Below are 57,671 nucleotides of genomic sequence, written 5' to 3'. Positions count from 1 at the left end.
GGTCCTCCTTCCCGGCCCGGCGGACCCGCCGGGCCGGACCGTGCTTCGCCCCGGGGTGCTCCCGCCCGCTAGACCTCGCCGCGCATCATGGCGATCAGCCGGTCGAGCACCTTGCCCCCGCTCACCCGCAGGCCGTCGTGCTCCCACTCGTTGGTGATCCACGTCCGCAGGCCGCGCACCGCACGGGCGGTCTGCAGGGAATCGGCCGTGTCCACGTACATGTCGTCGTGGTACACGGCCGCCACCACCGGCACCTCGTTGGCGGCCAGCCGCACCGGGTCGTAGAGGTCGGCCCAGTCGGTGCGGGCGGCGAGCAGGTCCGCGGCCTCCTTGAGCGGGCGCAGCGACGGGTCGGTGTCGAACATCCAGGGGTAGATCATCTCCCCGGTGAACAGGACCGGTGCGCCGGACTCCAGCGCCGTGCGGGCGTCGAACTCCGGGAACTCCTTGCGGACGCGCTCGGCCGACCAGGCCGTCCCGGCCGGGTCCACCGAGCGCTGGCCGTAGATCGACTCGTGCAGCACGGCGTAGAGCGGCCCCTCGGCGAAGGAGAGCTTGGCCTGCGCACCGGCCAGGAAGGTGTCGGACAGCTCCGGCCCGGCCACGCCCTCCACCCAGGCCTCCTCCAGGAGGTAGTGCAGGGTGCCGGATCCGCTCCCGGCGCCGAGCATCAGCCCCAGCGCCTGGAACGCCTCGACGGTGAGCAGTCCGCCGTCCGGCAGGGTGGCGGGGGCGGCGGCCAGGTGCGCGGCGATCCGCCGGACCGCGTCGACGTCCTGCGGGTAGCGGGCGTAGTGCTCCTCGTTCTTGCGGACGACCCGGGGGTAGGCCGCCCGGTAGACGTCGTCGGCCGAGCTGCGCAGGCCGGCCAGGCCGCCGGTGATGAAGGCCTCGTACAGGCCCTCGGGCGCGATCGAGAGGTAGGTGAGGGTGCAGAAGCCGCCGAAGCTCTGGCCGAGCACGCTCCAGCGGCGGTCGCCGACCAGCCGACGGCGGATCAGCTCGGCGTCCCGGACGATCGAGTCCGCGCGGAAGTGCGCGAGGTAGTCCGCCTGCTCCGGGGCGCCGCCGCGCCGGGCGAGGCTCTGCCGGTTGGCGGGCGTGGACCGCCCGGTGCCGCGCTGGTCGAGCAGGAGCACCCGGTAGTCGTCGAGGGCGCGCTCCAGCCACCCGTCCCGGCCGAGCGGGCGCCCGGCCTTGCCGCCCGGTCCGCCCTGGAGGAAGAGCAGCCAGGGCAGGTCGTCCTTCTCGCGGCCCGACGCCACCACCTCGCGGGCGTACACGTCGATCTGCTCCCCCTGCGGGGAGGCGTGGTCGAGGGGCAGCTGGAAGACGTGGTCGGTCGTGACGATCCCGGGCAGCCGGCTGGCGGTAGACATACAACTCCTCGGTATGTGCAGGTCACAGCGGTCGCGTCGCCGTCAGCGGTGTCGCCGGTGCGGGCGCCGCGACCCCCGCACCGTATCCTGACGGCGGTCGGACGCCGGTTCGGCGGTGGCCCCTCGACGGTCACCCGTCGACGGCACCCGGGGGCGGCGGGGATGCCGGCTCCACCAGAGCGGCTCCCCTCCGGCCGGGTCCGTCCCGCAACGGCACCGTCCGGGCGTGCACCGCCCGACGGCAGCGGCGCCACGGGCGAGCGCGCCCGGGTCCGGTCGACCGGATCGGCGCCCCGGGCGTTACCTGGGCCCGGTCGGCGGCGTTCAACCCGGGGGCACTGCGCCCGGACGGTCTCCGGCCCTCCGGCAGCGGTGGGCGCGGCGCGCCGCGCCGGTGGGCACGAGCGGTCCGGGCGTCCACGGTGGCCGGACGGCGGCGAGCCGGCCGGGGCGTCGACAGCGCGCCGGACTCCGGAGCGCCGGACGGCGGGGGACGGGGACGCACCACCGACCCGTCCACGGCAGCGGTGGTCGGCCGGTGCGGCGGTTCCGGCCGTGGTACGGCGTCAGGTTGGGGCCGGACGGCGGACATGACGACGTGCCGGGCACAACGGGGTGCCCGGGGCGGGACGCGGAGCGGGTACCGCAGGGGTACCGCGCACCGCATGGCACGACCCCCCGGCGGGTACGGCCAGCACGGCAGACAAGCCGGCGGGCACCCCCCGCCGGCCCGGCACCACCAGTACGCGATCGAGCATGCTCGCGGCCCACCGGCCTGACCGGCCACCGGACCGCCGAGGGAGGAGAGTCCGGTGACCGCCATGAGGCCACCACAGGCCGTGCCGGCCGAGAGCGTGGTCGGCGCGCCCCCCAGACCGGTCGGCCGGCCCGACCAGGCCCCGGGGGCCGGACCTGCCGGCCAGGCCCGGCCTGCCGCACCGCCGCGTCCGCAGCCGGCCCCCGCCCACCACGCGGTGCTCTGCGTGAACGCGCCCGCGATGGCCGCCTCCGGCCCGGACGGACAGCTGCGCGGCCACGGTCTCCACGGCTTCTACCGTTCCGGCCTGCGGGTGGTCGCCCGGATGGAGCTGCGGATCGGCGGCATGGAGCCGCTGCCGCTCCAGGGCACCCTGATCACCTCGGCGCAGGCCCGTTTCCTCGGCGCCGTCCGCATCCCCGGCGACCTCGACCCCGACCCGGCGCTCACCGTCGAGCGGCTGCGCCACGCCGACGGCGTGGAGACCGTGACCGTGCGCAACACCGGCAGCCGACCTGCCCGGCTGCCGCTGGAGATCGCACTCGGCACCGACCTCGGCCCGGTCGGCGAGATCGCCGCCGGCCACCGCCCGCCGGACCTGCCCGGCCAGGTGCAGTCCGCCGGCCTGCGCTGGGTCGGCCCCGCCCACAGCGCGGTGGTCAGCGCCAAGCCCTCGCCGCACGCCGTTCTCGCGGGCGCGGGCGTGCTCCGCTGGGACCTCGAGGTGCAGCCCGGTGGCCGCTGGTCGGTGGAGCTCCGCGCCGAGCTGGAGACCACCGCCCCCGGGCCGCGTCCGCCGGGTGGCCGGGGCACCGGCGTCCCGCTGCCCTGGGCGGAGCCCGAGGTCCGCAGCGACGACTCCCGGGTCGGCACGGTGGTCTCCCGCTCGCTGGAGGCGCTCGGCGGCCTGCTGTTCGCCGACCCGGACCGCCCGACCGACCTCTATCCGGCCTCCGGCGCGCCCTGGCGGTTCGGCCTCACCCCGGCCGACGCGCTCTGGGCCGCCCGGCTGACCCTCCCGCTGGGCACCCGGCTGGCCGCCGGCACCCTGCGGGCGCTGGCCCGCCGCCAGCAGCTCCACCCCGGCGCCGGCCCGGGCACGCCGGGAGGCCCCGGCCGGTCCGGCCCGCGGCCCGAGGGACTGCTGCCGGGCGCGCTCCGGCACGGCGGCCCCGAGCTGCCCCCCACGTGCACCGCCACCGAGGCCACCCTGCTGTTCGTCACGGTGCTGGCCGAGGCCTGGCGGTGGGGCCTGCCCCGGCAGGAGGTGGCCGAGCTGCTCCCGGCCGCCGAGCGCGCCCTCGGCGCCCTGCGCGGGGGCCTGGTCGACGGCTTCGTCACCGACCTGAGCCGACCGGTGGAGGAACGCTCCGCCCACCCGGTGGCGGCCCGCGCCGAGGTCCAGGCGCAGGCGCACCGGGCCGCCCTGCACGGGGCCGAGCTGCTGGAGGCCTTCGGCCGCCCGGGCGCCGAGGAGTGGCGCGGGTGGGCCGCCGAGCTGCGCGGGCGCTTCCGCGACCGGTTCTGGATCGACGACTTCTCCGGCGGGCGCCCGGCGGCCGGTCTCGCACCGGGCGGCCAGCCGCTGCCCGCGGTCGCCTCCACCGCCGTCCACCTGCTCGACCCGGGGCTCTGTGCCGACGGCGGTCGCCACGAGAGCCTGCTGGACCGCGAGCAGACCAGGCTGCTCGCCCAGCGGCTGGCCGCGCCGGAGCTGGACAGCGGTTGGGGCCTGCGCACGCTCAGCGCCAAGTCGCCCCGGTTCAACCCGCTCGGCCACCGGAGCGGCGCGGTGCGGGTCCACGAGACCGCCCTGGCGGTCGCCGGGCTGGCGGAGGCCGGACACGAGAACGAGGCCGGCGCCCTGCTGGAGGGCCTGCTGGGCGCGGCCGCCCACTTCGAGGGCCGACTGCCCGAGATGTACGCGGGGGAGCAGCGCACGCCCGGCTGCCCGCCGGTGCCGCACCCGGGAGCCTGCCGACCGGCGGCGGTGTCGGCGGCCGGGGCGGTGCACGCGGTGTTCGCGCTCGCCGGGGTCCGGCCCGACGTCCCGGGCGGGCGGGTGCTGGTCCGGCCGGCCAGCACGGCACCGCTCGGCGAGCTGCAGCTGACCGGGTTGCGGGTGGCCGGCGAGCCGTTCTCGGTCCGGGTGAGCCGGATCGGCGTGGCCATGGTGGAGGAGGCGTCCGCCGACCTGCAGCTGGTCGCCCGCTGACGCCCTCCGGTGCGCGGGAGGGCGTGCCGGGCCGGCCGGGGCCGGACGGCCGGCCCCGCCTCCGTCGCCCCCGCCGCCCGGCCGGGTTGCCGGGTGCCGGCTCAGCCCGCGGTCCGTCCGTCGTCGGCCCGGCCCGTCGTCGGCCGTCGTGGGCCCGGCCCGTCGTCGGCCGTCGTCGGCCCGGCCCGTGGGCGGCCCCTGCACCGCCCGTCCCGCAGGGCGGGCGGAAGCGGTCAGGTACCGCCGGGGCACGGTCCGTGCACGGGCCTGTGCTTATCGTCAGAAAGACGACTATGATCGTCGCCATGTCGCGTTATGACCCGTCGGCCTTCCCCCCGTTCGCTGTCACGGTCGACCTGGTGGTGCTGACGGTTCGGGACCATGAGCTCTGCGCCCTGCTGGTCCGCCGGGGCGAGCCGCCCTTCCAGGGTTACTGGGCCCTGCCCGGCGGCTTCGTCCGCCCGGACGAGGGCCTGGCCGAGGCGGCCTCCCGGGAGCTCGCCGAGGAGACCGGCCTGCGTGCGTACTCCGCCCCCGGCCACGAGACGGCAGGCCCCGGCACGGCCGGGGCCCACCTGGAACAGCTCGCCACCTACGGCCACCCGCAGCGCGACCCGCGGATGAGGGTGGTCAGCGTCGCCTACCTGGTCCTGGCGCCCGACCTGCCCACCCCGCGGGCCGGCGGCGACGCCAGCAGCGCCCGCTGGGCACCCGTCACCGAACTGCTCGGGAAGAGCCCGGCGGACGGCGTCCCGCTCGCCTTCGACCACGGCCTCATCCTGGCCGACGGGGTCGAGCGCGCCCGCTCCAAGATCGAGTACTCCTCGCTCGCCACGGCCTTCTGCCCGACCGAGTTCACCGTCGGCGAGCTGCGCCGGGTCTACGAGGCCGTGTGGGGCGTGGTGCTCGACCCGCGGAACTTCCACCGCAAGGTCACCGGCACGCCGGGCTTCCTGCTGCCCTCCGGCGGCACGACGACCCGTCAGGGCGGGCGCCCGGCACAGCTGTTCACCGCCGGCGGCGCCACCGTGCTCAACCCGCCGATGCTGCGCCCGGAGTCCTGAGGCACGACCGACCGGAGGTCCGCCGCTCGGTCGCAGGATCGGATTGTCCCCTGATCGGGTGAGGTGTGCGGACGGCGGGCCCGTGCCGCTCCCGTAATGCCCGGAATCGTCCCCGCAGCCCCCTAGTGTGCTGGCGCGGGGGCGGCGCGGGGCGTCCCGCGCCGTACAGGCGCCGGTCGGCCGAGGGCATGGGAGCAGCCAGCGATGATCCAGATCACCGGACTGACCAAGGTCTACCGCAGAGGTACTCCGCCGGCGGTGCTCGATCTGACCTTCGACGCCCGGGCGGGAGCCGTCACGGCACTGCTCGGCCCCGAGGAGGCGGGCAAGACCACCGCGCTGCGGTTGATGCTCGGACTCGAACGCGGCCAGGGCGTCGCGCTCTTCGACGGTCGCCCGTACCGGCGGCTGCGGCGGCCCGAGCGTGAGGTCGGCGTCCTGCTGGCGGGGCCCGGAGGCACCGGCGCCGCGACCTCCGCCGGGCACCCGGGCCGGCGGGCGCAGAGCCACCTGAGGATGCTGGCGGCGGCCGTGGGCGTACCCTCCCGCCGGGCCGACGAACTGCTGGAGCAGACCCGGCTGGCCGCCGTCGGCGACCAGCGGTTGCGGACCTTCTCGCCCGGCATGCACCGCCGGCTGGCGCTCGCCGCAGCTCTGCTCGGCGACCCCGGCACCCTCGTCCTCGACGCGCCCACCGACGGCCTCTCGCCCCGCAACGCGGAGTGGTTCCACTCCTTCCTGCGCTCCTTCGGAGCCGCGGGCGGGACGGTCCTGGTGACCACCCGGGAGCCGAAGGAGGCGGCGGAGCTCGCGGACCGGGTGATCACGCTCGACCGGGGGCGGCTGGTGGCCGACCAGCCGGTGACCGAGTTCCGCCGGACGCGGCTCAGCCCCGAGGTGGCGGTGCGCGGACCGCAGATGGCCCGGCTCGCCGATCTGCTGATCAGCCAGGGCGCGCAGGTGCGGCGCGACGGCGGGGCGGGCATCGCGGTCGCCGGGATCGGTAGGACCGAGATCGGTGAACTCGCCTACCGCAACGGCATCCTGCTGCACGAACTCGCGGACCGGGTGGTCGAGCAGCCCGCTCCGCGCGTCACGCTGCCGGTGGCCTCCGGCCGTTCGGGGCGCGTCCGCGTCCAGCCGCCGTCCGCCGGCTCGTCGCCCGGATCGTCGCCCGGCCCGGCGTCCGGCTCATCGCCTGTCGGCTCGTCCTCCGGCCCGGTGCCGGCCGAGGGGCGGCCGGCCGGGGCGGTGCTCTCCGGGCAGCGGTCGCCGGCGCCGGAGCAGCGGTCGCCGCACCAGCCGGATGCCGAGCCCCGGTTGCTGCGCAAGCGTCAGCGCGGGGCCGCGTCGGTCGCCGAGTCCGGGCCTGCCCCTGCCGTTCCGGGGCGCCAGACGGACTCGCAGGAGGCCGTGCCGGCCAGGATGCCCCGGCCGGCCGCCGAAGCGCCGTCCGCGCCTCCGTCGACCGGAGGGGCGCTGCCCGCCCTCGCCCTCCCCGTGAGCGCTGCCGCAACCGTCGCCGCGGCCGCCACGAATGCCACCGTCTCCTCAACCATCCCAGCCGGCGCAGCCGCCACGACGGCCGCCACGGCCACGTCGCCCGTCGCCGGAGCGCCGCGGCCCGTACAGCCGGAGTCGGACCCCTTCGACGAGACCAAGCCGACCGTCGCCGTGGACCGCCTCTTCCGGGACGGCCTCAGCAGCCTGGCCTGGCCCGATGACGGCGCCGGCAGCGACGAGGGGAACGAGGGCCACGGCGGTCCGGCCACCCCGGGCGCCGACTGGCGCGAGGTCGCCGCGGCCGGTGACCTGCTGACCGCCGACACCGTCCGGCTCGGCCGGCTGACGGTTCCCGCCGGGGCGAGCGCCCCCCCCCCCCCCCCCCCCCCCCCCCCCCCTCCCGCCACACCTGTCGCCCCCACCGCACCTGTCGCCCCCACCACCCCCGACCCCCGGAGCGAGTGAACCGTGCGTGCCCTGGCCTACGAGCTGCGCCGGCTGCGCGGCCTCCGTTCCACCTGGCTGCTCCTCGCCGCCGTGCTGCTCTGCGACGCCGCGGTGGCCGCGGTCCTGGCGGCCCAGACACCCTCCGGATCGCTCTCCGGCCCGGCCGGCGTCCGACTGCTGACGGCGGCCGTGCCGCTGATCCCGCTGCCCTTCGCGGCCCTCGGCGCCGGGATCCTGGGCGCGCTCTCCTACGGGCACGAGGTGCGGTACCCGGGGCTGCCGGCCTCCCGGGTCTCGTACCTGCGCCGGGTCCGGCTGCTGCTGGCCAAGCTGACCGTGACCGGGGCCACCGCGCTGCTGCTCGCACCGCTGACGCTGGCGGTCGACGCGGTGGCCGCCCACCTCGCGCTGCCGGGCGGGGTGACGGTGGAGGCCTGGTCGGATCCGGGCGCGCTCTCGGACCGGCTCGCCGCGGCGCTCTCCTCGGCCGGCCTCGCGGCGCCCGCCGACCTGCCCGGAGTCCTCGCCCCGGCCGCGCTCGGAGCGGGCCACGGCGGCCCGGCCGCACTGGTGGCCTTCGTACTGCTGACCGTGGTGGCGGCCTGGACCGGGGTGCTGACCGCCTCGCTGACCCGGAGCGCCGCGGCCGGCGTCCTGTTGCTCTGCGCCCTGCCGCCGCTGCTGGAGACCGGGGTGGCGCTGCTGCTGCGCCAGACCGGCACGCCCTGGCCGGCGCGCGCGGCGGAGCTGCTGCCGTTCCAGTCCGGTGTGGAGTGGGCGTACGGGTGGGTGTACGGCGGGGACCGCCGGGTTGCGGTGAGCGGGTCGGCGCTGACGGATCCCGCGCTGCTGGCCGCCGTGTCTGCGCCGGCGTCGGTGCTGCTGCTCGCCGCCCTCCTGGTACAGGTCCGCCGTCGCGCGCTCTGACCCCTTGGGGGGCGGTTCGGCTGACGCTCCGCCAAGATCGACCACCTGTGACCGTAATGCGCGGTTCTTCCTGATAAGAAGTCAATTATCCAGTCACGGTCGATCACCCTTTCGTGTGCTTTTCACGAGAATTCTCAAGCTGTGCCCGCCGATCGCCGACAAAGGACCTGTGAGTACCCTTGCGCACCCCACCATGACCCCCGCCCGCTCCGCCGACAGCGCCATCCCCGGCGCCGGCGAACTGGACCGCTTCTCGTACGCCGACCGGCCGACCCCGCCGGCGCCCCGCTGGGAGGGCGCCGAGTCGGACCTGGCCCGGGTCGGCCGCAAGACCACCAGCAGCCGCGGCCGCGGCCTGCACGGCCAGCTCGTCCAGCAGCTCGGTCAGATGATCGTCTCCGGTGACCTCGGTGCCGACCGCCCGCTCGTCCCCGAGGAGATCGGCCAGCGGTTCGAGGTCTCCCGCACCGTCGTCCGCGAGTCGCTGCGCGTGCTGGAGGCCAAGGGCCTCGTCAGCGCCCGGCCTAACGTCGGCACCCGGGTCCGCCCGGTCGGCGACTGGAACCTCCTCGACCCGGACATCATCGAGTGGCGCGCCTTCGGCCCGCAGCGCGACGAGCAGCGCCGGGAGCTGTTCGAGCTCCGCTGGGCGATCGAGCCGCTGGCGGCCCGGCTCGCCGCGGGGCACGGCCGCGAGGACGTCCAGCAGCGGCTGGTCGAGCTGGTCGAGATCATGGGCCACGCGTCCGCCCAGGCCGACCACTCCACCTACACCCGGGCCGACGCCGAGCTGCACGCCCTGGTCCTGCAGATGGCGGGTAACCGCATGCTGGAGCACCTGTCCGGGATCGTCTCCTGCGCGCTCCAGGTGTCCGGCGGCCCGGCGACCTCCTGCGAGCGGCCCTCGGAGGCCTCGGTCAGCCTGCACGCCCGGCTGGTCGACGCGCTCGGCACGGGCGACGGCACCGCGGGCGAGGTCGCGATGCGGGCGCTGCTCACCGTGCACCCGGAGATCGAGCCGTCCGTCCCGGCGCCCCGCGAGCACTGAGCCGCCCACCCGGCGACCGAGCGGCTCCCGCGAACCCCCGGCCCTCCGGCCGCACCGCATCGCACGGCGCGGCCGGAGGGCCTTCTGGCGCCACCGCGTCCCCGCGCCGGGCTTCCGCCGCCCCGCCGGCTCCGCCGCCCCGCCGGCCCCGGCGGCCCCGCCGAAAGGCCGTTCCAGGCGCCCCCGCGGCCCCGCCGACAGGCCCTCCCCGGCCCCGCCCCGGACCGGTCCCCGACCCGCCCCCGGCGAGACACCTCCGGAAATGTCCTGTCCATGCCAACCGTCTCGGGTGTGAGTGCGCGATGATGGAAGCCGGCCCCGGGCCGCGGGCGCCGAGCGGTGTGACCCGCGACACGAAGGCCATGCGTAACACTTGACGCGTAGCAGCGATGTGTCCTGAGCGGAAGCAGCTCCGGAATACCCCAACATGTCAGAATGCTGTGTTGGTCTGCGGCGCTGCTGCCGTCCTGCAAACCCAGTCCTCAAGCCCGAGTCGGTCGGAATCGACACCGCGCGTCCGATGCGCGATTTCCTTCCCCGCCCCCTCGGGCGGCCGGTACGGGTTCGAGTCCACTCATCGTCCGAGAGGTTGTTCGTGTCGGCCAGCACATCCCGTTCGCTTCCCCCCGAGATCGCCGAGTCCGCGGCACTGCTGGCGCTCATCGAGCGGGGCAAGGCCCAGGGGCAGATCGCCGGTGACGACGTGCGCCAGGCGTTCGAGGCGGACCAGATCCCGGTCACCAAGTGGAAGAACGTCATGCGCAGCCTCAACCAGGTGCTGATTGAGGAGGGGGTGGACCTCATGGTCAGCGCGGCCGAGCCGGCCGGCGCCAAGCGCAAGAGCGTTGCGGCCAAGAGCCCCACCAAGCGCACTGCCACCAAGGCGGTCACCACCCGGACCCCGGCCGCGCCGTCGGCCCCGACCAAGCCCCCCGTGCGGATCGCGCCCGGCGCCACCGTCTCCGCCCCGGCGGTCGCGGCCGCCGCGGCCCCGGTCGGCACGGTTTCCGCCGACATCACCGCCCCGGAGGCGACCCCGGTCGCCGCCGAGGTGAAGGCGGCGCCGGTGAAGAAGGCCGCCCCGGCCAAGAAGGCCGCTGCCAAGAAGACCCCCGCCCCGGCCAAGAAGACCGCGGCCAAGAAGACCACCGCCGCCAAGGCCGGCAAGGGTGCGGACGAGGAGCTGCTCGGCGAGGAGGAGCTGCTCGAGGACGTGGCCCTGCCCGGCGACAAGCCCGGCACCGAGGGCGACGCCCCGGAGGAGGAGTCGGAGGGCTTCGTCCTCTCCGACGACGACGAGGACGACGCGCCGGCCCAGCAGGTCGCCGTCGCCGGTGCCACCGCCGACCCGGTCAAGGACTACCTGAAGCAGATCGGCAAGGTCCCGCTGCTCAACGCCGAGCAGGAGGTCGAGCTCGCCAAGCGCATCGAGGCCGGCCTGTTCGCCGAGGACAAGCTCTCGGCCGCCGACAAGCTGGCGCCGAAGCTCAAGCGCGAGCTGGAGATCATCGCCGAGGACGGCCGCCGGGCCAAGAACCACCTGCTGGAGGCCAACCTCCGCCTGGTGGTCTCGCTGGCCAAGCGCTACACCGGCCGCGGCATGCTCTTCCTGGACCTGATCCAGGAGGGCAACCTCGGTCTGATCCGTGCGGTCGAGAAGTTCGACTACACCAAGGGTTACAAGTTCTCGACCTACGCGACGTGGTGGATCCGCCAGGCGATCACCCGCGCCATGGCCGACCAGGCCCGCACCATCCGCATCCCGGTGCACATGGTCGAGGTCATCAACAAGCTGGCCCGCGTCCAGCGCCAGATGCTCCAGGACCTGGGCCGCGAGCCCACCCCGGAGGAGCTGGCCAAGGAGCTCGACATGACCCCCGAGAAGGTCATCGAGGTCCAGAAGTACGGCCGCGAGCCCATCTCGCTGCACACCCCGCTGGGTGAGGACGGCGACAGCGAGTTCGGTGACCTGATCGAGGACTCCGAGGCGGTCGTCCCGGCCGACGCGGTCTCCTTCACCCTCCTCCAGGAGCAGCTGCACTCGGTGCTGGACACCCTGTCCGAGCGCGAGGCCGGCGTCGTCTCGATGCGCTTCGGCCTGACGGACGGTCAGCCGAAGACCCTGGACGAGATCGGCAAGGTGTACGGGGTCACCCGTGAGCGCATCCGCCAGATCGAGTCCAAGACCATGTCGAAGCTGCGCCACCCGTCGCGGTCCCAGGTGCTGCGCGACTACCTGGACTGATCGGCAGACCTTTGGCAGGGCCCCGGCCCTGCGGCGAAGGGGCCCGGAGCACACCGCTCCGGGCCCCTTCGCACGTCCGGGCGGCTCCCGGGGCCGGGTGCGTCAGCGTCCGGGTGGCCGTTGTCGCTCGTCCGGGTGGCCCTGCGGCGGGACGCGGTCGCTGCGCGTAGCCGGTCACCTACGCTGTGCCGGTTGCCTGCTGCCGAGCCACCTGGAGTCACGGTGCTGCCCACCCCGGATCGTCCGGACCGCCCGGACCTGCCGACCGCTGCCGGCGCCCCGGCCGTTCCGCCGGTACGCGCGACCGCCGGGCCCGGCGGTCGCCGGCGGCGGGCCGCCGTACTGGCGCTGCTCGCGGCGCTGCCCGCACCGCTGGTCGTGCTGGGCCCGGGGGCCGCATCCGCCGAGGCGCAGCGCCGCATCATCGGCGGCAACGCGGTGTCGACGGCCGACCACCCGTGGATGGTGGCGCTCTCCAGCCGGCCGCAGTTCGGCAACGGCCGGTCCGGCCAGTTCTGCGGCGGTGCGCTGGTCACCCCGACCAGGGTGGTGACGGCGGCGCACTGCTTCTACGACGAGTCCAAGGGGAAGCGGGTCGACCGGCCGGCACTGAAGGTCGTGCTCGGCCGGGACGACCTGCGGGGCTCCGCCGGCCGCGAGGTGCCGGTCGAGTCGGTCTGGATCCACCCCGACTACTCGTTCTCCGCCAACATGAACGACATCGCCGTGCTTTCGCTCACGGAGTCGCAGGGTGGCCGGCAGGTGATCGACCTGATCGGCCAGGGCGAGACCGAGCCCTACCGGCCGGGGACGCCGGCCCGGGTCTTCGGCTGGGGGGACACCACCGCGAGGGGTGACTACTCGCCCACGCTGCGCGGTGTGGACGTGTCGACCATCGCCGACCAGACCTGCGCGAAGGCCTACCCGGGAGGGCCGGACGGGCGGTTCGACGCCCGCGGCATGGTCTGCGCGGGGGAGGAGAAGGGCGGCCGTGACGCCTGCCAGGGGGACAGCGGCGGCCCGCTGGTCGTCGCGGGCCGGCTGGTCGGGCTGGTCTCCTGGGGAACGGGCTGTGCGGAGGCGGTCCACCCGGGCGTCTACACGCGGGTGAGCACCGTCGCGGACGCCGTGCGCGCCGTGCTGTAGCGGCCTGCAACCGCCGTCGCCGGCTCCGGTCGGCCGTCCGGCCCTGCGGCCGGTGGTCGCGCGATCGCCCTCTGACGTGGAAACAGCGAAGCCGGGCGACCGGTCCCCGGAGGGGGACCCGTCGCCCGGCCCGAACGGTCGCGCTCGGTGCGCGACCGGACACAGCTCGTGGTCTGGCTGCTGCTGTGGCGCCCGGAATCAGCGCTCGTCGTCGGTGGCCGTCGCGGTCGTGCTGGTGAGACGGCCGCTCTCGTCCTGTATCTCCACGGCGATCTTCTTGAGCTCGGGCTCGAACTTCCGGCCGTGGTGGGCGCAGAAGAGCAGCTCTCCGCCGCTGGCGAGTACGACGCGCAGGTAGGCCTGGGCGCCGCAGCGGTCGCAGCGGTCAGCCGCGGTCAGCGGGCTCGCAGGTGTCAGAACAGTAGTCACGTCGCCTCTTCTCTAGCTCGACGAGCTGTCGTACCAGGGTCAACATCCAACCAGGCCGAAAACGTTCCCGCTCGTGGCTTTTCTTCTTTGAGGATTCTGCTGTGTAGATGAGGACGTGCCCCGGGCGCCGGTGGTTCATGCGTGCCGAGGTCCCAGGATCCGCCCACCCCTCGAACGCCCGATCGGAACGGGGTGCGGGGTCCGCGTAGCATAATCCTCTGCTGGGTTGGAGCATAAGCCCCGTCCCGGGCCCCGGTAGCCTGCATAACGGCAGTTCCGGAGCCTGCACCCGGCCCCACGAACCGCCAGGACCGGTGGTACCGGGAGGAGATGGCGCCCCGGCGCTCCCCGTCCGGCGCGGCGCTTGTTCGCGCAGCGCGTACAAGCTGCGCGGGACCGGCTCGCCGTGCTGCGCACCCACCGGAGGGGTGTGCACACGCAGCGGAGCGGCTGTCGGTGCGATGTGCTGCACTGGCGGCCGAGCCGGATGCGACCGGTGTGACCGACGAGACAGAACTTGACCTGAGGAGAGTGCCGCGTGAGTGCCGAAACGACCGTGCCGTCCGCACTGCTGGCCGGCGACGACGGTTCCAACTACACCGCTCGGCACCTGCTCGTCCTGGAGGGCCTGGAGGCGGTCCGCAAGCGCCCCGGCATGTACATCGGGTCCACCGACAGCCGCGGCCTGATGCACTGCCTCTGGGAGATCATCGACAACTCGGTCGACGAGGCCCTCGGCGGCCACTGCGACCGGATCGAGGTCGTCCTGCACGACGACGCCTCGGTGGAGGTCCGCGACAACGGCCGCGGCATCCCGGTCGACGTCGAGCCCAAGACCGGGCTGTCCGGCGTCGAGGTCGTGATGACCAAGCTGCACGCCGGCGGCAAGTTCGGCGGCGGGTCCTACGCGGCCTCCGGCGGTCTGCACGGCGTCGGCGCCTCCGTGGTGAACGCCCTCTCCGCCCGCCTGGACGTCGAGGTCGACCGCGGCGGCCACACCCACGCGATCAGCTTCCGCCGCGGCACCCCCGGCATCTTCACCGAGACCAGCCCGGACGCCCCGTTCGAGCCGGCCAACGGGCTGACCAGGACCCGCAAGGTGCCCAAGACCCGCACCGGGACCAGGATCCGCTACTGGGCGGACCGGCAGATCTTCCTCAAGGACGCCCGGCTCTCGCTGGAGCACCTGCACAACCGGGCCCGGCAGACCGCCTTCCTCGTCCCCGGCCTGACCATCGTCGTCCGTGACGAGCGGCTGACCGAGAGCGACCGGGTCGAGGAGGCGACGTTCCGCTACGACGGCGGCATCGCCGAGTTCTGCGAGTTCCTGGCGCCCGACAAGCCGATCTGCGACGTGCTGCGGCTGCGCGGGGAGGGCACCTTCAAGGAGACCGTCCCCGTCCTCGACGAGCTCGGCCACATGACGCCCACCGAGGTCACCCGTCACCTCGGCGTGGACATCGCGCTGCGCTGGGGCGCCGGCTACGACACCACCCTGCGCTCCTTCGTGAACATCATCGCCACCCCCAAGGGCGGCACCCATGTCACCGGGTTCGAGCGCTCCCTCGCCAAGACGGTCAACGAGGTGCTGCGCTCCGCCAAGCTGCTGCGCGTCGCCGAGGACGACATCACCAAGGACGACGCCACCGAGGGCCTGACCGCGGTGGTCACCGTCCGGCTCGCCGAGCCGCAGTTCGAGGGCCAGACCAAGGAGGTGCTGGGCACCTCGGCGGCCAACCGGATCGTCGCGGCCGTGGTCGCCAAGGAGCTGAAGGCCTTCCTCACCTCGGCCAAGAAGGACGAGAAGGTGCAGGCCCGCGCCGTGCTGGAGAAGGTCGTCGCGGCCGCGCGCACCCGCGTCGCCGCCCGCCAGCACAAGGAGGCCCAGCGCCGCAAGACCGCGCTGGAGACCAGCTCGCTGCCGGCCAAGCTGGCCGACTGCCGCAGCGACGACGTCGACCGCAGCGAGCTCTTCATCGTCGAGGGCGACTCCGCGCTCGGCACCGCCAAGCTCGCCCGCAACTCCGAGTTCCAGGCCCTGCTGCCGATCCGCGGCAAGATCCTCAACGTGCAGAAGGCCTCCGTGAGCGACATGCTCAAGAACGCCGAGTGCGCCGCGATCATCCAGGTGATAGGGGCCGGTTCGGGCCGCACCTTCGACATCGACCAGGCCCGCTACGGCCGGGTCATCTTCATGGCCGACGCCGACGTCGACGGATCGCACATCCGCTGCCTGCTGCTGACGCTGTTCCAGCGGTACATGCGGCCGATGGTCGAGCAGGGCCGGGTCTTCGCGGCCGTCCCGCCGTTGCACCGGATCGAGCTCACCAACCCCAAGCGCGGCCAGGAGAAGTACCACTACACCTACTCCGACGCCGAGCTGCGCTCCACCCTGCTGGAGTTCCAGCGCAAGGGCCTGCGCTGGAAGGACCCGGTGCAGCGCTACAAGGGCCTCGGCGAGATGGACGCCGACCAGCTGGCCGAGACCACCATGGACCCGCGCCACCGCACCCTGCGCCGGATCAACCTGGGCGACCTGGAGCAGGCGGAGCGGATCTTCGACCTGCTGATGGGCAACGACGTCGCCCCGCGCAAGGAGTTCATCGTGGACTCGGCGGCCACCCTGGACCGCTCCCGCATCGACGCCTGATCCCGGCACCGACGGCAGAGGGCCCTCCACCCACGGGTGGAGGGCCCTCTGCCGTCGGTTCCACCCGGGCCCGTCCCCGGTCCACCCCGGCTCCGATCACCCGGCGGGGCCGGATCCGTAGCGTCGGTGAGGTCAGCCCAGCCAGCCTTCCGTCGGGACGGAGAGTCCGATGACCGCCCTCGCCAACGTCCTTGTGATCATCGTGGTGATGGTCCTGGTGGTCCAGCGTCAGATGCGGGCGCAACGCCTGGACTCCGGGCGCCGCACCTGGCTGCTCCCGGTGCTCCTCGGCGTGCTCGCGCTGCGGGACCCGCAGCTCCTCGACCGCAGCCACCCCGGGACGTCCGTCGCCCTGCTGGCCTGCTCGCTGCTGGCCGTGCTCGCGATGGGCTGCGTCTGGGGCTGGACCGTCCGGCTCTGGCGCGGCGAGGACGGCGCGGTCTGGGCCAAGGGCACCAGGGCCACGGTGGCCGCCTGGTCGGGCATGATCGCGATCCGGCTCGGCCTGTTCGGCCTCGGCGCGGTCCTGCACGTCCACCAGACCGGCAGCGCGCTGCTGCTCGGCCTGGCGGTCCTGCTGCTGGTCAGGTCGCTCGTGGTGAACTGGAGGGCACGGACCCTGGAGCCCTCGTTCGGGACCCCCGCGGCCCGCTGACCGCACCCGCCGCGCGGTCCCGGGCCGGCCGACACCCGCCGACCCCCCCGAAGAACCCCGGAGGAGACCCCGTGCCCGAGTGGTCCTGGACCCGCTGGCCGTCCCGCGAGGGGATGGACCGGGACGCCGAGAGCCGGCCGCGGCGGATCCTCACCGTGGCCGGCCGGCTGGTACTGCTGGTCACGGTGGTCTGGGGGATGTACTCCCGCGGCGGGTACACCGGTCGGACCGCGGTCGCGGCGGTCGCGGGCCTGCTCGCGACGATCCTGGTGGTGGCGGCCTTCCTGCGGGTCAGCCGGGAACAGCGGCTGCTCGCCTCGCTCGCGCTGGCCGGCGTCCTGATCGGCGGTGCCTGGCTCGCCGAGTGGGGGCGGGCCTACGTCCTGGCCGACTTCACCTGGGCCGGCCTCGCCGTCGCCGCCCTGGTCCGGCTGCCGATGGGCGCCGCCCTGGCCACGGCGGCGGCCGCCTTCGGCTCGTACACGGCCGCCAGCTGGGAGAGCTGGCTCGCCGTCTGCGCCACGGTGGGCGGCCTGACCGTCCTCGGCTACCTGCTGCGCCTCGACACCGAGGCCCGCGGCACCGCGCGCCGGCTGCTCGCCCAGGAGCGGGCCGCCCGGGCCGCCGAGGCGGAGACCGCCGCCCTCGCCGAACGGGCCAGGATCGCCCGGGAGATCCACGACGTGCTCGCCCACAGCCTCTCCGCCCAACTCGTCCACCTGGAGGCGGCCCGGCTGATGCTGGACGCGGGCACCGACCGGGAGCGGGTCCGCGAACGGGTGGTCGCCGCCCGCCGGATGGCGCAGGACGGACTGGCCGAGACCCGGCAGGCGCTCTCCGCCCTGCGCGGCGAGTTCACCCCGGTCGGGGAGTTCCTGGTGGACCTGACGGCGCGTGAGCGGGCCGCGTTCTCGGTGACCGGGACGCCGCGCCCGCTGGCCGCCGAGGCGGGGCTCGCGGTGCGGCGCACGGTGCAGGAGGCGCTGACCAACGTGCGCAAACACGCCCCCGGAGCGCGCTGCACGGTCGAACTGCGCTACCTGCCCGAGGCGGTGGAGCTGGAGGTCCGCAACACCGCGGCCCGCCCCGATCGCACGGGTGAGCTGGCCGCCAGCGGCAGCGGGTACGGTCTGCTGGGGATGCGCGAACGCGCGGAACTGCTCGGCGGCACCCTGCTGGCGGGCCCGGACGAGGGAGGGTGGCGCGTGCTGCTGCGGGTGCCGGCGTGAGCGGACGGGACGGGCCGCGCCCCACCAGGGTGCTGGTGGCGGACGACCAGACGGTGGTGCGCGAGGGCATCGTGATGCTGCTCGGACTGCTGCCCGGCATCGAGGTGGTGGGCGCCGCGGCGGACGGCGAGGAGGCCGTCGCCCTGGTGGAGCGCCACCACCCGGACGTGGTGCTGATGGACCTGCGGATGCCGCGTTGCGACGGCGTCGAGGCGACCAGGAGGATCCGGGCCGCGCACCCGGAGACCGAGGTGGTCGTGCTCACCACGTACGCCGACGACGACTCGCTGTTCCCCGCGCTGCGGGCCGGTGCGCGCGGCTACCTCACCAAGGACGCGGGCGGCGAGGAGATCGCCCGCGCCATCGCGGACGTCCGCTCGGGCGCGGCCGGGCTCTCACCGCAGGTCCAGTTGCGCCTGCTGGAGCGGCTGGCGGACGAGCCCGGGGCCGCCGCACCACCGTCCTCCGCACCGCCGTCCTCCGCACCGCCCGTCGGGGCACCGCCGGGGCCGTCCGCCGCACCGCCGGCGGAGCTGCCGGACGGGCTGACCGCCCGTGAGGCCGAGGTGCTGGCGCTGATCGCCGGGGGACTCTCCAACGCCGAGATCGCCCAACGGCTGTTCGTCAGCCCGGCCACCGTGAAGACCCACATCAACAACCTCTTCGCCAAAACGGCCGTCCGGGACCGGGCGCAGGCCGTCGCGTACGCCTTCCGGCACGGAATCACCGGTACGCAGCAGTAGTCGCATGAGTGTCTGTCGGATCATCGATCACCTCATCGAGTGAACGTATCTGCAATGGGAGTTGGCGGGGTTCGCGGGCCTCCATCATGGTTCGGTCAGCACACCCCCCGGTCCAGGAGCAGCAGTGCCACAGCAGCAGACGAGCAGTCCCGGGCAGGGGCAGCGTTTCGACTGGTGGGCCGCTCCCGCCGGCGCACCCCGGGCCGAAGGGCCGAAGCCCGAGTCGGCGTGGCCGGTACCCGGTCGGCCCGCCGCCGCCGGACCCGCGCAGCCCGCTCAGGCCGCTCCGCCGGTGCCGTCCGGCCACCCCGTTCCGCCCGCCCGGCTCCGGCCCGTCGCCGAGGTGGCCGAGCCGGCCGGGGACGGCAGGACCGAGGTCTACCGGGCGGTCCAGGCGAGCGAGGCGTTCCAGGAGATCAGACGCGGCTACCGGGCGTTCGTCTTCCCCGCCGGCGGCGCCTTCCTCGGGTGGTACCTGATGTACGTCGCCGCCCAGGCGGTCGCCCCCGCGGTGATGCGCAGCCAGGTGGCCGGCCCGGTGAACGTGGCCTGGCTGCTCGGCCTGCTGCAGTTCGCCACGACCTTCCTGCTCACCTGGCTCTACGCCCGCAACGCCCGCACCAAGCGGGACCGCGCCGCCCTGTCGCTGCGCTGGGACACCCAGGACCAGCTGCGATGAGGGCCGCCACCCCGCCCCCCGTCGCCCCCACCGGGGACCACCACGACCTGGCCATCGCGCTGTTCGCGGTGATCGTCCTGGTCACCCTGGCCATCACCGTCTGGGTGGGCCGCCGCGGCAGCGCCGCCGAGGACTTCTACGCCGGCGGGCGCGACTTCACCCCGCTGCAGAACGGCTTCGCGCTCTCCGGCGACTACCTCTCCGCCGCGTCCTTCCTCGGCGTCGCCGGGCTGATCGCGCTCTACGGCTACGACGGTGTGCTCTACAGCATCGGCTTCCTGGTCGCCTGGCTGGTGGTGCTGATGCTCGTCGCCGAGCTCGTCCGCAACGCCGGCCGGTACACCCTGGCCGACGTGCTCGCGCTGCGGCTGCGCCGGCGGAAGGTCAGGGCGGCGGCCGGCGGCGCCAGCGTCGTCGTCACGCTCTTCTACCTCGTCGCCCAGATGGTCGGCGCCGGCAGCCTGGTGGCCCTGCTGCTCGGCACCAACAGCTCCGGAGCGCGGACCTGGACCATCGTGGCGGTCGGCGGTCTGATGATCGTCTACGTCACGGTGGGCGGCATGCGGGCCACCACCTGGATCCAGATCGTCAAGGCCGTCCTGCTGGTCGCCGGTTCGGTGCTGCTCACCGTGCTGCTGATGGTGCGCTTCCACGGCGACGTCGCCGAGCTGATGCGGCAGGCCGCCCAGCACAGCGGCGCCGGGCGGCGGTACCTGGAGCCGGGCCTCAAGTACGGCGCGAGCGGCACCAGCCGGCTGGACTTCTTCAGCCTGGGCCTGGCCCTGGTGCTGGGCACCGCCGGCCTGCCGCACATCCTCTCCCGCTTCTACACCGTGCCCACCGCGCGGGCCGCGCGGCGCTCCACCATGTGGGCGATCGGGCTGGTCGGCGGCTTCTACCTGATGGCCATCGCGCTCGGCCTGGGCGCCACCGCGCTGGTCGGCTCGGCCGAGGTGCGGCACGCGAACCCGGCGGGCAACACCGCCGTCCCGCTGCTGGCCCTGGTGCTGGGCGGCGGCAACGGGAGCACCGGCGGCGTGGTGCTGTTCGCACTGATCTCGGCGATCGCGTTCGCCACCATCCTCGCCGTGGTGGCCGGTCTGACGCTCGCCTCCTCGGCGGCCTTCGCGCACGACATCTGGGCGGGCGCCTGGCGCGGCCGTCCGCGTCGCGGCGGCCGCCGGGCCGCCGTGCCGGGCTCCCGGCGGGCACGCGGCGAGCACGCACGCGAGGCTGCCACCGAGCGCGAGGAGGTCGGCGTGGCCCGGATCGCCGCGGTGGTGATCGGGGCGGTCGCGATCGCGCTCAGCCTCTTCGCCCAGCAGATGAACGTCGCCTTCCTGGTCGGCCTGGCGTTCGCCGTCGCGGCCTCGGCCAACCTGCCGGTGCTGCTGTACAGCCTGTTCTGGCGGCGGTTCACCGCGCGCGGCGCGGTCTGGTCGGTGTACGGCGGGCTGGTCCCGGCGGTGCTGCTGGTGGCCTTCTCGCCGGTGGTCTCCGGGAGCAAGGCGGCGCTCTTCCCGGGGATGGACTTCCACTGGTTCCCGCTGGAGAACCCGGGCATCGTCTCCATCCCGCTGGGCTTCCTGGCCGGCTGGCTCGGCACCCTCACCTCGCCCGAGCCGGCCGACGCGGACCGCTACGCCGAGCTGGAGGTCCGCTCCCTCACCGGCGCCGGGGCGGCCTGAGCCCGAACGCCTCCGCAGCTGCGCACCCCGGTGGTCCCAGGCCGCCGGGGTGCGGTGCGTCCACGGCGGGGGGTCCGGCGCGGGCCCGGCTCCGGACAGCCTGCGTACCGGGCCGCTGCCGGCCGAGGGTTCCCGGTCAGCCGCGGGCGGCCAGCCCGTAGCGGTGCTCGGGGCGGCCGGTGTCGCCGTAGCGCAGGGTCAGCCGCAGCCGGCTGTCCCGCTCCAACTGCTTGAGGTAGCGCTGCGCGGTGGAGCGGCTCAGCCCGGTGGCGTCCGCGACCTCCTGGGCGGAGAGCGGCCGGCCGGCCCGGCGCAGCACCCCGAGCACCAGGTCGGTGGTGGGCGCCGAGTGCCCCTTGGGCAGCGCGGCCGCCGGGGCCGCCGCGCTGCGCAGCGTCGCGAACAGCCGGTCCACCTCGTCCTGGCCGGCCTCGCGGGCGGCCGGTCCGGCCAGCGCGTGCCGCAGCTGCGCGTAGGCGACGAGCTTCTCCCGCAGACCGGCGAAGGTGAACGGTTTCACCAGGTACTGCAGGGCGCCGTGCTGCATGGCCGCGTGCACGGTGGAGACGTCCCGGGCCGCGGTCACCATCATCACGTCGCAGGCGACCTGCCGTTCGCGCAGCCGCCGGACGAGGGCGAGGCCGGTCTCGTCCGGCAGGTGGTGGTCGAGCAGCAGCAGGTCGACCGGGCGCCGTTCCAGGGCGGCCAGCGCCTCTGCGGCAGAGTGCGCGGTCCCGGTGACCCGGAAGCCGGGCACCCTGGCCACGTACGCGGCGTGCACGTCGGCGACCCGGAAGTCGTCGTCCACCACGAGTACGTCGATCATCACGCCTCCACGAGCGGTCCGGTGGGCCGGTGGTCCCCACGGGCGTCCGGGCCGGCTTCGGGCAGGGCCGCGGTGTGCAGCGCCTCGGGCAGCTCCACGGTGAACCGGGCCCCGCCGAGCGGGCCCGCGTCCAGCACGATCCGGCCGCCGGTCCGCTCGACCAGCCGCCGCACCATCGCCAGCCCCAGCCCGCGCGGCCGGTGCGCGGGCGCGTCCTTGCTGCTCCACCCCTCCTCGAAGACCCGTTCGCGCAGACCTTCCGGCACCCCCGGGCCGCTGTCGGAGACCTCCACGAGCAGGGTCGCTCCGGCCGCGGCCACCACCACCTCCACCCGGCCGCCGCCGCCCGGCGCCAGCGCGTCCACGGCGTTGTCGATCAGGTTGCCGAGGACGGTGACCAGGGCCCGGGCGTCCACCACCGCGTCCGGCAGGTGGGTGGCCGGGGCTACCGCCAGCCGGACGCCGCGCTCGCCGGCCACCGCGGTCTTGCCCGCGAGCAGCGCGGCCACGTGCGGGTCCTGGACCTGCTCGGCGATCCGGGCCGCGACCGCCGCGTGCGAGCCCGACTGCTCCGAGATGAACTCCACGGCCTGCTCGTGCCGGCCGAGCTCCAGCAGACCGAGCAGGGTGTGCATCCGGTTGGCGTGCTCGTGGTCCTGGGCCCGCAGCGCCTCGGTGAGGCTGCGGGTGGTGTCCAGTTCACGGACCAGCGACTCCAGCTCGGTGCGGTCGCGCAGGGTGACCACCGCGCCGCCCTCGGCCGTGGCCATCCGGTTCACCACCAGTACCCGGTCGTCCCGGACGGCCGGCAGGTCGGTGCCGGCGATCCGCCCGGCCAGCACGTCGGCCAGCCGCCCGGGCGGCAGCACCGCGTCGATCGGCCGGCCGGTGCTGCCCGCGGGCAGGCCGAGCAGCCGTACCGCCTCGTCGTTGGCCAGCCGGATCCGGCCGTGCTCGTCCAGCGCCACCATGCCCTCGCGGATGCCGTGCAGCATGGCCTCCCGCTCCACCAGCAGTGCCGAGATGTCGGCCAGCGCGATGTTGTGGGTGCGGCGCTTCAGCCGCCGGGCCAGTACCAGGGTCGCGAGGGTGCCGGCGGCGAGGCCGGCGCCGGCGCAGAGCAGGATGCCGGTGAGCATTTTCAGCAACCGGCGCCGGATCGAGTCGTCGCTGATGCCGACCGACACCTCGCCGACGATCCGCCCGTCGGCTACCCGCAGCGGCACCTTGCCGCGGGCCGTGCGGCCCAGCGTGCCCTCCTGGATGGCGGTGACGCTGCGGCCGCTGAGCGCGGGCTCGGGGTCGGTGGAGACCCGGTGGCCGATCCGGTCCGGGTCGGTGTGCGAGAGCCGGATCCCGTCCACGTCGGTGACCACGACGAAGCTGGCGCCGGTGGCCAGCCGGATCTGCTCGGCGTTGCGCTGGGCGGTGGCGGAGTCGCGGGCCTCGGCGGCCCGGGCGATCGCCTCGTCGCCTGCGGTGGCCTGGGCGATCGACAGGGCTCGCTGCATCGCGTCGTGGTCCAGCTCGGAGCTGACCGGGGCGAGGAACAGCCCGGCGGTCACCACGGTGACGCCGACGGTGACGACGGTCTGGCTCAGCAGGAGCTGGGCGAAGACCCGGCGGGGGCGGCGGGGGTGCTTCATCCGGGGCCTCCTCTCCTGTGGTCGGCCCAGCCATCGGCCCTGGGGTCGGCCGGGTGGTCGGCCCTGGTGTCGGCCGGGTGGTCGGCACACCCTACGTTTCCGGGGTGCTCCTGTCAGCCGCGTCCCCGCTGTTGTAGCGGAAGCAAAACGAGCAGAACACCCCTCAACGCGGAGAACCCGCAGTACGCCGAGAAGGCTCCCGCCGCCGCCCGGCCCGCTCCTAGCCTCCCGGGGCAAGCACAGACCCGGGAGGTCACATGCGTACAACCCCGGTGCCGGATCCGACGCCGGCTCCCGCGATCGAGTTGAGCGGCGCCACCAAGCGCTTCCGCACCCCGTCCGGGGCGCTGCACACCGCCGTCCGCGATCTCGACCTGACCGTCGCGCAGGGTGAGTTCGTCGCCGTCGTCGGCCCCACCGGCTGCGGCAAGTCCACCACGCTGACGCTGGTCAGCGGCCTGGAGGAGCCCACCGAGGGCGACGTCCGGGTGTACGGGGTGCCGGTCGGCGGGATCAACCCGCAGGTCGGTTTCGTCTTCCAGCAGGACGCCGTCTTCCCCTGGCGGACCGTCCTGTCCAACGTCGCGGCCGGCCCGCGGTTCCGCGGCGTCCCGGCCGCCGAGGCCCGGGAGCGGGCCCGCGACTGGCTGGCCCGGGTCGGCCTGGCCGCCTTCGAGGACCGCTACCCCCACCAGCTCTCCGGCGGCATGCGCAAACGGGTCGCCCTGGCCCAGACCTTCGTCAACGACCCGGGGATCCTGCTGATGGACGAGCCGTTCTCGGCGCTCGACGTGCAGACCCGCGCCCTGATGTCCGACCAGCTGCTGGAGCTCTGGGCCGGCACCGGCTCGTCGGTCGTCTTCGTCACCCACGACCTGGACGAGGCCATCGCGCTGGCCGACCGGGTCGTGGTGATGACCGCCGGCCCGGCCACCGTCAAGGAGGTCTTCACCGTCGACCTGCCCCGCCCGCGCACCGTCGAGGCCGTCCGGCTGGAACCGCGGTTCGTCGAGCTGTACCGCGAGATCTGGGCCTCGCTCGGCGAAGAGGTGCGCATCACCCGCGAGAGAGGAGCGGGTCGTGCCGCTTGAGACCACCGTGGCCGCCGCCGCCCAGGCCCCGGCCGCCCCCGCCAGCCGTACCGAAGCCCGCGAACGGGCCGCGCGCAACCGCCGATTGAGCGTCTACGGGGCCCGGGTCGCCGTCCTGCTCGCCTTCCTCGGCCTCTGGGAGCTCTGCGCCCGGACCGAGGTCGTCGACCCGTTCAACTTCTCCCAGCCGTCACGGATCTGGGCCCAGATCTGGCAGTGGATCACCCACGGCACCGCTCAGGGCTCGCTCGGAGAACAGATCGGCTACACCCTCTACGAGGCCCTCAGCGGCTGGGTGCTCGGCGTCACCGGCGGCGTGCTGCTGGGCATCGCACTCGGCCGGATCCGCTTCCTGGCCGACGTGTTCGGGCCCTACATCAAGGTGCTGAACGCCATCCCGCGCATCGTGCTGGCACCGATCTTCCTGATCTGGTTCGGCCTCGGCCCGGCCTCCAAGGTCGCCTCCGCCGTCGTGCTGGTGTTCTTCCCGGTCTTCTTCAACGCCTTCCAGGGCGCCCGCGAGGTGGACCGCAACCTCGTCGCCAACGCCCGCATCCTGGGCGCCAACAACCGCATGGTCACCCTGCAGGTGGTCATCCCCGCCGCCACCACCTGGATCTTCACCAGCCTGCACGTCAGCTTCGGCTTCGCGCTGATCGGCGCCATCGTCGGCGAGTACATCGGCGCCACCAAGGGCCTCGGCCTGCTCGTCGCGGCGGCCCAGGGCACCTTCAACGCGGCCGGCGTGTACGCCGCGATGACCATCCTGGCCGTCGTCGCGCTGCTCACCGAGGGGCTGCTGACCTTCGCCGAGAAGAAGCTGTTCCGCTGGAAGCCCGCCGACTCCGGCGACGGCCGCTGACCCCCACCCCGCCCGTTCCTCCACCCCGCCCGTCCGCAGAGAGGCCCCCACCCATGTGCCCGAACCCGACCGGCAGAGCCGCCGCCACCGCCCTCGCCGCCGTCCTGCTGCTCCCCCTCACCGCCTGCGCCAACGACGCCGCCTCCGCCTCCCACGCCGCCGCCGTACCGGCCGGGCAGCAGGTCGACGGCCCCAAGGTCAAGATCATGGTCGGCGGCCTGGACAAGGTCATCTACCTGCCGGCCATGCTCACCCAGCGCCTCGGCTACTTCGGCGAGGCCGGCGTCAACGTCGAGCTGATGAGCGAGCCCGCCGGCGTCAACGCCACCACCGCGCTGCTCGCCGGCGACGTCCAGGGCGCCGTCGGCTTCTACGACCACACCATCGACCTGCAGGCCAAGGGGAAGAACGTCGAGTCCGTGGTGCAGTTCTCGCAGGCCCCCGGCGAGGTCGAGATCGTCTCCGCCAAGCAGGCCGAGGCCATCAGGTCCGGCGCCGACTTCAAGGGGCGCAAGCTCGGCGTCACCAGCATCGGCTCCTCCACCGACTTCCTCACCAAGTACCTCGCCGTCAAGAACGGCACCGCCGTGAGCGAGTTCAGCCCGATCGCGGTCGGCGCCGGCCAGACCTTCATCGCCGCCCTCCAGCAGGGCAGCATCGACGCCGGCATGACCACCGACCCGACGGTGGCCACCGTGCTGGACAAGGGCCTCGGCAAGATCCTCTACGACATGCGCACCCCGCAGGGCTCGCGCGACGCGCTCGGCGGGCTCTACCCGTCGTCCTCGCTCTACATGAACACCGACTGGGTGGAGAAGAACAAGGACACCACCCAGAAGCTCGCCAACGCCTTCGTGAAGACCCTCAAGTGGATGTCCGGCCACACCCCGGAGGAGATCGCCGCGAAGATGCCCGCCGACTACGCGCAGGGCGGGGCCGAACAGTACGCCGCCGCGATCAAGGCGACGCTGCCGATGTTCACCACCGACGGGGTGATGCCCGCCGACGGCCCCAGGACCGTGCTGGCGGTGCTCGCGGCGTTCCACCCGGACGTCAAGGGCAAGGAGGGCACGATCGACCTCGCCCGCACCTACACCACGGAGTTCGTCACCAAGGCCGCCACCGGCTGAGCCGCCCCCGACGGAACGGCCCCGCATCGCGAGGGCCCCGCACCGTGACGGCCCCGTGCCGCCCCGCACCGTGACGGCCCCGTGCCGCCTCGGACAGCGGCCGCGGGGCCGCTCACCTCACCGGCGGTCCCGCGCCCACCCCCACGGGCGCGGGGCCGTTGCAGCGCCCGGCAGTTGCCGTGCGAGGGCCCTCGCACCGGTGCGAAGGCCCTCGCGTCGCGCGGCCGGCACGGGCCCGGTACCGGAGCCGCCGCTACGCCACCCGCCGGACCGCCGCCACGTCCATCCGCGACGGCGTCCCCGCCGCCTTGCCGCAGCTCTCCGGCCGGGCCGGCTCGCTCACACCCTCGACCACCTCGACCTCCCAGGCCCGGCCGTCCTCGTGCACCACCCCGACCAGCCAGCGCCCCCCGCCCGCCGGTCGCTGCACCACCGTCAGCACGTCCACCGCGGTCTCCCCGGTGGCCACCCGCACCGCGTGCTCGGCAGCCTGGCCCGGACGCTCCCAGCCCGAACGGCCCCGGGACCACTCCGGCACCATGTGCCCGGCCGCCGTCGCCGCCAGCACCTCCTTGGCGCTCTCCGCCGTCAGCCGCCCGTACGCGTAGCCGTACGGCAGCACCAGCATCGTGGGGGAGAAGCGGTGCCCGCCCAGGTGCGTCACCTCCCACACCTCGCTGTGCCCGCCGGCCGCCAACTGCGCCGCCAGCGGCCGCCCCAGCAGCGCGCAGCAGCGGTCCCGGCGCCCGTTCGTACAGACCAGCGCGATCGGACCGCCCACGTGCTCGACGCCGAACCCGCCGTGATCACCGGCGCCCAGCGCCGCGAAGTCCAGCTCCAGCAGCTCCGCCGGATCGGCCACCGCCGACCGGCGCACCCAGCTCCGACCCGGCACCGCGTGCGCCACGATCACCTCGTGCCGCGCGGTCGGCAAGCAGTCCGCATGCCGCCCGGGCCGGCGGACCAACGCCACCCGCACCCCGGTCCCGGCCGCGGCCGCCTCCAGCGCCCGCCCCACCGCAGCATCCAGACGGCTCTCACCCAGCGCCTTGGCCCCCCAAGGACCGTTCTGCTCCACCAGCAGCCAGGTGGTGGCGGTCGCCGCGGTGGCGGCCAGCGGCTCGGACAGCTCCCGCGACAACGTCGCACACGTGCTCACGCAGGCAAGGCTACCCGTACCGGAAAAGCCCGCGGCCGGACACCCGGAGGTGTCCCGCCGCGGGCCCCGAACCCGTACCGGGCGCCGCTACGCCGGGCCGGCCACCACCGCGACCGGCGCCGTCACCGGCGTGCCCGAGCCGTCCCGCCGCGGGTCCCGCTCCGGCAGGTCGACCGGGGCGCCCTTGGCCGTCGCGGCCCTGGCCGGCGCCGCGCCCGCCCAGGCGAAGGACAGCGAGTCCTCACCGCGCAGGAAGCGCTGGCAGCGGACACCGCCGGTGGCCCGCCCCTTGCGCGGGTACTGCTCGAACGGCGTGACCTTCCACGTCGACTGCGCCTCGCCGGTCAGCGTGCCCGAAGCACCGGCCACCGAGACCACCACCGCGTCCGCCCCCGGATCCACCGCGGTGAACGACAGCACCCGGGCACCGTCCGACAGCTTGATCCCCGCCATGCCGCCCGCCGGCCGGCCCTGCGGACGGACCTGGCCCGCCGGATAGCGCAGCAGCTGCGCGTCCGAGGTGATGAAGACCAAGTCCTCCTCACCCGTGCGCAGTTCCACCGCGCCCACCAGCTCGTCGCCCTCCTTGAGCGCGATCACCTCGAACTCGTCCTTGTTCGCCGGCCACTCCGGGACCACCCGCTTCACCACACCCTGCACGGTGCCCAGCGCCAGCCCCGGCGAGGACTCGTCCAACGTGGTCAACGCCAGCACCCGCTCACCCGCCTCCAGGCGCAGGAACTCGCCCACCGCGGCCCCGCCCGCCAGCGTCGGCGACGGCGTCGGGGGCAACGCCGGCAGATCGATCACCGGCAGCCGCAGCACCCGGCCCGCCGACGTCACCACGCCCACGTCCGCCCGCGCCGTGGCCGGCACCGCCGACACGATCACATCGTGCTTCGCCCGCTTCTCCGACAGCTCGAACGGCTCGCCGTCCGCCGTCCGCGCCAGCAGGCCCGTCGACGACAGCAGCACCCGGCACGGGTCGTCCGCCACCTCCAGCGGCACCGACAGCGCCGCCGACGGCGCCGCACCCGCCTCCAGCAGCACCGTCCGCCGCTCGGTGCCGAACTGCTTCGACACCGCACCCAGCTCGCCCGACACCACGCTGCGCAGCCGCGCGTCCGACTCCAGGATCTCCGTCAGCTCCGCGATCTCCGCGGTCAGCTTCGCCTGCTCCGCCTCCAGCTCCACCCGGTCGAACCGGGTCAGCCGCCGCAGGGGGGTGTCCAGGATGTACGCCGTCTGCGTCTCCGACAGCGAGAAGCGCTCCATCAGGCGCTCCTTCGCCTGCGCCGCGTTGTCGCTGGACCGGATGATCGCGATGACCTCGTCGATGTCGACCAGCGCCACCAGCAGGCCCTCGACCAGGTGCAGCCGCTCCTGGCGCTTGCGCCGGCGGAAGTCGCTGCGCCGGCGCACCACGGTGAAGCGGTGGTCGACGTAGACCTCCAGCAGCTCCTTCAGACCCAGCGTCAGCGGCTGGCCGTCCACCAGAGCCACGTTGTTGATGCCGAAGGTCTCCTCCATCGGCGTCAGCTTGTACAGCTGCTCCAGCAACGCCTCCGGCACGAAGCCGTTCTTCACCTCGATCACCAGCCGCAGCCCGTGCTCGCGGTCGGTGAGGTCCTTGACGTCCGCGATGCCCTGCAGCTTCTTCGCGTTGACCAGGTCCTTGATCTTCGAGATCACCTTCTCCGGGCCGACGTTGTACGGCAGCTCGGTGACCACGATGCCCTTGCGGCGGGCCGTCACCGCCTCCACCGTCGCCGTCGCCCGGATCCGGAAGGTGCCGCGACCCGACTCGTAGGCGTCCCGGATCCCCGACAGACCGACGATCCGCCCACCCGTCGGCAGGTCCGGACCCGGCACGAACCGCATCAGCGTGTCCAGGTCCGCGTTCGGGTGCTTGATCAGGTGCCGGGCGGCCGCCACCACCTCGGACAGGTTGTGCGGCGGCATGTTGGTCGCCATGCCGACCGCGATCCCCGTCGCGCCGTTCACCAGCAGGTTCGGGAACGCGGCCGGCAGCGCGATCGGCTCCAGCTCGCTGCCGTCGTAGTTCGGACCGAAGTCGACCGTGTCCTCGTGGATCGACTCCACCATCGCCATCGACGCGGCCGTCAGCCGCGACTCCGTGTAACGCATCGCGGCCGGCGGGTCGTCGTTGCCGAGCGAGCCGAAGTTCCCGTGGCCGTCGATCAGCGGCAGCCGCATCGAGAACGGCTGCGCCATGCGCACGACCGAGTCGTAGATCGACGCGTCACCGTGCGGGTGCAGCCGGCCCATCACCTCGCCCACCAGGCGGGCGCACTTCACGTGCCCCCGCTCCGGCCGCAGGCCCATCTCGTTGGCCTGGTAGAGGATCCGGCGGTGCACCGGCTTCAGACCGTCCCGCGCGTCCGGCAGCGCGCGCGAGTAGATCACCGAGTAGGCGTACTCCAGGAAGGAGCCCTGCATCTCGTCCACGACGTCGACGTCGAGGATCCGCTCCTCGAAATCTCCGGGCGGCGGGGTCTGCGAACTGCGGCGGGCCATCGCGGCGGGGCTCCCTTGCGTCTTGTCTGCGTCTGCGGTTCTGCTCTGCTTCGGATCACGGCTCAGCGCCCCCATTGTGGACCCTCCCGCCGACAATCCCCGCCGCCGCCCCTCTTCCGCCCCTGGCGAACGCCACGACCGCGCGGACACATCCGCGCCCTTCGCGCGTTGCACCACAATGGGGACGCCACACGAACCCCCGACATCGACGACGGGAAGGACCCGAGCGCATGGCCAACCCGGCCCCCGCCTCAACCCGAGGCATCGCCATCACCGAGCACCGCCTGGCCAACGGCCTGCGCGTCGTCCTCTCCGAGGACCACCTCACCCCGGTCGCCGCCGTCTGCCTCTGGTACGACGTGGGCTCCCGCCACGAGGTGAAGGGCCGAACCGGCCTGGCCCACCTGTTCGAGCACCTCATGTTCCAGGGCTCGGCCAACGTCTCGAACAACGGCCACTTCGAGCTCGTCCAGGGCGCCGGCGGCTCGCTCAACGGCACCACCAGCTTCGAGCGCACCAACTACTTCGAGACCATGCCCGCCCACCAGCTGGAACTCGCCCTCTGGCTCGAGGCCGACCGGATGGGCTCGCTGCTCACCGCCCTCGACGACGCCTCGATGGAGAACCAGCGCGACGTCGTCAAGAACGAGCGCCGCCAGCGCTACGACAACGTCCCCTACGGCACGGCCTTCGAGAAGCTCACCGCGCTCTCCTTCCCCGACGGCCACCCCTACCACCACACCCCCATCGGCTCGATGGCCGACCTGGACGCCGCCACGCTGGAGGACGCCCGCACGTTCTTCCGCACCTACTACGCGCCCAACAACGCCGTCCTCTCCGTCGTCGGCGACATCGACCCCGAGCAGACCATCGCCTGGGTCGAGAAGTACTTCGGCACCATCCCCGCGCACGACGCCAAGCAGCCCCCGCGCGACGGCACCCTGCCCGACACCATCGGCGGCGAACTGCGCGAACTCGTCCGCGAGGACGTCCCCTCCCGCGCCCTGATGGCCGCCTACCGCCTCCCGCACGACGGCACCCGCGAGGCCGACGCCGCCGACCTCGCCCTCACCATCCTCGGCAGCGGCGAGTCCAGCCGCCTCTACAACCGCCTCGTCCGCCGCGACCGCACCGCCGTCGCCGCCGGCTTCGGCCTGCTCCGCCTCGCCGGCGCCCCCAGCCTCGGCTGGCTCGACGTCAAGACCTCCGGTGACGCGACCATCGAGCAGATCGACACCGCCGTCGACGAGGAGCTCGCCCGCTTCGCCGCCGAAGGCCCCACCGCCGCCGAACTCGAGCGCGCCCAGGCCCAGATCGAGCGGGAATGGCTCGACCGGCTCACCACGGTCGCCGGCCGCGCCGACGAACTCTGCCGCTACGCCGTCCTCTTCGGCGACCCCAACCTGCTCAACGAAGCCCTCCCCAAGGTGCTCGACGTCACCGCCGAGGAGGTGCAGGCCGTCGCCCAGGCCCGCCTGCACCCGCGCAACCGGGCCGTCCTCGTCTACGAGCCCACTCCCGCCGACGACACCGACACCACCGCCGCCACCGACGAGGAGGGCACCGCCGCATGAGCACGGACCACGTCCCCGCCATGACGTTCCACCCCCAGCCCAAGCCCGGCACCCCCAGCCCGTGGGCCTTCCCCGCCCCCGAGCGCGCCGCCCTCGGCAACGGCATCACCGTCCTGCACTGCCACCGCCCCGGCCAGCAACTGGTCGCCGTCGACGTCCTGCTCGACGCCCCGCTCGCCGCCGAACCCGACGGCCTCGACGGCATCGCGAGCATCCTCGCCCGCGCCCTCAGCGAGGGCACCGACACCCTCACCGCCGAGGAGTTCGCCGCCGAGCTGGAGCGCGCCGGCGCCACCCTCGACGCGCACGCCGACCACCCCTGCATCCGGGTCTCCCTCGAAGTCCCCGCCAGCCGGCTCCAGCGCGGCCTCAGCCTGCTCGCCGACGCCCTGCGCGCCCCCGCCCTGCCCGAGGACGAGATCGAGCGACTCGTCGCCAACCGCCTCGACGAGATCGTCCACGAGCAGGCCAACCCCGCCCGCCGCGCCGCCAAGGCCCTCTACGCCGAGCTCTTCGACGGCGCCGACCGCCTCTCCCGACCCCGCGGCGGCACCGCCGAGACGGTCAAGTCCATCGACCGCGCCGGCGTCAAGGCCTTCTACGACGCCCACATCCGCCCCGCCACCACCACGGTCGTCGTGGTCGGCGACCTCACCGGCACCGACCTGCCGGCGCTGCTGGAGAGCACCCTCGGCACCTGGACCGCCGCCCCGGCCGAGGCCGGCGTCCACGCCCCGGTCACCGCCGACGACACCGGCCGCGTCGTCATCGTCGACCGGCCCGGCTCGGTCCAGACCCAGCTGCTCATCGGCCGCATCGGCCCCGACCGCCACGACCCCGCCTGGGCCGCCCAGATCCTCGGCACCTACTGCCTCGGCGGGACCCTCACCTCCCGCCTCGACCGGGTGCTGCGCGAGGAGAAGGGCTACACCTACGGCGTCCGGGCCTTCGCCCAGCCGCTGCGCTCCCCCGCCGACGGCAGCGGCCGCGCGCTGCTCGCGATCAGCGGCTCGGTGGACACCGCCTCCACCGCCCCGGCCCTCGCCGACACCTGGACCATCCTGCGCACCCTCGCCGCCGAGGGCCTCACCGACGCGGAGCGCGACGAGGCCGTGCAGTTCCTGGTCGGCGTCGCGCCGCTGAAGTACGAGACCGCGGGTTCGGTCGCCGGTACCCTGGCCGACCAGGTCGAGCAGCACCTGCCGGACGACTACCAGGCCGAGGTCTACCGGCAGCTCGCCGAACTCCCCACCGCCGCCGCCACCGATGCCGTGGTCGCCGCCTTCCCGCCGGACCGCCTGGTCACCGTGCTGGTCGGCGACGCCTCGGCGTTCGCGGACCAGGTGCGCGAACTCGGCATCGGCGAGGTCACCGTGATCAGCGCCTGAGACCGCCGAACCCCGGTACCGGCAGGCCCGGTGGAGCACTCCGCTCCGCCGGGCCCGCCGCCGTTTAATCCCTTGCGGGGCGCGAGCGCGCTGTGGGTAGATATCCCCCGGCAGCCGGGACGCACCGGCACACACACGGAGAGGAGGCGGTCACCATGCGGGTCGAGCAGACCATCGTGCGCTCCCCGAGGCCGTCGTCCTTCCGCCGCCCCTCCGCAGTCTGAGCACTGCCCCCGATCTTCCCCGAGCCGCGCCGGGACTCTTCGCGCGGCACCACCGAGACTTGAACCAACCGACCTTTGGAGGTCGTTCAACCATGTCGTACACCGAGGTGCCCGGCGTCCGGGTCCCGATCCGGATGTGGACCGACCCGGCCACCGTCGAGGGCCAGGCCATGCAGCAGCTGCGCAACATCAGTTCGCTGCCCTGGCTGCACGGCCTCGCCGTGATGCCGGACGTCCACCTGGGCAAGGGCGCGACCGTCGGCTCCGTGATCGCGATGAAGGGCGCCGTCTGCCCGGCGGCGGTCGGCGTCGACATCGGCTGCGGGATGAGCGCGGTGAAGACCTCGCTGACCGCGAAGGACCTGCCGGACGACCTGTCCCGACTGCGCTCCAAGATCGAGCAGGCCATCCCGGTGGGCCGCGGCCTCCACACCGACCCGGTCGACCCGCGCAAGCTGCACGGCTTCGCGACGGCGGGCTGGGACGACTTCTGGCAGCGCTTCGACGGGGTGGCCCCGGAGGTCAAGTGGCGCCGCGAACGGGCCATGCAGCAGATGGGAACGCTGGGCAGCGGGAACCACTTCTGTGAGGTATGTGTAGATTCGTCCGGTTTTGTCTGGCTGATGCTGCACTCCGGTTCGCGCAACATCGGCAAGGAGCTGGCGGAGCACCACATGGGCGTCGCCCGCTCGCTGCCGCACAACCAGGGCCTGGTCGACCACGACCTCGCGGTCTTCATCGCGGACACCCCGCAGATGGCGGCCTACCGCCAGGACCTCTTCTGGGCGCAGGAGTACGCGAAGAACAACCGCGCGCTGATGATGGCGCTGTTCCAGGACGTCGTCCGCCGCGAGTTCGCCAAGGCCAAGGTCACCTTCGACGAGGTGATCAGCTGCCACCACAACTACGTGGCGGAGGAGACGTACGACGGCGTCGACCTGCTGGTGACCCGTAAGGGCGCGATCAAGGCGGGCTCCGGCGACTACGGGATCATCCCCGGCTCGATGGGGACGGGTTCGTACATCGTCCGCGGTCTCGGCAACGAGGCGGCGTTCAACTCGGCCTCGCACGGTGCCGGTCGCAAGATGAGCCGCAGCGCCGCGAAGAAGCGGTTCACCACCCAGGACCTGGTCGAGCAGACCAAGGGCGTGGAGTGCCGCAAGGACTCCGGAGTCGTGGACGAGATCCCGGGCGCCTACAAGTCCATCGAGAAGGTCATCGAGCAGCAGAAGGACCTGGTCGAGGTGGTGGCCCACCTGAAGCAGGTCGTCTGCGTCAAGGGCTGAGACGCGGCGAGGCCCCCGATGTGCGAACGGAAGCGCCCGGCAGTGCTGTGCACTGCCGGGCGCTTTCCGCTGGCGGTCTGGCTCAGGCGGCGGCGGGGAGTTCGTCGAGGCCCTCGGCGACCAGCTTGGCGAGGCGGTCCAGGGCCTGGTCGGCGCCGTCGGCGTCGGAGGCGAGGACGACCTCCTCGCCGCCCTTGGCGCCGAGGGCGAGCAGGCCGAGCAGCGAGGCGGCGTTGACCGGGGTGCCGCCCGGCTTGGCGATGGTGATCGGCACGCCGGTGGCCGCCACGGCCTTGACGAAGACGGCGGCGGGACGGGCGTGCAGGCCCTCGGCCCAACCGATGGTGACGCGGCGCTCAGCCATGAGACGTGCCTTTCCGGTGAAGCTGGTCATGGCCGGGTCCGGGGGAGGCGGCCATGTTGTCTAGACCAGTGTTGCACGCAGGGAACCCCTCCGAGCCGCCCCGTTCGGGAGTTGTGATTGTTTCTTTCGGGGGCATAAGAAGGGGCTCGGGACCCGGTACGTCGGCCCCTGGGGCCCTGTCCACCCTGCCGCGGGTGCACGTCCGGCGCCATTCGGCACGCCGCCGGATAACCTGACGAATGTGGACGACGCCGCGGTACCGCACCCCGAGCAGAGCGAGCCGGACTACCCGCAGCACTGGGAGGCCGACATCCTCCTGCGTGACGGCGGCACGGCCCGGATCCGGCCGATCACGCCCGCGGACGCCGGCCGCCTGGTCGAGTTCTACGAGCAGGTCTCCGACCAGTCCAAGTACTTCCGATTCTTCGCGCCCTACCCCCGGCTCTCCGACAAGGACGTCCGCCGCTTCACCCACCACGACTTCGTGAACCGGGTCGGCCTCGCCGTGGTGATCCGCGACCGCTTCATCGCCACCGTCCGCTACGACCGGATCGACGCCGACGGCCGCCCCTCCGAGACGGGCACCGACGCCGAGGTGGCCTTCCTGGTGCAGGACGCCCACCAGGGCCGCGGCGTCGCCTCCGCGCTGCTGGAGCACATCGCCGCGGTGGCGCAGGAGCGCGGGATCCGCCGCTTCCAGGCCGAGGTGCTGCCGGAGAACCGGAAGATGGTGAAGGTCTTCACGGACGCCGGCTACACCCAGCACCGCAGCTTCGCCGACGGCGTGGTCCACCTGGAGCTCGACCTGGAGCCGACGGCCGCCTCGCTCGCGGTGATGCGGGCGCGCGAGCACCGCGCCGAGGCGAGGTCGGTGCAGCGGCTGCTCACCCCGCGCTCGGTGGCGGTCCTGGGTGCCTCCCGCAACCCGCAGACCGTCGGCCGGGCGCTCCTGCGCGACCTGCTGGTCGGTTTCGGGGACGGCAAGGGCGACGACCGCCGGATCTACGCGGTGAACCGCAACGCCCCGCCCGGCACCGAGGTGGACGGCGTCCCCGTGCACCGCTCGATCCTGGACATCCCCGGCCCGGTGGACCTCGCGGTGATCGCCGTCCCCGCCGGCGCCGTCCCCGCCGCCGTCGCCGAGTGCGGTGCGCACGGCGTGCAAGGCCTGGTGGTGGTCACCGCCGGCTACGCCGAGACCGGCCCCGAGGGCCGCGACCGCCAGCGAGCCCTGGTCCGCCAGGCCCGCGCGGCCGGGATGCGGGTGATCGGGCCGAACGCCTTCGGCCTGATCAACACCGACCCCGACCGCCCGCTCAACGCCTCGCTGGCGCCCGCCCTGCCGCAGCGCGGCGGCTTCGGGATCTTCTGCCAGTCCGGCGCGATCGGCGTCGCCCTGCTGGAGGCCGCCCACCGTCGCGGCCTCGGCGTCTCCACCTTCGCCTCGGTCGGCAACCGCGCCGACGTCTCCGGCAACGACCTCCTCCAGTACTGGGCCGAGGACCCGGCCACCGACGTGGTGCTGCTCTACCTGGAGTCCTTCGGCAATCCCCGCAAGTTCACCCGGATCGCCCGCCGGCTGGCCGCCGCCAAGCCGATCGTGGTGGTCAAGGGCGCGCGCCACACCGGGAGCCTGCCGCCCGGCCACGCCGTCCCGGCCACCGCCACCGGGCTGCGTGACGCCACCGTCGACGCGTTGTTCGAGCAGGCCGGCGTCACCCGGGTCGAGACCATCACCGAGCTGTACGACACCGGGGAGCTGCTCGCCCTGCAGCCGCTGCCGCCCGGCGACCGGGTGGCCGTCGTCGGCAACTCCGACTCGCTCGGCCTGCTCACCCACGACGCCTGCCTCGGCGCCGGGCTGCGCCCCCGCACCCCCGTCGACCTGACCACCGCCGCCACCGGCGAGAACTTCCGGATCGCGCTGGACGTGGCCCTGGAGGACCAGGCCGTGGACGCGGTGATCGCGGTGGCCATCCCGCCGATCGGCACCTCCGCGCACGCCTTCATGGGCGGCCGGCTGGCCGGCCAGGACGACCCGGAGATGGGCTCCGACGACCCCGAGATCGCCGCCGCCCTGCTCGAAGCCGGTGACCGCGCGCGCGAGTTGGGCAAGCCGCTGCTGCTGGCCCACCTGGCGCTCACCGACCTGCCGGACCGGCTACGGCCCGGCGGCATCCCCGCCTATCCGGCACCCGAGCGGGCCGTCCGCGCCCTCGCCCACGCCGTCCACTACGCGCACTGGCGTCGCCGGACGGCCGCGGCCGAGGAGACCGCCCGCGTCCCCGAGCTGGACCGGATCGACGAGGGCGCCGCCCGGGCCCGGGTCGGGGCCGCGCTCTCCACCCGCTCCGCGATCGCCGCCCGCACGCAGCCCGGCGGGGCGCGGATCACCCTGCCGGACGCGGACGCCGCCGCCCTGCTGGCCCACTACGGCATCGACGTCTCACCGACCCTGCCCGCCCCCGACGAGGAGTCCGCCGTCCGTGCGGCGGCGGAGCTCGGCTACCCCGTCGCGCTCAAGGCCACCGCCCCGCACCTGCGCCACCGCCCCGACCTGGGCAGCGTCCGGCTGGACCTGACCGGTGAGCCGGGGCTGCGCCGCGCCCACCGCGAGCTGGACGCCCTGCTCGGCGGGGCCGCCCAGGCCGAGCTGGTCGTCCAGCGGCTGGCCCCGCGCGGGGTGGACACCGTGATCGGCGCCACGGTCGACCCGGCGGTCGGCGCGATCCTCTCCTTCGGCCTGGCCGGCGCCCCCGCCGAGCTGCTCGGCGACGTCGCGCACCGGCTCGTCCCGGCCACCGACCAGGACGTGGCCGGGCTGATCCGCGAGGTGCGGGCGGCGCCCCTGCTGTTCGGCTGGCGCGGGGCCGAGGCGGTGGACACCGAAGCCCTGGAGGAGCTGCTGCTGCGGGTCTCCCGGCTGGTCGACGACCTGCCGGAGGTCGCCTCGGTGGACCTCGAACCCGTGGTCGTGGCCCCGCACGGGCTGGCGATCCTGGGGGCGCGAGTGCGGCTCGCGCCCCTGCCCGTCCGCAGCGATCTGGGCCCGCGCGCCATGAGCACCCTGTAACCTTCCTTGGTTGCGCCCCGCCCCGGGGCGCTGTTGCCCGGAAGCTCGGCGCCGCGCCGCCCGCTTCGTCGGCGGACCATGCCAGGATGGAGTTATGGCGAAGACCGGTACCACCACCACTCAGGACCTGCGCTCGGCGATCGAGCGCAGCGGCTACTACCCGGCCCTGGTGTCCGAGGCGGTCGAGTCCGCGGTGGGTCCCGAGCCGATCAGCTCCTACCTGGTGCACCAGGAGACCACCTTCGACGCCAACGAGGTCCGCCGGCACGTCACCGTGCTCGTGCTGACCCCGACCCGCTTCGTGGTGAGCCACACCGACGAGCAGTCCGGTGACGGCGCCGGTGCGGCGGTGCCCTTCGCGACGACCTCCACCGAGAGCGTCCGGCTGGACCGGATCGGTTCGGTCGTGGTGAGCCGGATGGTCGCCAACCCGGAGACGTACACCCCGGGCACGCTGCCGCGCGAGGTCGTGCTGACCATCGGCTGGGGCGCGGTGCAGCGGCTCGACCTGGAGCCGGCCGGCTGCTCGGACCCGAACTGCGAGGCGGACCACGGGTACACCGGGTCGGCCACCGCTGACGACCTGTCACTGCGGGTCAGCGAGGCGGGCGACGGCCCGGAGACGGTCGCCCAGGCGCTGGTGTTCGCCCGCGCGCTCTCCGACGCGACGATCAGCAACGGCCCCCGGGTCTGAATCCCGCGCCGTGCGGCACGCGCCGCACGGCCGTGCGACCCACCGGCGACGCAACGGAAGCCAGGAAGCCAGCCCCTCAGCCATGTCCTTCGCACCCGACGGCCACGACGCCTTCGAGATCCTCGACCCCGCCACCGCCCCGGCGCCCCCTTACGGCGGCGGTTCGCTCTGCGACCTGCTGCCCTCGGTGGCGGCCGGCCTCGGTGTGCCCGGCTTCACGGCCACGCTGCCGATCGAGCCCGCCGACCGGGTGGTGGTGTTCCTGGTCGACGGCCTCGGCTGGGAGCTGCTGCTGCGCCACCCCGAGTACGCGCCGTTCCTCTCCTCGCTGGCCGGCAGCTCGCTCGGCGGCTCCGGCCGCCCGCTGACCGCGGGCTTCCCGTCCACCACCGCCACCTCACTGGCCTCGGTGGGCACCGGGACGCCGCCCGGCCTGCACGGTCTGGCCGGCTACACGGTGGCGGTTCCGGGTGCCGGCTACCTGATGAACCAGCTGCGCTGGCAGCCGCACACCGACCCGGCGGTCTGGCAGCCCTACCCGACGGTGTTCGAGCGGACCCATCTGGCGGGCGTGGCGACGGCGCAGGTCTCGTCGCCGCTGTTCGCCCAGACCCCGCTGACCCGGGTGGCGCTGTCGGGCGGCACCTTCCTCGGCCGCACCACGGGCGAGGAGCGGATGGACCGGGCCGCCGCCTGGCTGGCCGAGCACGACCGCGCCCTCGTCTACACCTACGTGAGCGAGCTGGACGGCGCCGGGCACCGGTTCGGGGTGGACTCCGACGAGTGGCGGATGACGCTGGACTCGGTGGACCGCCTGGCCCGCCGGCTGGCCGAGCAGCTGCCGCCGCGCTCGGCGATGTACGTCACCGCCGACCACGGCATGATCGACATCGCGCCGGAGGACCGGATCGACTTCGACGAGGACTGGGAGCTCGGGGCCGGCGTGGCGCTGCTCGGCGGGGAGGGCCGGGCGCGGCACGTGTACGCCGTGCCGGGGGCGGCCGCCGACGTGCACACGGTCTGGAGCGAGGTGCTCGGCGACCGGATGTGGGTGGCGACCCGGGACGAGGCGATCGCCGCCGGCTGGTTCGGCCCGTCGGTGGACGAGCGGGTCTACCAGCGGATCGGTGACGTGGTCGCCGCCGCCCGGGACGACGTCGCCGTGATCGCCTCCCGCAACGAGCCGGGCGAGTCCGCGATGATCGGTCTGCACGGCTCGATGACCGCGGTGGAGCAGTTCGTGCCGCTGCTCGAAGTCCGCCGCTGAACTCCCCTCCTCTGAAAGGCCTCTGCACCACCCATGGCTGAACTGGTGTTCTTCTCGGGCACGATGGACTGCGGCAAGTCGACGCTCGCGCTCCAGATGGACCACAACCACGCCGCCCGCGGCCGGCAGGGGATCATCCTCACCCGTCACGACCGGGCCGGTGCGGCCACCATCTCCAGCCGGTTGGGCCTGCGGGCGGAGGCGGTCGAGGTCACGGACGACTTCGACTTCCACGCCCATGTGGTGCACCTGCTCTCGGCCGGCGGCCGGGTGGACTACCTGATCTGCGACGAGGCCCAGTTCTTCGCCGCCGAGCAGGTCGACCAGCTGGCCCGGGTGGTGGACGAACTCGGCATCGACGTCTTCACGTTCGGGATCACCACGGACTTCCGGACCAGGCTCTTCCCCGGCTCGCAGCGGCTGATCGAGCTCGCCGACCGGGTCGAGGTGCTCCAGGTCGAGGCGCTCTGCTGGTGCGGTGCGCGGGCCACCCACAACGCCCGTACGGTGGGCGGTGTGATGGTGGTCGAGGGTGCCCAGGTCGTGATCGGCGACATCTCGGTGAGGGAGGACGAGGTCGGCTACGAGGTGCTCTGCCGCCGCCACCACCGCCGCCGGCTGACCGCCGCCACCGCCCGGGCCTCGGTGCTCTCCCCGGACGTGCTCCCGTTCGAGGAGCAGCAGGCCTGAGGCGGGGGCGCCCCCGGGTCAGGACTCCAGGACCGAGAAGTGGCCGCCCTGCGGGTCGGCCAGCCGGGCGGCCCGGCCGCGTGCGGTCGCCTGCGGCTCCACCAGGACCCGGCCGCCGAGCTCGACCGCCCGACGTGCCGTCAACCCCGCGTCGCGGACGGCGAAGTGGACCCGCCAGCGCGGCGGGTGGCCGCGCAGCTCGGTGCCGGGGCGCAGCCCCGCCACCGGCCGCCCGTCCACGAGCAGTGCGGACCCGCCGTCGGCGGCGGCGACCGGCCGCCCCAGCACCGTGCCGTAGAAGGCCGCTGCGCCGGCCTCGTCCGGGGTGAGCAGTTCGGCCCAGGCGGGTCCGCCGGGTTCGGGGCCGGCCTCCCGGCCGGTGTGCTCCTCGCCCTGCCAGAGGCCGAAGACGGCGCCGGACACGTCGGCCGCGATCGCCAGTCGCCCGGCCCGTTCGGCCTGGAGGGGGCCGACCGCGACCGTGCCGCCGCACTCGCGCACCAGTTGGGCCGTCCGGTCGGCGCTGTCGACGGCGAAGTAGGTGGTCCACTGCACGGGGAAGCCCGTCACCGAGGAGACGCCGAGTCCGGCCACCGGCTCCCCGGCCGATTCGGCCCGCACGTAGTCGCCGAGCTGGCCGGGGCCGGGCGTGTACGTCCAGCCGAGCAGCTCGCCGTAGAACGCCCGGGCGCCGGCCAGGTCGTCGGTCATCAGGCTGAACCAGCACGGTGTGCCCTGGGCCAGCCGGAGCTTCACCGCAGGCATGCGGGCCTCCTCCTCACGGGGCGGTCGGCGCACGGAGCGGCGCACGTGAGGGTGATGGTTCCACCCTGGCGCATGTCGAACCCCCGGGCCGCGCGGAAAGTCCGGCAAAGACCCCACAAAGAGCGGCGAGTCGGCGGTGCTGCGCGAGAATGGCCGGCATGACCACCTCTTACGACGAGTCCCCGCTGGTTTCGGTGGCCGGTCTGGGCGAGGCGCTGGCCTCGTCCCGCCCGCCGGTCCTGCTCGACGTGCGCTGGCAGCTCGGCGGCCCGCCCGGTGTCGAGGACTACGCGGTCGGCCACCTGCCCGGCGCGCACTTCGTCGCCTTGGACACCGATCTCGCGGCCCCGGCCGGCCCGCCCGGGCGCGGCGGCCGCCACCCGTTGCCCGACCCGGAGGAGTTCGGTGCCGCGATGCGCCGGTTCGGGGTCCGCGCGGACCGGCCGGTCGTGGTGTACGACGGCGCCACCTCGATGGCCGCGGCGCGGGCCTGGTGGCTGCTGCGCTGGGCCGGTCACCCGGAGGTGCGGGTGCTGGACGGCGGCTTCGCGGCCTGGCGGGCGGCCGGGCTGCCGGTGACCACCGAGGTGCCGGCGCCGGAGGAGGGCGACTTCAAGCCGGTGCCGGGGCAGCTGCCGACGGTGGACGGTGACGGTGCCGCGGCCTGGGCGCGGAGCGGTCTGCTGCTGGACGCGCGGGCGGGGGAGCGGTACCGGGGCGAGACCGAGCCGATCGATCCGCGGGCCGGGCACGTCCCGGGGGCGGTCTCCGCGCCGACCACCGAGAACGTCGGTCCGGACGGGCGCTTCCGGCCGGCCGTCGAGCTCGCCGAGCGGTTCCGTGCGCTGGGGGCGGGGGAGCGGGAGACCGCGGTGTACTGCGGCTCGGGGGTGACGGCGGCGCACCAGATCCTGGCCATGGCGGTGGCGGGTCTGCCGGCCGCGTTGTACCCGGGTTCGTGGAGCGAGTGGTCGAGCGACGAGAGCCGGCCGGTGGCGGTCACCGACCAGCCGGGCTGAGCCGTACGCGGCGGGCGGGGCGGGGGCCGCCTCCTCGCTCTCCTCGGCGACCTCGCTCGGCACCGGTTCGATGGACGGCGGGGCGCCGACCGCGAGGTCGCCGCGGAAGGCGGGGACGACGTCGAGCAGGCTGGTCAGCGAGTCGCGGGACTCCGCGGTGGCCTCGCGGGCCTCGCGCACCTCGCGGCCGGACATGATGCGGTCGGCGGAGGGCCGGTCGATCATCGGGCGGGGCGGCCGGTCCTGGGGGAGCCGGGCGATCCGTGGGATGAACGGGAAGACCGACTCCTCCTCGCGCTCGACGTTCTCGCCGATCAGCGCGCGGGCCTCGTCGTCGTTGGGCTGGACCAGGCGCCGGGGCGGGTCGTACGTCCAGGACGCGGAGCGGCCCTCGCCGTCGGCGCGGTAGGAGAGGATGACCTCCCACGTGCCGTCGTCGCGGCGCCAGGAGTCCCAGCGCTCGGTGTCCTTCTCGGCGCCGCGCAGCGCGAGCCGCTCGGCGACGGCCTCGCCGAGCTGCGGGCCGGGGGACTCGCCGTGCCGGCGGATCGCGGTCTTGCGGGCCCGCTCGGCCATGAAGGCGCGCTCGGCGAGCACCGGCCCCTCGAAGCGGCGGACCCGGTCGACGGAGATGCCGGCGGCCTGCGCGACCTCCTCGGCGGAGGCACCGGCTCGTATCCGCGCCTGGATGTCACGGGGGCGGAGGTGGCTCTCGACCTCGATCTCGATCTGGCCGAGGCGGGGGCGGTCGCCCCGGATGGCGGCGCGCAGCCGCTCGTCGATGGGAAGGGTGTACTCCGTGCTGTCGGCAGCCTTGAGCACCAGCCGTGTGCCGTCGTTGCTGACGGCCACAACCCGCAGTTCGGGCACGGTTACCTCCCGGGTGGTGCCTGCCGACGTCACCTGCGTCGCTGCTCCCGTACTGAGTGTGGCCTGCCCGCTCGCGACTGGCCACAACCTTGCTGAGTTCCCCGGCGTGTCGGGCTTACGCCCGGGCACGCCGCTGTGGCACGGTTGCCTTTTTGCCACGCCATCCGTCGACGTCGCGCCTGGGTGTCCCGGCCGTCCTCGCACGAGCAGTGAACGCGACGATCCGGGACGGGCGTCGCCGTGCGTGCCTGTTCCGTGGCTCCTCGTCAAGCTGCCGGTTGATGGGCAGTCGACAAGTCGACCCAGGGCTCAGGCTTTACGAACAGTACTCCATTCGTGGCATCCAACGGGGCGGCTCGCCGCTCAAGTCTCCCGCGATTCACGGGAATCTCAAGAGCGCACTCCCCCGATGGTCGACGATCGACCACGGAACGGTGATCATCTTCACATATATCTCCGGCCTGCAACCGCATTTTCGTCCCTTGTGTCCTTCTTTGGGCAAGATGGAGTGACTTGTTCGAAGGACAGTCGTACTGACGAGGGATGTCGATGCCGGAGCAGAAGCCCGCCGCCGAGGAGGAGGAGAAGGAAGGTCGCAGGCGAATTGATCTGAGTGTGGCTCAGGTCGTCGCCAGTGCACTGGCCGCCGTGGTGGGGGCGGTGCTCGCGTCCGAACTCGGCGTCTACGGCACCATTCTGGGTGCCGCGGTGGTGAGTGTCGGTGCGACCACGGGCAGTGCGGTCTTCCAACACCTCTTCAGGCGCACCGGGGAGCAACTGCGCGAGGCGGTGGAGCGGACCGGGCCCGCGGCGGAGGCGAACGCACTGCGGCAGGTGCCGGCGGGGTCGGCGTCCGGGGTGGCGTTCGAGCCGGTGCTCGGGGCGTCGGCCGCGGCGGGTTCCGCGGTGGGGCGTCCACCGATCTCCTCCGAATGGAGTACGCCCCGGGTGGTGCGGGCGCGCCGGCGGTGGACGTGGCGGACCTTCGCGGCGGTGTCCGGCCTGGTGTTCGTGCTGGCGATGACGCCGATCGTCGCCTTCGAGCTGGCCACCGGTCAGCCGGTGTCGGCGACGGTACAGGGGGAGCCGGGCAGCGGCACGTCGTTCGGCGGCACGGTCGCCCCGAAGCCGTCGGGCCCGGCGCAGCGCTCGGACCGGCCGGAACCGTCCGGCCCGTCGACGCCGGACGACGGTCCGGCGGGTGTTCCGTCGGACGGCTCCGGTGGTGCCGGTGCACCGTCGGGTGCTCCGTCGCCGCGCGGTGGCGGTCCGTCGCCGTCGGCCGGGCGGGGTGACGCCGCCGAACCCTCGGCCGCCCCGAGCGCGAGCCCGAGCGCCGGGGGCGGCGGTGGCTCCTCGCCGTCGGCGGGCGGGGGCTCGACCCCGACCGCCCGTCCGACGGGCGGGGCGTCGCCGGAGGGCGGCGCGTCGAAGCCGGCCGGCGGGTCGACCTCGCAGCCGCCGGCCGCGGCCACCCCGGCCACCCCGGCACCGACCGGGGGCTGACCGGGGGCTGACCGGGGGCTGACCGGGGGCTGCGCGGCTCAGGCGCCCAGTACCCGGCGCAGGTAGTCGTTGCCGAAGACGCGCTGCGGGTCGACCTCGTCCCGCAGCGCGGTGAAGTCGGCGAAGTGGGGGTAGACCCCGGCGAGGTAGCCGGCGTCGCGGGTGTGCAGCTTGCCCCAGTGCGGGCGGCCGCGGTGGGCCGTCATCAGCTTCTCCACCTCGGTGAAGTAGCCCTGCTCGGCGGAGCCCCGGTAGAGGTGGACGGCGATGTAGGCGCTGTCGCGGCCGTTGGCGGTGGAGAGCCAGAGGTCGTCGGCCGGAGCGAACCGCACCTCGACCGGGAAGCTGATCCGCCAGTCGGAGCGCTCGACCATGGCCTTCAGCTCGCGCAGCACCTCGCCGACGGCCTCGCGCGGCACCGCGTACTCCATCTCCGTGAAGCGGACCTTCCGCGGGCTGGTGTACACCTTGTACGCCGTGTCGGTGTAGCTGCGGTCCGACCAGGCGCGGCTCGCCAGCGAGGCGATGGCGGGAACGGTGGCGGGGAATCGCCGGCCGATCCGGCAGGCGCCCTCCCAGACCGTGTTCGAGAGGAAGTCGTCCTCCAGCCATTCCTTGAACCGGGGGAGCGGGGCGGCCGGGCCCTGGCTGCGGTTGTTCCGCTTGGTGGAGCAGCGGTCGGTGTGCGGGAACCAGTAGAACTCGAAGTGCTCGTTGACGGCGGTGAGCTCGTCCAAGCGGCCGAGCACTTCGTCGAAACGCATCGGCTGTTCGTGCGCGGTGAGCAGGAAGGCCGGTTCGACCGCGAAGGTGAGCGCGGTGATCACGCCGAGGGCGCCGAGGCCGAGTCGGGCGCCCTGGAAGAGCCGCGGGTTCTCGGTGGGGGAGCAGTGCCGGATGCTGCCGTCGGCGAGCACGATCTCCAGTGACCGGATCTGGGCGGCGAGCGAGCCGGAGTCGCGGCCGGTGCCGTGGGTGCCGGTGCTGGTCGCTCCGGCGACGGTCTGCACCTCGATGTCGCCCATGTTGGTGAGCGAGAGCCCGGCGGTGGTGAGCAGCCGGTTGAGCCGCGCCAGCGGGAGTCCGGCCTCGACGGTGACGGTGCCCGCCTCGCGGTCGACGGCCCGGACTGCGGTCATCGCGTGCGGGCGGACGAGGACGCCGTCGCCGGCCGAGGCGATGGAGGTGAAGGAATGGCCGGAACCGACCGCCTTGACGGTACGGCCCTGGTCGGCGGCGCGCAGGATCTCCTTGGCCAGCTCCTCCGCGGTCCCGGGAGTGACCACCCGGGACGGGTGGGCGCTCTGGTTGCCGGCCCAGTTGGTCCAGCGGGTGCGGGGTGCGGTACTGGCCTGGGGCATTGCGGTTGCCTCCTGCTCCGTGGCCGAACGGTGTCGGCTCGCTCCGGGGCGGTCGGCCCGCCCTGCGGTCTCCCTACCCGCGGGTAGGGCCGCGGGTAGGGAGAGAGTAGTCAGTTCACCGTTCGAGGTCTACGGTCTGTCCGGCCGGCTCGGGGGCGTCGGGAGCGGCGATGCCGGACTGCAGGCGGCGCAGGCCGGTGAGGGCGGCGAGGACGCCGAACGCCCCGGCGACCAGGGGCACCCAGTATCCGCCGGCGGCGCCGGCGGCGTCGACCACCCAGCCGCCGGCCGCGGAGCCGAACGCGACGCCGAGGGCGAGCCCGGTGGTGGTCCAGGCCATGCCCTCGGTCAGCTGGGAGGCCGGGACGAGGCGTTCGACCAGGGCCATCGCGGAGATCAGGGTGGGGGAGATGGCGACGCCGGCGATCAGCAGGGCTGCGCCGACGGCGAGCAGGCCGGTCATCCCCTGCACGGTCGAGGCGACGAGCAGGACCGGGATCATGCTGAGCGCCATCATCAGCACCCCGGCGAAGAAACGGTTCGCCAGCGAGCCCTTCGGCTTGAGGGTGCCGTAGACCATGCCTGCCAGCCCGGAGCCGAGCGCCCACACGGCGAGGACCGTGCCGGCGAGCCCCTCGTGGCCCTGGGCCCGGGCGAACGCGACGGTGACGATCTCGACCGAGCCGAAGATCGCGCCGGTGGCGATGAAGGTCAGTACCAGGACGACCAGGCCGCCGTTGCGGATGGCGCTGCTGCTGTTGTGGGCGGAGGTCGGGTGGACCGGCGGTTCGGTGCGGCGCTGGGCGGTGAACAGGGCGATGCCGACGGTGAACGCGACGACGGCCGCGAGCACGCCCGACTCGGGGAAGGCGTTGGTGGCCAGGCTGACGGCGACGATGGGGCCGACCATGAAGCAGAACTCGTCGACCACCGCCTCCAGCGAGTAGGCGGTGTGCAGCTTGGCCGGTTCGTCCCGGTAGAGGTGGGCCCAGCGGGCGCGGACCATCGCGCCGGCGCTGGGCATCACGCCCATGCCGACGGCGAACAGGAACAGCGTCCACGCCGGTGCCTCGAAGTGTGCGCTGAGCAGCAGCCCGATCGCGGCGGCCACGGTGAGCGCGGCGGCGGGGAGGGCGACGCGGCGCTGCCCGTGGCGGTCGATCAGCCAGGAGACCGCCGGGCCCAGCACGCCGGCGGCGACCGCCAGCGTGGCCGACACCGCGCCCGCCACGCCGAACGACCCTCTCTGCTCGGAGAGCATGGTCACGATGCCGATGCCGGTCATCGATATCGGCAGCCGGGCTATGAAGCCGGCGGACGAGAAGGCCAGACTGCCGGGTGCGGCGAAGATCTGGCGATAGCTGGACAGCACGGGGGAGCTCCGCGGGGTAAGGAACAAGGCTGATCAACACAGCTTACGTTCCTTGGCAATCGGTATTTTCCGGACACCTGACGCGGCTCTGCCCACGCTGCCCGGCCCCTCAATGGCAGGATCGGTCCCATGTCCGACGTGCGCAATCCCTCGCCCTCCGGCGCCGCTCCGGTCGCGGCCCCGCCGTACGACGCCCTGCTGCTGCTCTCCTTCGGCGGGCCCGAGGCCCCCGAAGACGTGGTGCCCTTCCTGGAGAACGTCACCCGGGGCCGGGGCATCCCCAAGGAACGGCTCAAGGAGGTGGGCAAGCACTACTTCATGTTCGGTGGGGTGAGCCCGATCAACGAGCAGAACCGGGACCTGCTGGCCGCGCTGCGCAAGGACTTCGCCGAGCACGGCCTGGACCTGCCGGTCTACTGGGGCAACCGCAACTGGGCGCCTTACCTGGTCGACGCCCTGCGGGAGATCGCCGCCGACGGGCACCGCCGCGTGGCCGTCCTCGCCACCAGCGCCTACGCCGGCTACTCCGGCTGCCGCCAGTACCGGGAGAACCTCGCCGACGCCCTGGCGGCGCTCGCCGAGGAGGGGCTGCCCGCCCTGCGGGTCGACAAGCTGCGCCACTTCTACAACCACCCCGGCTTCGTCGAGCCGATGGTCGACGCCACCGTGGCCGCGCTGGAGGAGCTGCCCGCGCAGGTCCGCGACGGCGCCCGGCTGGCGTTCACCACCCACTCCATCCCGGAGACCATGGCGGAGAGCTCCGGCGACCCGGCCGACCCGGCCCGCGGCCGGCCCGGCGGCGCCTACGTCGCCCAGCACCTGGACGTCGCCCGGCTGATCGCCGCGGCCGTCGCCGAGCGCACCGGCGTCGCCGACCGCCGCTACGAGCTGGTGTTCCAGAGCCGCAGCGGCGCCCCGCACATCCCGTGGCTGGAACCCGACATCTGCGACCACCTCGAGGCGCAGCACGCCGACGGCGCGCCCGCCGTGGTGATGGTGCCGATCGGCTTCGTCTCCGACCACATGGAGGTCAAGTACGACCTGGACACCGAGGCGGCCGCGAAGGCCGCGGAGCTCGGCCTGCCGGTGGCCCGTGCGGCCACCGTCGGCGCCGACCCGCGGTTCACCGCCGCGGTGCGCGACCTCGTCCTGGAGCGGGCGGCCGTCGAACGCGGCGAGGCCGTGACCCGGTGCGCGATCGGGCGGCTCGGCCCCAGCCACGACGTCTGCGCGGTGGCCTGCTGCCCCAACCCGCGTGCCGCGCGCCCGGCCGTCGCCGAGCGCTGACGACCCCGTCCCGAGCCGACGACCCCGTTCGAGTCGGCGACCCCGTCCCGAGGAGGACCCCGTGCCCAGCCCCGAACTGCTCGACGAACTGCTCGACGTCGCCCTGGACGCCGCCCGGCAGGCGGGCACCCTGCTGCGCGACGGCCGGCCCGCCGACCTGGGCGTGGCGGGGACCAAGAGCAGCCCGGTCGACGTGGTCACCGAGATGGACCTCGCCTCCGAGAAGCTGATCGTCGAGTTGATCGGCGACCGCCGCCCGGCGGACGGCTACCTGGGGGAGGAGGGCACCGAGCGGCCCGGCACCAGCGGGATCCGCTGGGTCGTCGACCCGCTCGACGGCACCGTCAACTACCTGTACGGGCTGCCCTCCTGGGCCGTCAGCGTGGCCGCCGAGATCGACGGCCGGGCGGTCGTCGGGGTGGTGTACGCGCCGGCGCGCGGGGAACTGTTCCAGGCTGTCGTCGGCCGTGGGGCCCTCCTGGACGGCCGCCCGGTCGGGGCCCGCCCGGCGCCGCCGTGGGGCCGGGCACTGATCGGCACCGGTTTCAGCTACGTCCGCGAGGTGCGGGTCCGGCAGGCCGCGGTCCTGCTCGCGCTGATGCCGGAGGTCCGCGACGTCCGCCGGGGCGGGGCCGCCGCCGTCGACCTGTGCGACGTGGCCGCGGGCCGCCTGGACGGCTACTACGAGCGCGGGCTCGCCCCCTGGGACCGTGCCGCGGGCTGCCTGATCGCCGCGGAGGCCGGCGCCCTGGTCGGCGGCCGCCCGGGACACGGCCCCGACGGGGACCTCACCGTCGCGGCGGCGCCCGGCGTCTACGAGCCGCTCCAGGAGCGCCTGGCCGAGCTCCGCGCCTGGGCGGACTAGGACCCGGGCGGACTCGGATCCGGCCGGACTCGGGCCCTTGCGGGCTCGGGCCCTGTGGGCTCGGGCCGTCAGCGCGGGGCACTCGTCACCGAGTGCCCCGCGGGCGAACGAAGAGCCCTGGCATACAGGGGATGCCAGGGCTTGGGATCTCGCACGGCCCCCACAGGGCCGCTGGTGCCGGAGGACCGGCGTCGGGTCGGGCGGGTCGGGCGGTTCAGGCCGCGGTGCGGTGGCGCTCCAGCACCGTGTCGACGCCGTGTTCGGCGGCGAGCCGGCGGAGATCGTCCAGCTCGGACTGCTCCACCTCGGCCAGGAACTCGTCCCCGGCCTCGATCGCGCGGTGCAGATCCTGCTCGGCGTTGGCTATGCGCTGCAGGATTCCGGCGGTGAAGGCGTCCATGCGGGCCCCCTTACTGTGTCGGACGTGCACGTTGTGCGTCCCCCGCCCCAGGGTCGTGGTGGCCAGCGGTAGCGTCCGGTCCGGTCGGTGGTGAGCTCCGGACGGGCGCGGAGACGGCCCTCGGCCGCTCCCGGTGACGCCCCAACCCCAGGGCCGGCGCGGATGAACGCACGGCGGGTGGGTGCGATCGGCCAACAGCCAGATCGCGGGTGTGCACCTGTCCTCCCCGCCCCCGGCCCGGGGAAACCTCCCACCGCGAGAAAGTTGCCTGTGTCACAGGCCAAGCGGAGTGCTCCGGGTGCGAATCGCGCCCCGGGCGGTGATCACGGCGGTCGGCGTCCGACCGCCGCCCTTGCCTCCGGGGCAGCTTATCGCTGCTTTACCGCGGGACCAGGCAGGATGGAGGCACCGTCGGAGCCGTGCGTCCGCTTCCGGGGCCGGCCTGGAGAAGGGACAACGACCGTGCGGGTTCTCGTCGTCGAGGACGAGCAGCTGCTCGCCGAGGCCGTCGCGACCGGCCTGCGCCGCGAGGCGATGGCCGTCGACGTGGTGTACGACGGGGAGGCCGCGCTCCAGCGCATCGCGGTCAACGACTACGACGTGGTGGTCCTCGACCGCGACCTGCCGCTGGTCCACGGGGACGACGTCTGCCGCAGCGTGGTCGACCAGGGCCTGGCCACCCGCGTGATCATGCTGACCGCCTCCGGTGACATCAGCGACCGGGTCGAGGGCCTGGAGATCGGCGCCGACGACTACCTCCCGAAGCCGTTCGCCTTCAGCGAGCTCGTCGCCCGGGTCCGGGCGCTGGGCCGCCGCGCGACCGTCCCGCTGCCGCCGGTGCTGGAACGGGCCGGCATCTCGCTCGACCCCGGCCGCCGCGAGGTGATCCGCGACGGGCGGACCGTCCAGCTGGCCCCGAAGGAGTTCGCCGTCCTGGAGGTGCTGATGCGGGCCGGCGGCGCCGTCGTCTCCGCCGAGCAGCTGCTGGAGAAGGCCTGGGACGAGCACACCGACCCGTTCACCAACGTCGTCCGGGTCACCGTGATGACGCTGCGCCGCAAGCTCGGCGACCCGCCGGTGATCGTCACCGTCCCCGGTTCCGGCTACCGGATCTGACCCCTCCGGCCACCGCGCCGGACCCACCGCGCCCGCCGCCCGGCGGACGCCCCGAGAGGAACACCATGACCACCCCGCCCCCGGCCGGCGGGCCCTCCGGCGCGCCTGCCGGCGGCTCGCGCGCCGTCCCGCCCAAGCCGGTCCCGCCGAAGCCGGTCCCGCCGAAGCCGGTCCCGCCGAAGCCGGTCCCGCCGAAGCCCACGCACCTGCCGCGGGTGCCCCGGCTGCACTCCGCGTCACGCGAGACCTACGTCCCCGGCGACGGCATGCTCGCCTGGCTGCCGTTCCGCCCCACGATCCGGATGCGGCTCACCCTGCTCTACGGCGGGATGTTCCTGATGGCCGGGGTGGTGCTGCTGCTCCTGATGTACTTCTTCGTCCGGCAGGCCCTGCACGACGTCGCGCCGCCGTCCTTCGTGTTCGGCAAGGACATCACCGTCAACGGCGTGCCGATGACCAGCGAGCAGTTCAACCAGTACCTCGCCAACCGGCACGACCTGGCGTCCAACTCGGCCCTCAACACCCTGCTGCGCAAGTCCCTCACGGTGCTGGTCTGCCTGGCCGTGATCGCCTTCGCGGCCGGCTACGCGATGGCCGGCCGGGTGCTGCGCCCGCTCGGGCGGATCACCCGCACCGCCCGCGAGGTGGCCTCCTCCGACCTGCACCGCAGGATCGAGCTGGACGGGCCGGACGACGAACTCAAGGAGCTCGCGGACACCTTCGACGACATGCTGGACCGCCTGGACCGCTCCTTCGACTCCCAGCGCCGCTTCGTCGCCAACGCCTCGCACGAGCTGCGCACGCCGCTGGCGATCAACCGCACCCTGCTGGAGGTCCAGCTCTCCGACCCCGCAGCCTCGCCCGACCTCCAGCAGCTCGGCAAGACCCTCTTGGCCACCAACGAGCGCAGCGAGCAGCTGGTCGAGGGCCTGCTGCTGCTCGCCCGCAGCGAGAACGAGCTGACCGACCGCCGTGCGGTGGAGCTCTCCGAGGTGGCCACCCGGGCTCTGGAGCAGACCCGGGCCGAGGCCGGCAAGCGCGAGGTGGAGCTGCGCTCCGAACTCGGCCCGGCCGTGGTCGCCGGCAACGGCGTCCTGCTGGAGCGCCTCGCCCTCAACCTGCTGCAGAACGCCGTGCGCTACAACACCGCCGGCGGCTGGGTGGAGATCACCACCGCCGAGGTGCCCGGCGGCGGGGGCGAGCTGGTGGTGTCCAACACCGGCCCGGTCGTCCCCGGCTACGAGCTGGAGCACATCTTCGAGCCGTTCCGCCGGGTGAAGGGCGCCGACCGGACCCGCAGCGACAAGGGGGTCGGTCTCGGCCTCTCCATCGTCCGCTCGGTGGTCCGCGCGCACGGAGGCACCGTCGAGGCCACTCCGCGCGCCGGTGGCGGCCTCACCATGCGGGTGCGTATCCCGGGAGCCTGACCGCCTCCGCAGGGCCCTCCTCGGCCCCGTACGCCGTCCGGGTGCGCCGAGCTCCGTGCGCCGACCGATTCCGCCGCCCCCGCCAGGCCTGTCAAGACGACATAAGGCCTGGCGGGGGCGGCTTGTCATTTCCGGCCCGGGCAACTTACGGTGTCGTAACCTACGCAACCGTAAGTGCGTCCCGACAGAGCGCCCCCGCGCCCGCCCCCAACGCGCCCGTCCCCGTGCGTGCCGTCCCCCAGGAGCAAGACTCGTGACCATCGCCCCCGTGCAGCGCACCGCCTCGCTCGGTTCGAGCGCCTGGACCGACGCGCGACTGATCATGGCCCTCGAAGAGGTGGTGGAGAAGGAGCTCAACCGCCACCTGAAGGTCGCCAAGGACTGGATGCCGCACGAGTTCATCCCGTGGAGCCAGGGCCGGGACTTCGACGGCGTGCTGGGCGGCGAGGCCTGGTCGGTGGAGCAGTCCAAGGTGACGCCGCTCGGGCGGGTCTCGCTGGTGGTCAACCTGCTCACCGAGGACAACCTCCCGAGCTACCACCACGAGATCGCCACGATGTTCGGCCGCGAGGGCGCCTGGGGCACCTGGGTGCACCGCTGGACCGCGGAGGAGGGCCGGCACGGCATAGCCATTCGGGACTACCTGCTCGCCACCCGCGCCGTCGACCCGAACGAGCTGGAGCGGGCCCGGATGTCCCACATGTCGGAGGGCTTCGAGTCGGACAACTCGCACAGCATGCTGCACTCGGTCGCCTACGTGGCCTTCCAGGAGCTCGCCACCCGCATCTCGCACCGCAACACCGGGCACCACGCCGGCGACCCGCTCTGCGACCAGCTGCTCGCGAAGATCGCCAACGACGAGAACCTGCACATGGTGTTCTACCGGAACCTGCTGAAGGCCGCCCTGGAGATCGCCCCCGACCAGGCCATGCGCGCCATCGCCGACGTGGTCACCGACTTCCGGATGCCCGGCCACGGCATCCCCGGCTTCGAGCGGGCCGCCGCCCAGATCGCCATCGGCGGCGTCTACAACCTGCGCATCCACCACGACGACGTGCTGCAGCCGGTGCTGCGCCACCTCAAGGTGATGGAGGTCGCGGACCTGGGTCCGACCGGGCAGCAGGCCCAGGACGAGCTCGGCGCCTTCCTCGGCGGCCTCGACGCACAGGCCCGCAAGTTCGAGGAGCGTCAGGCCGCCCTGCTGGCCCGCCGCGCCGCCCGGGCCGGCACCAAGTGACGGACCCCGACGGCGGCGGGTCGACGGGTCCCGGGCGGGCTCGTCGCCGGCCCTGACCGCAGGAGCGGCCGGACACGAACCGCGGGCTGCCGCGGGCTCGTGATCCGGCCGTTCCGCTTGGGGGGATTTCCCGTGGTTTGCCCCGGAAGATTCGGAACGTGACCAAGCTCACACCGTGTCGCTCCACGGGGCGGTCCGAACCCGGAGCGTGATCATGGTGGGCGGCCCAGCGGTTGCCGTGCGTGAGGGAAACCGGGGCCGGTCCCCCCGGGGTGGATTGACGCTCGGTGCTGGTGGGCAAGGGAATCGGCGGATGTCGGCGCGGTCGGCGATCACTGTGCGTGTCCGACGGGCGGGCCTCGCCGCCGGTCGACGATGGCCCAGCGTGAGGCCCCCCGAGTCCGAGCGGATCACCCCAACGGACCCCTGGCTGAGTGTCGATTGAGTAACAGGGCTTGAAGTAAGGCAAAATCTCCGCCTCGGGTCGGGCACAAGACCGACCCCCCATGCGTTACGTGCGCTGGAGATACCGCACACCGCACAACCCGGAGGGGGAGAGCGAACAATGGCAACGGACTACGACACCCCACGCAAGACCGATGACGACCTCAACGAGGACAGCATCGAGGAACTGAAGGCTCGGCGGAACGAGAAGACCGGCAGCTCGGTCGACGTCGACGAGTTCGAGGCGGCCGAAGGCCTGGAGCTCCCGGGCGCCGACCTCTCGAACGAGGAGCTCTCCGTCCGGGTGCTGCCGCGCCAGGCCGACGAGTTCACCTGCATGAGCTGCTTCCTGGTGCACCACCGCAGCCAGCTGTACAGCGAGAAGAACGGCAACCCGATCTGCCGGGACTGCGGCGCCTGAGCACGAGGGCGGCCACGGTCCGGTCCTCGCGGCCTGCCGCGAGACCGGCACACCGCCCCTTCCGGCCCCGGGCAGCGGGGCCGGACGGCAGTTTCGGCGGCCGTCGAGGCGGACGCACCGGCAGTACGGAGTCGGGTGGTACCAGCGCAGTACCCCGTGTCGCACCGGGTGCCCCTTCGGGCGGCACCCCGGGCGCTACCGGAATCGAAGGGACGGTCCCGCACCGCGGAACCGTCCCTCTCCGTTTTCCGGTTGTTCCGGCCCCCGGCCGGTTGCGGTTCGGGCCCGCCGTCCGCTCAGGCGCGGGCGCCGCGTCGGGCCTCCTCCAGTGCCTCGGCCAGCTTCATCGGCGAGCGGGTGGAGAGATAGAGGTACGGCGTCGGGTCGGCCGGATCGCTGACCTCGACCCGCAGGGCGGTCGGCACGTAGCTGCGCAGCAGCATGAAGGCGCGCGCGTCGGACTTCGGCCCGCGCCAGGCCACCGCCTCGGCGGGGCTCAGCGGGTGCGCGGCGCCGAGGGCGTCGACCGGGATCCGGGCGGTGCCCGCGACCAGCGAGCCCTGCACCACGCGGATCCGGGCGGAGCCGTAGCTGCTGATCGCGGCCGCGCCGGCGGCGATGCCGACCACCAGCCCGACCAGCGCGCCCACGGCGGTGAGACGCAGCATGATCAACGCGAGCGTGAGCCCGATCGCGACCGGGAGCAGCCACCAGGAGCGCGGCACGGTGAGGCGTTCGTCGTACATGACCCCATTGTGGGCGCCGTGACGGCCGGCCCGGGACGCCACCCCCGGAACCAAGCCACCTACCGGTCGGTAGGGTTGTCCGCCGTGACCGGTTCCATAGCCCCCACCACCCCCACCGCGCAGCCGGCGCCGACCCAGCCGCTGTCGCCGACCACGCCCCCGCCGGACGCCGTGCTGCCGCCGCGCGCCCCGGAGGCCCCCGCGCCGGGCACCAGGCTCGGCTCGCACTACGAGCACTGCTTCGGCTGCGGGCCGCAGCACCCCGGCGGTCTCCGGATCGACGCCGTGGCTGGGGAGGGCCTCGACGTGACGGCCGAGCTCATCGTGCGCTCGGTGCACCAGGGCGGCCCCGGCCTCGCCCACGGCGGCCTGCTCACCACGGCGATGGACGAGACGCTCGGCACGCTGAACTGGCTGCTGCACGCCCCGGCCGTCACCGGCCGGCTGGAGACCGACTTCCTCTGCCCCGTCCCGGTCGACTCCGTGCTGCACCTGCGCGCCTGGGTCACCGGCGTCCACGGCCGCAAGATCTACAGCGCGGGTGAGGCGCGCATCGGCGGGCCGGACGGGCCGGTCGCCGTGCGCGCGCAGGCACTCTTCATCCAGGTGAAGCTGGAACACTTCACCAAGCACGGTCGTCCCGAGGACATCGACAAGGTCCTCGACGACCCGGATCTGATGAAGCGCGCCCGAGCCTTTGAGGTGAACCCTTGAGTAGCACCGCCCGTCCGCCGGTGGACGTCCTGATCAGGCGGATCGACCCCGAGCTGCCGCTCCCCGAGTACGCCCAGCCCGGCGACGCGGGGGCCGATCTGCGCACCACCGTCGACGCCGAGCTGGCCCCCGGTGAGCGGGCCGTCCTGCCCACCGGCGTGGCCATCGCGTTGCCCGACGGCTACGCGGCGTTCGTCCACCCCCGCTCCGGGCTCGCAGCTCGTTGCGGAGTTGCTCTGGTGAACGCCCCGGGGACGGTCGACGCCGGGTACCGTGGAGAGATCAAGGTGATCGTCGTCAACTTGGACCCGCGCGAGGCAGTGAGCTTCCGCCGAGGGGACCGGATCGCCCAGCTGGTCGTCCAGCAGGTCGAGAAGGCCCGCTTCCACGAGGTGGCGGAGCTGCCCGGGTCGGCACGCGCCGAGGGCGGGTTCGGGTCGACCGGCGGCCACGCCGCGGTCTAGGCTGCCCGCGGCCTCGCAGGAAGCCGAGCAGGTATTCGCATCGGTCTTGGACCGGGAAGGACAGTGACCGTGTTCCGTCGTCGCCAGAAGAGCGAGGACGCTGTCGAGCAGCTCGCCGACGACGCCATCAGCGCCGACGAGACGGCCGATGACGTCGAAGGTTCCGCCGAGAGCGAGAACGTGACCGAGCTGGACCCGGCGGACCGGGTCGGGCTGCCGCCCGCCCCGCGCCCGGACGGTCCGTGGGACTACTCCGAGCTGGAGAAGCCGGAGGAGGGCCGGGTGGACCTCGGGGGCCTGCTGGTCCCCGGTGTCGAGGGCATGGAACTGCGCGTCGAGGTGGCCGGCGACGCGATCGTGGCCGCGACGCTCGTCCTCGGCAACAGCGCCATCCAGCTCCAGGCCTTCGCGGCCCCCAAGTCGGAGGGCATCTGGGGCGAGGTCCGTGAGGAGATCGCCAACGGCATCACCTCGCAGGGCGGCCTCGTCGAGGAGGAGGAGGGCCCGCTGGGCTGGCACCTCCGGGCCCAGGTCCCCGTGCAGCTCCCGGACGGCACCCAGGGCGTCCAGCTGGTGCGTTTCGTCGGCTGCGACGGCCCGCGCTGGTTCCTCCGCGGAGTGATCTCCGGCCAGGCCGCCGTGCAGCCGGAGATGGCCGGAATCCTGGAGCAGGTGTTCCAGCAGACGGTCGTCGTCCGCGGTGAGAGCCCGATGGCGCCGCGCGACCCGATCGTGCTGAAGCTCCCCGAGGACGCCCAGATGGTCGCCGACGGCGGCGGCTCCGCCGCCGGCGGCGAGGGCGAGGCCCGCTTCGGCGGCACCTCGCTGGACCCGTTCGCACGCGGCCCGGAGATCACCGAGGTCCGCTGAGCGAGAGCCCGTCGTCCGCAGCTCGCCCTCGTCCGGACTCCCCGGGCGGGGGCGATTTGCATGTGGCGGGTCGCTCCCCGTACAGTTCCGGAGTCGCCGCGAGAGAGCGGGGACAAGCGGAAAGCGAAGTCGGGTGAGTGAAACTCCGGAAAACGGAGCGAAAATCGTCTG

Annotated in this window: 46 protein-coding genes and 1 pseudogene; 34 read left to right on the top strand and 13 right to left on the bottom strand. The window is 73.9% G+C overall.

What is annotated here, in order from left to right; all coding sequences use genetic code 11:
- Positions 1-68 precede the first annotated feature (68 nt).
- Positions 69-1,379 (bottom strand): alpha/beta fold hydrolase, encoded by a 1,311-nt coding sequence (locus tag MCM47_RS25040; RefSeq protein WP_238863943.1) that lies wholly within the window; start codon positions 1,377-1,379, stop codon positions 69-71.
- A gap of 821 nt (positions 1,380-2,200) precedes the next feature.
- Between MCM47_RS25040 and MCM47_RS25035 the strand changes: the two genes are divergently transcribed.
- The 7 genes from MCM47_RS25035 to MCM47_RS25005 all read left to right on the top strand — a co-directional run bounded on the left by MCM47_RS25035 (position 2,201) and on the right by MCM47_RS25005 (position 12,731).
- Positions 2,201-4,351, top strand: a complete 2,151-nt coding sequence (locus tag MCM47_RS25035) for a glycogen debranching N-terminal domain-containing protein (protein WP_238864076.1) — start codon at positions 2,201-2,203, stop codon at positions 4,349-4,351.
- A 305-nt stretch (positions 4,352-4,656) separates the two neighbouring features.
- Positions 4,657-5,415: an NUDIX domain-containing protein gene (locus MCM47_RS25030; RefSeq protein WP_238863942.1), complete on the top strand. Its 759-nt coding sequence runs from the start codon at positions 4,657-4,659 to the stop codon at positions 5,413-5,415.
- Between the two features lie 204 nt (positions 5,416-5,619).
- Positions 5,620-7,383, top strand: coding sequence for an ATP-binding cassette domain-containing protein (locus MCM47_RS25025; protein WP_238863941.1), 1,764 nt, complete (start codon positions 5,620-5,622; stop codon positions 7,381-7,383).
- Between the two features lie 3 nt (positions 7,384-7,386).
- The gene (locus MCM47_RS25020; protein WP_238863940.1) at positions 7,387-8,292 is read left to right on the top strand and encodes a hypothetical protein; all 906 of its coding nucleotides are present in this window, start codon (positions 7,387-7,389) and stop codon (positions 8,290-8,292) included.
- A gap of 115 nt (positions 8,293-8,407) precedes the next feature.
- On the top strand, positions 8,408-9,340 hold the full coding sequence (locus MCM47_RS25015) for a FadR/GntR family transcriptional regulator (RefSeq protein WP_308222441.1): 933 nt from the start codon (positions 8,408-8,410) through the stop codon (positions 9,338-9,340).
- A 589-nt stretch (positions 9,341-9,929) separates the two neighbouring features.
- Positions 9,930-11,585: an RNA polymerase sigma factor gene (locus MCM47_RS25010; RefSeq protein ID WP_238863938.1), complete on the top strand. Its 1,656-nt coding sequence runs from the start codon at positions 9,930-9,932 to the stop codon at positions 11,583-11,585.
- A 192-nt stretch (positions 11,586-11,777) separates the two neighbouring features.
- Positions 11,778-12,731, top strand: coding sequence for a trypsin-like serine protease (locus MCM47_RS25005; protein WP_238863937.1), 954 nt, complete (start codon positions 11,778-11,780; stop codon positions 12,729-12,731).
- Positions 12,732-12,929: 198 nt separating this feature from the next.
- On the opposite strand, the gene MCM47_RS25000 is transcribed toward MCM47_RS25005, so the two are convergent.
- Positions 12,930-13,160 (bottom strand): hypothetical protein, encoded by a 231-nt coding sequence (locus tag MCM47_RS25000; protein ID WP_238863936.1) that lies wholly within the window; start codon positions 13,158-13,160, stop codon positions 12,930-12,932.
- 538 nt (positions 13,161-13,698) lie between these two features.
- Between MCM47_RS25000 and MCM47_RS24995 the strand changes: the two genes are divergently transcribed.
- The 6 genes from MCM47_RS24995 (at position 13,699) to MCM47_RS24970 (ending at position 20,804) form a co-directional block, all read left to right on the top strand.
- Complete coding sequence (locus MCM47_RS24995; protein ID WP_238863935.1) at positions 13,699-15,810, top strand: type IIA DNA topoisomerase subunit B; 2,112 nt, start codon at positions 13,699-13,701, stop codon at positions 15,808-15,810.
- A 169-nt stretch (positions 15,811-15,979) separates the two neighbouring features.
- Complete coding sequence (locus MCM47_RS24990) at positions 15,980-16,465, top strand: CcdC protein domain-containing protein (protein ID WP_238863934.1); 486 nt, start codon at positions 15,980-15,982, stop codon at positions 16,463-16,465.
- A gap of 71 nt (positions 16,466-16,536) precedes the next feature.
- On the top strand, positions 16,537-17,694 hold the full coding sequence (locus MCM47_RS24985; protein ID WP_238863933.1) for a sensor histidine kinase: 1,158 nt from the start codon (positions 16,537-16,539) through the stop codon (positions 17,692-17,694).
- A gap of 74 nt (positions 17,695-17,768) precedes the next feature.
- Entirely contained in the window at positions 17,769-18,437 is a 669-nt protein-coding gene (locus MCM47_RS24980; RefSeq protein WP_238864075.1) for a response regulator transcription factor, read from the top strand.
- A gap of 124 nt (positions 18,438-18,561) precedes the next feature.
- The gene (locus tag MCM47_RS43385; protein ID WP_238863932.1) at positions 18,562-19,116 is read left to right on the top strand and encodes a DUF485 domain-containing protein; all 555 of its coding nucleotides are present in this window, start codon (positions 18,562-18,564) and stop codon (positions 19,114-19,116) included.
- Positions 19,113-20,804, top strand: coding sequence for a cation acetate symporter (locus MCM47_RS24970; protein WP_238863931.1), 1,692 nt, complete (start codon positions 19,113-19,115; stop codon positions 20,802-20,804). The genes MCM47_RS43385 and MCM47_RS24970 overlap by 4 nt, the downstream gene beginning before the upstream one ends.
- Positions 20,805-20,940: 136 nt before the next feature.
- Here the strand turns inward: MCM47_RS24970 and MCM47_RS24965 are convergent, their stop codons facing one another.
- Together MCM47_RS24965 and MCM47_RS24960 are read right to left on the bottom strand one after the other, a co-directional pair.
- Complete coding sequence (locus tag MCM47_RS24965) at positions 20,941-21,630, bottom strand: response regulator (protein WP_238863930.1); 690 nt, start codon at positions 21,628-21,630, stop codon at positions 20,941-20,943.
- Positions 21,630-23,276 carry a sensor histidine kinase gene (locus MCM47_RS24960; protein ID WP_238863929.1) on the bottom strand — a complete coding sequence of 549 codons (1,647 nt, stop codon included), beginning with the start codon at positions 23,274-23,276 and terminating at the stop codon, positions 21,630-21,632. Before MCM47_RS24960 ends, MCM47_RS24965 begins: the two co-directional genes overlap by 1 nt.
- A 257-nt stretch (positions 23,277-23,533) precedes the next feature.
- Here MCM47_RS24960 and MCM47_RS24955 point away from each other — a divergent pair, with 257 nt between their 5' ends.
- From MCM47_RS24955 to MCM47_RS24945, 3 genes are read left to right on the top strand one after another with little or no spacing between them, the layout of a single operon-like run.
- The gene (locus MCM47_RS24955; protein ID WP_238863928.1) at positions 23,534-24,367 is read left to right on the top strand and encodes an ABC transporter ATP-binding protein; all 834 of its coding nucleotides are present in this window, start codon (positions 23,534-23,536) and stop codon (positions 24,365-24,367) included.
- Complete coding sequence (locus tag MCM47_RS24950) at positions 24,357-25,229, top strand: ABC transporter permease (protein ID WP_374209199.1); 873 nt, start codon at positions 24,357-24,359, stop codon at positions 25,227-25,229. The genes MCM47_RS24955 and MCM47_RS24950 overlap by 11 nt, the downstream gene beginning before the upstream one ends.
- A gap of 53 nt (positions 25,230-25,282) precedes the next feature.
- Positions 25,283-26,359 carry an ABC transporter substrate-binding protein gene (locus MCM47_RS24945; protein ID WP_238863927.1) on the top strand — a complete coding sequence of 359 codons (1,077 nt, stop codon included), beginning with the start codon at positions 25,283-25,285 and terminating at the stop codon, positions 26,357-26,359.
- Between the two features lie 253 nt (positions 26,360-26,612).
- Here the strand turns inward: MCM47_RS24945 and MCM47_RS24940 are convergent, their stop codons facing one another.
- The gene (locus MCM47_RS24940) at positions 26,613-27,518 is read right to left on the bottom strand and encodes a sucrase ferredoxin (protein ID WP_238863926.1); all 906 of its coding nucleotides are present in this window, start codon (positions 27,516-27,518) and stop codon (positions 26,613-26,615) included.
- Positions 27,519-27,605: 87 nt separating this feature from the next.
- Entirely contained in the window at positions 27,606-30,056 is a 2,451-nt protein-coding gene (locus MCM47_RS24935) for a DNA topoisomerase (ATP-hydrolyzing) subunit A (protein WP_238863925.1), read from the bottom strand.
- Positions 30,057-30,286: 230 nt separating this feature from the next.
- On the opposite strand from MCM47_RS24935, the gene MCM47_RS24930 reads away from it, so the two are divergent.
- From MCM47_RS24930 to MCM47_RS24920, 3 genes are all read left to right on the top strand, one after another.
- Entirely contained in the window at positions 30,287-31,630 is a 1,344-nt protein-coding gene (locus MCM47_RS24930) for a pitrilysin family protein (protein ID WP_238863924.1), read from the top strand.
- Between the two features lie 20 nt (positions 31,631-31,650).
- Entirely contained in the window at positions 31,651-33,018 is a 1,368-nt protein-coding gene (locus MCM47_RS24925; protein WP_238864073.1) for a pitrilysin family protein, read from the top strand.
- A gap of 316 nt (positions 33,019-33,334) precedes the next feature.
- Positions 33,335-34,528: an RtcB family protein gene (locus MCM47_RS24920; RefSeq protein ID WP_238863923.1), complete on the top strand. Its 1,194-nt coding sequence runs from the start codon at positions 33,335-33,337 to the stop codon at positions 34,526-34,528.
- Between the two features lie 82 nt (positions 34,529-34,610).
- Here MCM47_RS24920 and MCM47_RS24915 read toward each other — a convergent pair whose 3' ends face one another.
- On the bottom strand, positions 34,611-34,892 hold the full coding sequence (locus tag MCM47_RS24915) for an HPr family phosphocarrier protein (protein ID WP_238863922.1): 282 nt from the start codon (positions 34,890-34,892) through the stop codon (positions 34,611-34,613).
- Between the two features lie 241 nt (positions 34,893-35,133).
- Between MCM47_RS24915 and MCM47_RS24910 the strand changes: the two genes are divergently transcribed.
- The 4 genes from MCM47_RS24910 (at position 35,134) to MCM47_RS24895 (ending at position 40,616) form a co-directional block, all read left to right on the top strand.
- A complete protein-coding gene (locus tag MCM47_RS24910; protein WP_238863921.1) occupies positions 35,134-37,965 on the top strand; it encodes a GNAT family N-acetyltransferase in 2,832 nt (943 codons plus the stop codon).
- Positions 37,966-38,059: 94 nt separating this feature from the next.
- Positions 38,060-38,659, top strand: a complete 600-nt coding sequence (locus tag MCM47_RS24905; RefSeq protein ID WP_238863920.1) for a DUF5998 family protein — start codon at positions 38,060-38,062, stop codon at positions 38,657-38,659.
- Between the two features lie 82 nt (positions 38,660-38,741).
- Positions 38,742-39,926, top strand: a complete 1,185-nt coding sequence (locus tag MCM47_RS24900; RefSeq protein ID WP_238863919.1) for an alkaline phosphatase family protein — start codon at positions 38,742-38,744, stop codon at positions 39,924-39,926.
- Positions 39,927-39,959: 33 nt separating this feature from the next.
- Positions 39,960-40,616: a thymidine kinase gene (locus MCM47_RS24895; RefSeq protein WP_238863918.1), complete on the top strand. Its 657-nt coding sequence runs from the start codon at positions 39,960-39,962 to the stop codon at positions 40,614-40,616.
- 18 nt (positions 40,617-40,634) lie between these two features.
- Here MCM47_RS24895 and MCM47_RS24890 read toward each other — a convergent pair whose 3' ends face one another.
- Complete coding sequence (locus MCM47_RS24890) at positions 40,635-41,381, bottom strand: VOC family protein (RefSeq protein ID WP_238863917.1); 747 nt, start codon at positions 41,379-41,381, stop codon at positions 40,635-40,637.
- Positions 41,382-41,539: 158 nt separating this feature from the next.
- Here MCM47_RS24890 and MCM47_RS24885 point away from each other — a divergent pair, with 158 nt between their 5' ends.
- Complete coding sequence (locus tag MCM47_RS24885) at positions 41,540-42,400, top strand: sulfurtransferase (protein WP_238863916.1); 861 nt, start codon at positions 41,540-41,542, stop codon at positions 42,398-42,400.
- Here MCM47_RS24885 and sepH read toward each other — a convergent pair.
- Positions 42,359-43,303, bottom strand: a pseudogene (sepH, locus tag MCM47_RS24880) (septation protein SepH); the annotation flags it as partial. The gene MCM47_RS24885 and the pseudogene sepH sit on opposite strands and share 42 nt — an antisense overlap.
- Positions 43,304-43,819: 516 nt before the next feature.
- Between sepH and MCM47_RS24875 the strand changes: the two are divergent.
- A complete protein-coding gene (locus tag MCM47_RS24875; RefSeq protein ID WP_238863915.1) occupies positions 43,820-44,776 on the top strand; it encodes a hypothetical protein in 957 nt (318 codons plus the stop codon).
- Between the two features lie 38 nt (positions 44,777-44,814).
- On the opposite strand, the gene MCM47_RS24870 is transcribed toward MCM47_RS24875, so the two are convergent.
- Together MCM47_RS24870 and MCM47_RS24865 are read right to left on the bottom strand one after the other, a co-directional pair.
- Entirely contained in the window at positions 44,815-46,137 is a 1,323-nt protein-coding gene (locus tag MCM47_RS24870) for a D-arabinono-1,4-lactone oxidase (RefSeq protein ID WP_238863914.1), read from the bottom strand.
- A gap of 115 nt (positions 46,138-46,252) precedes the next feature.
- A complete protein-coding gene (locus tag MCM47_RS24865; protein ID WP_238863913.1) occupies positions 46,253-47,509 on the bottom strand; it encodes an MFS transporter in 1,257 nt (418 codons plus the stop codon).
- Between the two features lie 129 nt (positions 47,510-47,638).
- Between MCM47_RS24865 and MCM47_RS24860 the strand changes: the two genes are divergently transcribed.
- Together MCM47_RS24860 and MCM47_RS24855 are read left to right on the top strand one after the other, a co-directional pair.
- The gene (locus MCM47_RS24860; protein WP_238863912.1) at positions 47,639-48,796 is read left to right on the top strand and encodes a ferrochelatase; all 1,158 of its coding nucleotides are present in this window, start codon (positions 47,639-47,641) and stop codon (positions 48,794-48,796) included.
- 61 nt (positions 48,797-48,857) lie between these two features.
- Positions 48,858-49,661: an inositol monophosphatase family protein gene (locus MCM47_RS24855; protein WP_238863911.1), complete on the top strand. Its 804-nt coding sequence runs from the start codon at positions 48,858-48,860 to the stop codon at positions 49,659-49,661.
- A gap of 214 nt (positions 49,662-49,875) precedes the next feature.
- Here the strand turns inward: MCM47_RS24855 and MCM47_RS24850 are convergent, their stop codons facing one another.
- A complete protein-coding gene (locus MCM47_RS24850; protein WP_030301315.1) occupies positions 49,876-50,061 on the bottom strand; it encodes a hypothetical protein in 186 nt (61 codons plus the stop codon).
- Between the two features lie 462 nt (positions 50,062-50,523).
- Here MCM47_RS24850 and MCM47_RS24845 point away from each other — a divergent pair, with 462 nt between their 5' ends.
- From MCM47_RS24845 to MCM47_RS24830, 4 genes are all read left to right on the top strand, one after another.
- Positions 50,524-51,177, top strand: a complete 654-nt coding sequence (locus MCM47_RS24845) for a response regulator transcription factor (RefSeq protein WP_238863910.1) — start codon at positions 50,524-50,526, stop codon at positions 51,175-51,177.
- Between the two features lie 65 nt (positions 51,178-51,242).
- Complete coding sequence (locus MCM47_RS24840) at positions 51,243-52,604, top strand: cell wall metabolism sensor histidine kinase WalK (protein ID WP_238863909.1); 1,362 nt, start codon at positions 51,243-51,245, stop codon at positions 52,602-52,604.
- A gap of 253 nt (positions 52,605-52,857) precedes the next feature.
- A complete protein-coding gene (locus tag MCM47_RS24835) occupies positions 52,858-53,841 on the top strand; it encodes an acyl-ACP desaturase (protein ID WP_238863908.1) in 984 nt (327 codons plus the stop codon).
- A 565-nt stretch (positions 53,842-54,406) separates the two neighbouring features.
- The gene (locus tag MCM47_RS24830) at positions 54,407-54,706 is read left to right on the top strand and encodes a DUF4193 domain-containing protein (protein WP_148642658.1); all 300 of its coding nucleotides are present in this window, start codon (positions 54,407-54,409) and stop codon (positions 54,704-54,706) included.
- A gap of 296 nt (positions 54,707-55,002) precedes the next feature.
- Here MCM47_RS24830 and MCM47_RS24825 read toward each other — a convergent pair whose 3' ends face one another.
- Positions 55,003-55,452 carry a DUF3093 domain-containing protein gene (locus tag MCM47_RS24825; RefSeq protein ID WP_238863907.1) on the bottom strand — a complete coding sequence of 150 codons (450 nt, stop codon included), beginning with the start codon at positions 55,450-55,452 and terminating at the stop codon, positions 55,003-55,005.
- A 141-nt stretch (positions 55,453-55,593) separates the two neighbouring features.
- On the opposite strand from MCM47_RS24825, the gene MCM47_RS24820 reads away from it, so the two are divergent.
- The 3 genes from MCM47_RS24820 to MCM47_RS24810 all read left to right on the top strand — a co-directional run bounded on the left by MCM47_RS24820 (position 55,594) and on the right by MCM47_RS24810 (position 57,500).
- A complete protein-coding gene (locus tag MCM47_RS24820; RefSeq protein ID WP_238864072.1) occupies positions 55,594-56,166 on the top strand; it encodes a PaaI family thioesterase in 573 nt (190 codons plus the stop codon).
- Complete coding sequence (dut, locus tag MCM47_RS24815) at positions 56,163-56,630, top strand: dUTP diphosphatase (protein ID WP_238863906.1); 468 nt, start codon at positions 56,163-56,165, stop codon at positions 56,628-56,630. The genes MCM47_RS24820 and dut overlap by 4 nt, the downstream gene beginning before the upstream one ends.
- A 69-nt stretch (positions 56,631-56,699) precedes the next feature.
- Complete coding sequence (locus tag MCM47_RS24810) at positions 56,700-57,500, top strand: DUF3710 domain-containing protein (protein ID WP_238863905.1); 801 nt, start codon at positions 56,700-56,702, stop codon at positions 57,498-57,500.
- Positions 57,501-57,671: the final 171 nt, after the last annotated feature.

It is taken from the genome of Kitasatospora sp. A2-31 (assembly GCF_022288725.1).
GTDB lineage: Bacteria > Actinomycetota > Actinomycetes > Streptomycetales > Streptomycetaceae > Kitasatospora.
The sequence above is the reverse complement of the archived record's forward strand: the minus strand, read 5'-3'. Positions and strand labels throughout refer to the sequence as shown.

Coding starts and splice junctions, on each gene's coding strand:
- MCM47_RS24935 (WP_238863925.1), bottom strand. CDS start 30,056: ATGGCCCGCCGCAGTTCGCAGACCCCGCCGCCCGGAGATTTCGAGGAG.
- MCM47_RS25025 (WP_238863941.1), top strand. CDS start 5,620: ATGATCCAGATCACCGGACTGACCAAGGTCTACCGCAGAGGTACTCCG.
- MCM47_RS24905 (WP_238863920.1), top strand. CDS start 38,060: ATGGCGAAGACCGGTACCACCACCACTCAGGACCTGCGCTCGGCGATC.
- MCM47_RS24915 (WP_238863922.1), bottom strand. CDS start 34,892: ATGGCTGAGCGCCGCGTCACCATCGGTTGGGCCGAGGGCCTGCACGCC.
- MCM47_RS24870 (WP_238863914.1), bottom strand. CDS start 46,137: ATGCCCCAGGCCAGTACCGCACCCCGCACCCGCTGGACCAACTGGGCC.
- MCM47_RS24875 (WP_238863915.1), top strand. CDS start 43,820: ATGCCGGAGCAGAAGCCCGCCGCCGAGGAGGAGGAGAAGGAAGGTCGC.
- MCM47_RS24850 (WP_030301315.1), bottom strand. CDS start 50,061: ATGGACGCCTTCACCGCCGGAATCCTGCAGCGCATAGCCAACGCCGAG.
- MCM47_RS24830 (WP_148642658.1), top strand. CDS start 54,407: ATGGCAACGGACTACGACACCCCACGCAAGACCGATGACGACCTCAAC.
- MCM47_RS24930 (WP_238863924.1), top strand. CDS start 30,287: ATGGCCAACCCGGCCCCCGCCTCAACCCGAGGCATCGCCATCACCGAG.
- MCM47_RS24990 (WP_238863934.1), top strand. CDS start 15,980: ATGACCGCCCTCGCCAACGTCCTTGTGATCATCGTGGTGATGGTCCTG.
- MCM47_RS25040 (WP_238863943.1), bottom strand. CDS start 1,379: ATGTCTACCGCCAGCCGGCTGCCCGGGATCGTCACGACCGACCACGTC.
- MCM47_RS24840 (WP_238863909.1), top strand. CDS start 51,243: ATGACCACCCCGCCCCCGGCCGGCGGGCCCTCCGGCGCGCCTGCCGGC.
- MCM47_RS25035 (WP_238864076.1), top strand. CDS start 2,201: ATGAGGCCACCACAGGCCGTGCCGGCCGAGAGCGTGGTCGGCGCGCCC.
- MCM47_RS24825 (WP_238863907.1), bottom strand. CDS start 55,452: ATGTACGACGAACGCCTCACCGTGCCGCGCTCCTGGTGGCTGCTCCCG.
- MCM47_RS24860 (WP_238863912.1), top strand. CDS start 47,639: ATGTCCGACGTGCGCAATCCCTCGCCCTCCGGCGCCGCTCCGGTCGCG.
- MCM47_RS24965 (WP_238863930.1), bottom strand. CDS start 21,630: ATGATCGACGTACTCGTGGTGGACGACGACTTCCGGGTCGCCGACGTG.
- MCM47_RS24920 (WP_238863923.1), top strand. CDS start 33,335: ATGTCGTACACCGAGGTGCCCGGCGTCCGGGTCCCGATCCGGATGTGG.
- MCM47_RS24960 (WP_238863929.1), bottom strand. CDS start 23,276: ATGAAGCACCCCCGCCGCCCCCGCCGGGTCTTCGCCCAGCTCCTGCTG.
- MCM47_RS24945 (WP_238863927.1), top strand. CDS start 25,283: ATGTGCCCGAACCCGACCGGCAGAGCCGCCGCCACCGCCCTCGCCGCC.
- MCM47_RS24955 (WP_238863928.1), top strand. CDS start 23,534: ATGCGTACAACCCCGGTGCCGGATCCGACGCCGGCTCCCGCGATCGAG.
- MCM47_RS24885 (WP_238863916.1), top strand. CDS start 41,540: ATGACCACCTCTTACGACGAGTCCCCGCTGGTTTCGGTGGCCGGTCTG.
- MCM47_RS24900 (WP_238863919.1), top strand. CDS start 38,742: ATGTCCTTCGCACCCGACGGCCACGACGCCTTCGAGATCCTCGACCCC.
- MCM47_RS24980 (WP_238864075.1), top strand. CDS start 17,769: ATGCTGCTCGGACTGCTGCCCGGCATCGAGGTGGTGGGCGCCGCGGCG.
- MCM47_RS25030 (WP_238863942.1), top strand. CDS start 4,657: ATGTCGCGTTATGACCCGTCGGCCTTCCCCCCGTTCGCTGTCACGGTC.
- MCM47_RS24895 (WP_238863918.1), top strand. CDS start 39,960: ATGGCTGAACTGGTGTTCTTCTCGGGCACGATGGACTGCGGCAAGTCG.
- MCM47_RS24925 (WP_238864073.1), top strand. CDS start 31,651: ATGACGTTCCACCCCCAGCCCAAGCCCGGCACCCCCAGCCCGTGGGCC.
- MCM47_RS24970 (WP_238863931.1), top strand. CDS start 19,113: ATGAGGGCCGCCACCCCGCCCCCCGTCGCCCCCACCGGGGACCACCAC.
- MCM47_RS24890 (WP_238863917.1), bottom strand. CDS start 41,381: ATGCCTGCGGTGAAGCTCCGGCTGGCCCAGGGCACACCGTGCTGGTTC.